At 70.0% G+C, this 56,894-nt stretch carries 49 protein-coding genes (1 of these 49 only partly in view); 23 read left to right on the forward strand and 26 right to left on the reverse strand.

What is annotated here, in order from left to right:
• From AC1PMG_RS16595 to grxC, 3 genes are all read right to left on the reverse strand, one after another.
• Positions 1-325, reverse strand: partial view of an isocitrate dehydrogenase gene (locus AC1PMG_RS16595; protein WP_153751193.1) — the 5' end (the start) only. 683 nt of this gene lie to the left of the window's left edge; 325 of the gene's 1,008 nt are visible here — the first part of the coding sequence; its start codon is at positions 323-325; the stop codon falls past the left edge of the window.
• A gap of 164 nt (positions 326-489) precedes the next feature.
• Positions 490-900 (reverse strand): carboxymuconolactone decarboxylase family protein, encoded by a 411-nt coding sequence (locus AC1PMG_RS16600; protein ID WP_148828564.1) that lies wholly within the window; start codon positions 898-900, stop codon positions 490-492.
• Positions 897-1,208, reverse strand: coding sequence for a glutaredoxin 3 (gene grxC / locus AC1PMG_RS16605; RefSeq protein ID WP_017907836.1), 312 nt, complete (start codon positions 1,206-1,208; stop codon positions 897-899). The genes AC1PMG_RS16600 and grxC overlap by 4 nt, the downstream gene beginning before the upstream one ends.
• 148 nt (positions 1,209-1,356) lie before the next feature.
• Between grxC and AC1PMG_RS16610 the strand changes: the two genes are divergently transcribed.
• From AC1PMG_RS16610 to lpxH, 8 genes are all read left to right on the forward strand, one after another.
• Positions 1,357-3,000, forward strand: a complete 1,644-nt coding sequence (locus AC1PMG_RS16610) for a M48 family metalloprotease (RefSeq protein ID WP_481109604.1) — start codon at positions 1,357-1,359, stop codon at positions 2,998-3,000.
• A gap of 83 nt (positions 3,001-3,083) precedes the next feature.
• The gene (phoB, locus tag AC1PMG_RS16615) at positions 3,084-3,773 is read left to right on the forward strand and encodes a phosphate regulon transcriptional regulator PhoB (protein WP_017907838.1); all 690 of its coding nucleotides are present in this window, start codon (positions 3,084-3,086) and stop codon (positions 3,771-3,773) included.
• A 64-nt stretch (positions 3,774-3,837) separates the two neighbouring features.
• The gene (phoR, locus tag AC1PMG_RS16620; RefSeq protein WP_017907839.1) at positions 3,838-5,163 is read left to right on the forward strand and encodes a phosphate regulon sensor histidine kinase PhoR; all 1,326 of its coding nucleotides are present in this window, start codon (positions 3,838-3,840) and stop codon (positions 5,161-5,163) included.
• A gap of 11 nt (positions 5,164-5,174) precedes the next feature.
• Positions 5,175-7,274, forward strand: a complete 2,100-nt coding sequence (gene ppk1 / locus AC1PMG_RS16625) for a polyphosphate kinase 1 (protein ID WP_017907840.1) — start codon at positions 5,175-5,177, stop codon at positions 7,272-7,274.
• Between the two features lie 55 nt (positions 7,275-7,329).
• Positions 7,330-8,856 carry an exopolyphosphatase gene (gene ppx, locus AC1PMG_RS16630; protein ID WP_342073915.1) on the forward strand — a complete coding sequence of 509 codons (1,527 nt, stop codon included), beginning with the start codon at positions 7,330-7,332 and terminating at the stop codon, positions 8,854-8,856.
• 422 nt (positions 8,857-9,278) lie between these two features.
• Positions 9,279-10,412: a glycosyltransferase family 4 protein gene (locus tag AC1PMG_RS16635; protein WP_481109605.1), complete on the forward strand. Its 1,134-nt coding sequence runs from the start codon at positions 9,279-9,281 to the stop codon at positions 10,410-10,412.
• Positions 10,396-10,920: a phosphatase PAP2 family protein gene (locus tag AC1PMG_RS16640; RefSeq protein WP_481109606.1), complete on the forward strand. Its 525-nt coding sequence runs from the start codon at positions 10,396-10,398 to the stop codon at positions 10,918-10,920. The genes AC1PMG_RS16635 and AC1PMG_RS16640 overlap by 17 nt, the downstream gene beginning before the upstream one ends.
• Before the next feature lie 205 nt (positions 10,921-11,125).
• On the forward strand, positions 11,126-11,863 hold the full coding sequence (gene lpxH / locus AC1PMG_RS16645; protein WP_481109607.1) for a UDP-2,3-diacylglucosamine diphosphatase: 738 nt from the start codon (positions 11,126-11,128) through the stop codon (positions 11,861-11,863).
• 313 nt (positions 11,864-12,176) lie between these two features.
• On the opposite strand, the gene AC1PMG_RS16650 is transcribed toward lpxH, so the two are convergent.
• From AC1PMG_RS16650 to AC1PMG_RS16700, 11 genes are all read right to left on the reverse strand, one after another.
• Positions 12,177-12,674 (reverse strand): hypothetical protein, encoded by a 498-nt coding sequence (locus tag AC1PMG_RS16650; protein ID WP_481109608.1) that lies wholly within the window; start codon positions 12,672-12,674, stop codon positions 12,177-12,179.
• 141 nt (positions 12,675-12,815) lie between these two features.
• A complete protein-coding gene (locus AC1PMG_RS16655; protein ID WP_284467703.1) occupies positions 12,816-14,060 on the reverse strand; it encodes a zinc-dependent metalloprotease in 1,245 nt (414 codons plus the stop codon).
• Positions 14,061-14,291: 231 nt separating this feature from the next.
• Positions 14,292-15,143 carry a ferritin-like domain-containing protein gene (locus AC1PMG_RS16660; protein WP_481111695.1) on the reverse strand — a complete coding sequence of 284 codons (852 nt, stop codon included), beginning with the start codon at positions 15,141-15,143 and terminating at the stop codon, positions 14,292-14,294.
• On the reverse strand, positions 15,095-15,643 hold the full coding sequence (locus AC1PMG_RS16665; RefSeq protein WP_481109609.1) for a hypothetical protein: 549 nt from the start codon (positions 15,641-15,643) through the stop codon (positions 15,095-15,097). Before AC1PMG_RS16665 ends, AC1PMG_RS16660 begins: the two co-directional genes overlap by 49 nt.
• Positions 15,644-15,674: 31 nt before the next feature.
• The gene (gene purF, locus AC1PMG_RS16670) at positions 15,675-17,141 is read right to left on the reverse strand and encodes an amidophosphoribosyltransferase (protein ID WP_017913998.1); all 1,467 of its coding nucleotides are present in this window, start codon (positions 17,139-17,141) and stop codon (positions 15,675-15,677) included.
• 28 nt (positions 17,142-17,169) lie between these two features.
• Entirely contained in the window at positions 17,170-17,931 is a 762-nt protein-coding gene (locus AC1PMG_RS16675) for a CvpA family protein (RefSeq protein WP_481109610.1), read from the reverse strand.
• A gap of 95 nt (positions 17,932-18,026) precedes the next feature.
• A complete protein-coding gene (locus tag AC1PMG_RS16680) occupies positions 18,027-19,124 on the reverse strand; it encodes an SPOR domain-containing protein (protein WP_481109611.1) in 1,098 nt (365 codons plus the stop codon).
• A 69-nt stretch (positions 19,125-19,193) separates the two neighbouring features.
• Entirely contained in the window at positions 19,194-20,462 is a 1,269-nt protein-coding gene (gene folC, locus AC1PMG_RS16685) for a bifunctional tetrahydrofolate synthase/dihydrofolate synthase (protein WP_481111696.1), read from the reverse strand.
• Positions 20,450-20,857, reverse strand: a complete 408-nt coding sequence (locus AC1PMG_RS16690; RefSeq protein WP_481109612.1) for a hypothetical protein — start codon at positions 20,855-20,857, stop codon at positions 20,450-20,452. The genes folC and AC1PMG_RS16690 overlap by 13 nt, the downstream gene beginning before the upstream one ends.
• A gap of 54 nt (positions 20,858-20,911) precedes the next feature.
• The gene (locus AC1PMG_RS16695) at positions 20,912-21,556 is read right to left on the reverse strand and encodes a histidine phosphatase family protein (protein WP_267093598.1); all 645 of its coding nucleotides are present in this window, start codon (positions 21,554-21,556) and stop codon (positions 20,912-20,914) included.
• A gap of 184 nt (positions 21,557-21,740) precedes the next feature.
• Positions 21,741-23,900 carry a S46 family peptidase gene (locus tag AC1PMG_RS16700; protein ID WP_481109613.1) on the reverse strand — a complete coding sequence of 720 codons (2,160 nt, stop codon included), beginning with the start codon at positions 23,898-23,900 and terminating at the stop codon, positions 21,741-21,743.
• A gap of 151 nt (positions 23,901-24,051) precedes the next feature.
• Between AC1PMG_RS16700 and tdh the strand changes: the two genes are divergently transcribed.
• Complete coding sequence (tdh, locus tag AC1PMG_RS16705; RefSeq protein WP_193314671.1) at positions 24,052-25,083, forward strand: L-threonine 3-dehydrogenase; 1,032 nt, start codon at positions 24,052-24,054, stop codon at positions 25,081-25,083.
• 85 nt (positions 25,084-25,168) lie between these two features.
• Here the strand turns inward: tdh and AC1PMG_RS16710 are convergent, their stop codons facing one another.
• The 5 genes from AC1PMG_RS16710 to AC1PMG_RS16730 all read right to left on the reverse strand — a co-directional run bounded on the left by AC1PMG_RS16710 (position 25,169) and on the right by AC1PMG_RS16730 (position 30,303).
• Complete coding sequence (locus AC1PMG_RS16710) at positions 25,169-25,867, reverse strand: TorF family putative porin (RefSeq protein ID WP_184502530.1); 699 nt, start codon at positions 25,865-25,867, stop codon at positions 25,169-25,171.
• A 304-nt stretch (positions 25,868-26,171) separates the two neighbouring features.
• A complete protein-coding gene (locus AC1PMG_RS16715) occupies positions 26,172-27,212 on the reverse strand; it encodes a sulfate/molybdate ABC transporter ATP-binding protein (protein ID WP_481109614.1) in 1,041 nt (346 codons plus the stop codon).
• Between the two features lie 7 nt (positions 27,213-27,219).
• Positions 27,220-28,176, reverse strand: a complete 957-nt coding sequence (gene cysW, locus AC1PMG_RS16720) for a sulfate ABC transporter permease subunit CysW (RefSeq protein ID WP_481109615.1) — start codon at positions 28,174-28,176, stop codon at positions 27,220-27,222.
• Positions 28,176-29,276 (reverse strand): ABC transporter permease subunit, encoded by a 1,101-nt coding sequence (locus tag AC1PMG_RS16725; protein ID WP_481109616.1) that lies wholly within the window; start codon positions 29,274-29,276, stop codon positions 28,176-28,178. Before AC1PMG_RS16725 ends, cysW begins: the two co-directional genes overlap by 1 nt.
• A gap of 4 nt (positions 29,277-29,280) precedes the next feature.
• Positions 29,281-30,303: a sulfate ABC transporter substrate-binding protein gene (locus tag AC1PMG_RS16730; RefSeq protein WP_017917609.1), complete on the reverse strand. Its 1,023-nt coding sequence runs from the start codon at positions 30,301-30,303 to the stop codon at positions 29,281-29,283.
• A 193-nt stretch (positions 30,304-30,496) separates the two neighbouring features.
• Between AC1PMG_RS16730 and kbl the strand changes: the two genes are divergently transcribed.
• Positions 30,497-31,699, forward strand: a complete 1,203-nt coding sequence (kbl, locus tag AC1PMG_RS16735) for a glycine C-acetyltransferase (RefSeq protein ID WP_481109617.1) — start codon at positions 30,497-30,499, stop codon at positions 31,697-31,699.
• A gap of 1 nt (position 31,700) precedes the next feature.
• On the forward strand, positions 31,701-32,093 hold the full coding sequence (locus AC1PMG_RS16740) for an HNH endonuclease (RefSeq protein ID WP_209031972.1): 393 nt from the start codon (positions 31,701-31,703) through the stop codon (positions 32,091-32,093).
• Here the strand turns inward: AC1PMG_RS16740 and AC1PMG_RS16745 are convergent.
• The 4 genes from AC1PMG_RS16745 to AC1PMG_RS16760 form a co-directional block, all read right to left on the reverse strand.
• Positions 32,044-32,883: a pseudouridine synthase gene (locus AC1PMG_RS16745; RefSeq protein ID WP_481109618.1), complete on the reverse strand. Its 840-nt coding sequence runs from the start codon at positions 32,881-32,883 to the stop codon at positions 32,044-32,046. The genes AC1PMG_RS16740 and AC1PMG_RS16745 overlap by 50 nt on opposite strands.
• Before the next feature lie 40 nt (positions 32,884-32,923).
• Positions 32,924-33,421, reverse strand: coding sequence for a hypothetical protein (locus AC1PMG_RS16750; RefSeq protein ID WP_148829683.1), 498 nt, complete (start codon positions 33,419-33,421; stop codon positions 32,924-32,926).
• A gap of 385 nt (positions 33,422-33,806) precedes the next feature.
• A complete protein-coding gene (locus AC1PMG_RS16755) occupies positions 33,807-34,904 on the reverse strand; it encodes an OmpA family protein (RefSeq protein ID WP_160966123.1) in 1,098 nt (365 codons plus the stop codon).
• 277 nt (positions 34,905-35,181) lie between these two features.
• On the reverse strand, positions 35,182-36,093 hold the full coding sequence (locus AC1PMG_RS16760) for a LysR family transcriptional regulator (RefSeq protein ID WP_481109619.1): 912 nt from the start codon (positions 36,091-36,093) through the stop codon (positions 35,182-35,184).
• A 99-nt stretch (positions 36,094-36,192) separates the two neighbouring features.
• Here AC1PMG_RS16760 and AC1PMG_RS16765 point away from each other — a divergent pair, with 99 nt between their 5' ends.
• The 5 genes from AC1PMG_RS16765 to AC1PMG_RS16785 all read left to right on the forward strand — a co-directional run bounded on the left by AC1PMG_RS16765 (position 36,193) and on the right by AC1PMG_RS16785 (position 43,479).
• Positions 36,193-37,443 carry an MFS transporter gene (locus AC1PMG_RS16765; RefSeq protein ID WP_481109620.1) on the forward strand — a complete coding sequence of 417 codons (1,251 nt, stop codon included), beginning with the start codon at positions 36,193-36,195 and terminating at the stop codon, positions 37,441-37,443.
• Complete coding sequence (locus tag AC1PMG_RS16770; protein WP_481109621.1) at positions 37,440-38,744, forward strand: SGNH/GDSL hydrolase family protein; 1,305 nt, start codon at positions 37,440-37,442, stop codon at positions 38,742-38,744. Before AC1PMG_RS16765 ends, AC1PMG_RS16770 begins: the two co-directional genes overlap by 4 nt.
• A gap of 38 nt (positions 38,745-38,782) precedes the next feature.
• Positions 38,783-39,817 carry an aldo/keto reductase gene (locus tag AC1PMG_RS16775; protein WP_481109622.1) on the forward strand — a complete coding sequence of 345 codons (1,035 nt, stop codon included), beginning with the start codon at positions 38,783-38,785 and terminating at the stop codon, positions 39,815-39,817.
• A gap of 42 nt (positions 39,818-39,859) precedes the next feature.
• The gene (locus AC1PMG_RS16780) at positions 39,860-40,882 is read left to right on the forward strand and encodes a zinc-binding alcohol dehydrogenase family protein (RefSeq protein ID WP_481109623.1); all 1,023 of its coding nucleotides are present in this window, start codon (positions 39,860-39,862) and stop codon (positions 40,880-40,882) included.
• Between the two features lie 548 nt (positions 40,883-41,430).
• Positions 41,431-43,479, forward strand: a complete 2,049-nt coding sequence (locus AC1PMG_RS16785) for an oxidoreductase (RefSeq protein WP_481109624.1) — start codon at positions 41,431-41,433, stop codon at positions 43,477-43,479.
• Positions 43,480-43,648: 169 nt separating this feature from the next.
• Here AC1PMG_RS16785 and AC1PMG_RS16790 read toward each other — a convergent pair whose 3' ends face one another.
• A complete protein-coding gene (locus AC1PMG_RS16790) occupies positions 43,649-44,059 on the reverse strand; it encodes a Rap1a/Tai family immunity protein (protein WP_481109625.1) in 411 nt (136 codons plus the stop codon).
• A gap of 98 nt (positions 44,060-44,157) precedes the next feature.
• Here AC1PMG_RS16790 and AC1PMG_RS16795 point away from each other — a divergent pair, with 98 nt between their 5' ends.
• The gene (locus AC1PMG_RS16795) at positions 44,158-45,489 is read left to right on the forward strand and encodes an MFS transporter (RefSeq protein ID WP_481111697.1); all 1,332 of its coding nucleotides are present in this window, start codon (positions 44,158-44,160) and stop codon (positions 45,487-45,489) included.
• A gap of 104 nt (positions 45,490-45,593) precedes the next feature.
• Here AC1PMG_RS16795 and AC1PMG_RS16800 read toward each other — a convergent pair whose 3' ends face one another.
• Positions 45,594-46,715 carry an ROK family protein gene (locus AC1PMG_RS16800; protein WP_481109626.1) on the reverse strand — a complete coding sequence of 374 codons (1,122 nt, stop codon included), beginning with the start codon at positions 46,713-46,715 and terminating at the stop codon, positions 45,594-45,596.
• 113 nt (positions 46,716-46,828) lie between these two features.
• On the opposite strand from AC1PMG_RS16800, the gene AC1PMG_RS16805 reads away from it, so the two are divergent.
• From AC1PMG_RS16805 to AC1PMG_RS16830, 6 genes are all read left to right on the forward strand, one after another.
• Entirely contained in the window at positions 46,829-49,327 is a 2,499-nt protein-coding gene (locus AC1PMG_RS16805) for a TonB-dependent receptor (protein ID WP_481109627.1), read from the forward strand.
• A 23-nt stretch (positions 49,328-49,350) separates the two neighbouring features.
• Positions 49,351-50,247: a glycerophosphodiester phosphodiesterase family protein gene (locus AC1PMG_RS16810; RefSeq protein ID WP_481109628.1), complete on the forward strand. Its 897-nt coding sequence runs from the start codon at positions 49,351-49,353 to the stop codon at positions 50,245-50,247.
• Positions 50,248-50,456: 209 nt separating this feature from the next.
• A complete protein-coding gene (locus tag AC1PMG_RS16815; RefSeq protein WP_481109629.1) occupies positions 50,457-51,614 on the forward strand; it encodes a glycerophosphodiester phosphodiesterase family protein in 1,158 nt (385 codons plus the stop codon).
• A gap of 94 nt (positions 51,615-51,708) precedes the next feature.
• A complete protein-coding gene (locus tag AC1PMG_RS16820) occupies positions 51,709-53,199 on the forward strand; it encodes a hypothetical protein (protein ID WP_481109630.1) in 1,491 nt (496 codons plus the stop codon).
• A 299-nt stretch (positions 53,200-53,498) separates the two neighbouring features.
• Entirely contained in the window at positions 53,499-53,960 is a 462-nt protein-coding gene (locus AC1PMG_RS16825) for a cell wall hydrolase (protein ID WP_019797714.1), read from the forward strand.
• A 122-nt stretch (positions 53,961-54,082) separates the two neighbouring features.
• Positions 54,083-54,691: a glutathione S-transferase N-terminal domain-containing protein gene (locus tag AC1PMG_RS16830; RefSeq protein ID WP_481109631.1), complete on the forward strand. Its 609-nt coding sequence runs from the start codon at positions 54,083-54,085 to the stop codon at positions 54,689-54,691.
• 49 nt (positions 54,692-54,740) lie between these two features.
• Here AC1PMG_RS16830 and prpE read toward each other — a convergent pair whose 3' ends face one another.
• On the reverse strand, positions 54,741-56,612 hold the full coding sequence (prpE, locus tag AC1PMG_RS16835) for a propionate--CoA ligase (RefSeq protein ID WP_342073885.1): 1,872 nt from the start codon (positions 56,610-56,612) through the stop codon (positions 54,741-54,743).
• Between the last annotated feature and the right edge of the window lie 282 nt (positions 56,613-56,894).

Below are 56,894 nucleotides of genomic sequence, written 5' to 3' on the forward strand. Positions count from 1 at the left end.
CGAAGCGCGACTTGGTGTTGGGGAACGACTTGGCCGGACGCACATTGGCGTACAGGTCGAACTGGCGGCGCATGGCCACGTTGATCGAGCTGAAGCCCTCGCCCACCGGCGTGGTCAGCGGGCTCTTCAGCGCCACCTTGTTCTTGCGGATCGACTCCAGCGTGGCGGCCGGCAGCAGGTCGCCGTGCTTCTCCAGCGCCACCAGGCCCGCGTCGGCGTATTCGTAGGTGAGGCCGGCGTTCAGCGCGTCGAGCACGAACAGCGTGGCGTCCATGATCTCCGGGCCGATGCCATCGCCACGGATGACCGTGATTGTCTGCGTCATAGGGTTGCGGTTTCCGTACAAGAGGGGGGAGCGCCGCCCGGGAACCGGGGCTGCAGGCGCAAGGAGGTTTCAGCGGTAATTATGCCCGAAGCCGGTGAAGGCGCCCAAAACCGGACGGCCGCCGGCGCGAGCGCCGGTGACCATCGGGGCAGCACGAAGCAGGCTCAGTCGTGCGCGTGCTGCGCCGGGGCGGCGGCGCCGGCCTCCAGCGTGTCGAGGAAGTCCACGGCACGGCGCAGGTGCGGGATCACGATGGACCCGCCGACCACCAGGCCCACCGAGAAGGTCTCGAAGAACTCCTCGCGGCTGACCCCGGCCTCCTTGCACTGGGCCACGTGGTAGCTGATGCAGTCGTCGCAGCGCAGCACCAGCGAGGCGACCAGGCCGAGCAGTTCCTTGGTCTTCACGTCCAGCGCGCCGGCCTGGTAGGTCTGGGTGTCGAGCGCGAAGAAGCGCCGCACCACCTGGTTCGGCTCGGCCAGGATGCGCTGGTTCATGCGTTGGCGGAACTCGGTGAACGCGCGGACCCGGTCCTCCCCGGAGGCGCCGCCCTCGCCCGTCGCAGCGCCGCTCATGCCTGCGCCTCGGGGGCGTGGCCGTCGAGCAGCGGCTCCAGCTTGCCGGCGCGGTGCAGCGCCATCATGTCGTCGTAGCCGCCGACGTGGACGTCGCCAACGAAGATCTGCGGCACGCTGGTGCGCCGCGCCAGCGCAACCATCTTCTCGCGCTCGGCCGGGTCCAGGTCGATCCGCACCTCGTTCCAGGTGCGGCCCTTGCTCTTGAGGAAGTTCTTGGCCGCCACGCAGTACGGGCAGATCGCGGTGGAATAGAGGGTGATCGGCGGGCCGCCGGCGTGGCCGGTGTCGGCAGTTGGGTTGTCCACGGGAAACTCCGGGCGGTGTAGAAGGTCCAAGCCACTATGGTAGCGGCCGGGTGGATTTTCGAGGCCGCTGCCGCAACACTGCGAATCATCCCGGATTCACCGTCGTCCCGGCCGCCACCCGGCGTCCGCCTGCCCCTTGGAGCCTGTCTTGCGCCTGCTGCCGCTCGCCTTCGCGATCACCCTGGCCACCGCCTGCGCCGTGGCGCCGGCCCAGGAGAACAAGCTGCCGGACATCGGCTCCTCGGCCGGCGAGCTGCTGACCCCGGCGCGCCAGGCCGAGTACGGCAAGATGATGCTGGCCGAGCTGCGCAGCTACGGCTACGTGCTCGAGGACCCGCTGATCGACGACTGGCTGCAGACCATGGGCACCCGGCTCGGCGCCAACAGCGACCAGCCGCAGCAGAAGTTCACCTTCTTCATGCTGCGCGACCGCCAGATCAACGCCTTCGCCACCCTCGGCGGCTACGTGGCGGTCAACGCCGGGCTGGTGCTCACCGCTGAGCGCGAGGACGAGGTGGCCGCGGTGCTGTCGCACGAGATCGCCCACGTCACCCAGCAGCACGTGCTGCGCGGGGTGGAGCGGGCGCAGCGCGACCAGATCCCGATCCTGCTCGGCATGCTCGCCGCGGTGGTCGCGGCGCAGCAGGCCGGTGGGCGCTCCAGCGGCGACGCCACCCAGGCGGCGATCGCCAGCGGCCTGGGGCTGATGCAGCAGCGGCAGATCGACTACACCCGCTCCAACGAATCGGAGGCCGACCGCCTGGGCATCCGCACCCTGGCGCGCAGCGGCTACGACGTCGACGCGATGGCCGGCTTCTTCGAACGCATGTCGCTGGCGATGCGCGGCAACCAGGGCGGCTACAGCACGCCCGACTTCCTGATGACCCACCCGGTCACCACCACCCGCATCAGCGAGGCCCGCGATCGCGCCGAGCAGATGAAGAAGAACACCCTGACCCTAACCATCAGCGTGCCCGGCGGCACCCTGAAGGAGCGGGTCGATCCGAACGACGTGTCGCTGAGCCAGCCGCTGGGCGCGCCCAGCAACCCGCTGCTGCCCGGCGGCCTGCAGCTGCCGTTCGCCAACTACGCGCGCGGCCCCAGCGGCCAGTTCGAATGGGCACGCGAGCGGCTGCGGGTGTTCAGCGCCAACACCCCGGCCGATGCGATCCGCGAGTACGAAGGCCTGCGCCAGGGCAGCAAGCAGGGCCTGAGCGATGCCCAGCGCTATGGCCTGGCGCTGGCCCGGCTGCGTGCCGGCGGCAGTGCGCAGGAGGTCGCGCAGACGCTGGAAAGCCTGCTGCAGGCGCACCCGGACAACTGGTGGCTGACCGTGGCGGTGGCCGAGGCCGAGGCCAAGGCCGGCCGCAACCAGGCCGCCGACCAGCGCTTCGAGGCGCTGGTCAAGCGCATGCCCAGCAATCGGGCGGTGGCGCTGAGCTATGCGACCGCCCTCAACGAGCAGGGCGGCCGCCAGGCCGGCCAGCGCGCCCAGGCGGTGCTGCGGCCGCTGCTCGGGGCGGCCGCGGAGGATCCGGTGTTCCAGCGCACCTTCGCCCGCGCCTGCGAACTGGCCGGCGACGACACCCGGGCCGGCGAGGCGTACGCCGAGGCGGCCTACCTGAACGGGCATCCGGAGCAGGCGCTGATCCAGCTGAGCAACCTGAAGAAGCGCAGCGACCTGGACTACGTGGCGCGCGCGCGCATCGACGCCCGCATCGCCACGATCACCCCGACGGTGCTGGAACTGCGCCGCCAGGGCGTACAGGACCCGGACATGCAACGGCGCTGAAACGCGCCCGTGTCAGGCGTCACTCAACCGTAATAAAACCGTAGTCTACTGGCGACCTTCCTCCCCAGTTCCACGGTGCCGTTGTGCAGAAACGCATCCTGATCGTCGACGACGAACCGGCCATCCGCGACATGGTCGCGTTCGCCCTGCGCAAGGGCGACTTCGAGCCGGTGCATGCCGGCGATGCCCGCGAAGCGCAGACCTCGATCGCCGACCGAGTCCCGGACCTGATCCTGCTGGACTGGATGCTGCCCGGCACCAGCGGCCTGGAACTGGCCCGGCGCTGGCGCAAGGATGCGATGACCCGCGAAGTGCCGATCATCATGCTCACCGCCCGCGGCGAGGAGAACGACCGCGTCGGCGGCCTGGAGGCCGGCGTCGACGACTACGTGGTCAAGCCGTTCTCCGCACGCGAGCTGCTGGCGCGGATCCGCGCGGTGATGCGCCGCACCCGCGAGGACGACGAGGACGGCAGCGTCTCGGTCGGCAGCCTGCGCATCGACGGCGCCGCGCACCGGGTGTTCGCCGGCGAGGCGCCGGTGCCGATCGGCCCGACCGAGTACCGCCTGCTGCACTTCTTCATGACCCACCCCGAGCGCGTCTACAGCCGCGCGCAGTTGCTCGATCACGTGTGGGGCGGCAGCGTCTACGTGGAAGAGCGCACCATCGACGTGCACATCCGCCGCCTGCGCAAGACGCTGGAGCCGTTCTCGGTGGAAAACATGGTGCAGACCGTCCGCGGTTCCGGCTATCGCTTCTCTGCGTCCATCTGACCGCCGCCTTCGCCTGCTATAACGGCGGACGGATCACGATCCTTTGCGACAGAGTGCGTTCCCGATGCCCCGCCACATCCGCTCCGCCTGGTTGAAGACCCTCGGCACGCTCGCCGGCCTGCTGTTGCTGGCGTTGCTGATCGGCTGGATCGGCGGCCATGTGTGGATGGCGCTGACCCTGATGTCGCTGGGGGTGATGGGCTGGCACTACTGGCGGCTGCGGCGGGTGCTGCGGCGGCTGACCGCGCGCCAGCGCTGGGAGCCGCCGGCCGGCACCGGCGTATGGAACGAACTGGACCGGCTGCTGTACCGCAGCCAGGCGGAAATGCGCGTGCGCAAGCGGCGCCTGCTGGACATGCTGCGCGCCTACCGCGCCGCCGCCGCGGCACTGCCCGACGCGGTGGTGGTGGTGGACCGCAACAGCCAGCGCATCCAATGGTTCAACGAAGCAGCCGGCACCCTGCTCGGCCTGCGCCACCCCGGCGACCTCGGCGCGCCGGTGGTGGAGCGGCTGCAGCCGATGCCGCTGGCGCACTGGCTCAGCGGCGGTCGCAACGCCGAGCCGATGCTGGACATGCCCTCCCCGGTCGACGACCGCCTGCGCCTGAACCTGCGCCTGATTCCCTATTCCGACGACCACTGGCTGCTGGTCGCGCGCGACGTCAGCAAGCTGCTGCAACTGGAGCAGGTACGCCGCGATTTCGTCGCCAACGTCTCGCACGAGTTGCGCACGCCGCTGACCGTGGTCCACGGCTACCTGGACATGCTCGACCCGGAGGACTTTCCGGATTCGGGGCCGATGATCGCCGAGATGCGCAAGCAGTCGCAGCGCATGACCCAGTTGGTCGAGGATCTGCTGACCCTGTCGCGGCTGGAATCGCAGGAACACGCCAACGAGGAGTCGATCGCGATGGCGCCGATGCTGGCCACGCTGCGCCGCGAGGCCGAGGCGCACAGCCAGGGCCGGCACCGCATCGAGGTCCACGACGAGGCCGATTGCGACCTGGTCGGCTCCAACAAGGAACTGCACAGCGCCTTCTCCAACCTGGTCACCAACGCGGTGCGCTACACCGCGGCCGGCGGCACCATCCGCATCACCTTCGCCCGCGAGGGCGATGGCGCGGTGCTGGCGGTGCGCGACAGCGGCTACGGCATTCCCGCGCATCACCTGCCGCGGATCACCGAGCGCTTCTACCGCGTCTCCAGCAGCCGCTCGCGCGAAAGCGGCGGCACCGGCCTGGGCCTGTCGATCGTCAAGCACGTCCTCGGCCTGCACCAGGCGCGGCTAGAGATCGAGAGCGAAGTCGGCAAGGGCAGCACCTTCTCCTGCCACTTCGGCGCCGGGCGCGTGCATCCGCGGCACGACCATGCCACCCTGACCTCCGCCTAACGAGAGACACCATGCCCCGCCGCGCCCCTGCCCTGCCGCCCACGCCGCCCCCGGACATTCCCAGCGACCCGCTGCGCGACCCCGCGCTGTACATCAACCGCGAGCTGTCGCAACTGGACTTCAATTTCCGGGTGCTGGCGCAGGCGCAGGATCCGCAGGTGCCGTTGCTGGAGCGGCTGCGCTTCCTGTGCATCTCCTGCACCAACCTCGACGAGTTCTTCGAGATCCGCGCCGCCACCGTGCGCCACGCGCAGGAATTCGGGCTGCCGCCGGCGCCGGACGGGATGAGCCCCAACGCCATCCTCACCTCGATCCACGACCGCGCCGCGCAACTGGTCGACCAGCAGTACCGCTGCTGGAACGAGGTGCTGCGCCCGGCGCTGAAGGACGCCGGCATCGGCGTGCTCGGCCGGCATTCCTGGAACGCGCGGCAGAAGCGCTGGCTGCGCGCCTACTTCCGCAACGAGATCATGCCGGTGCTGTCGCCGCTGGGGCTGGACCCGGCGCACCCGTTCCCGAAGATCCTCAACAAGTCGCTGAACATCGTCGTGGTGCTCAAGGGCACCGACGCGTTCGGCCGCGTCGGCCACCTGGCGATCGTGCGCGCGCCGCGCTCGCTGCCGCGCATCATCCAGTTGCCGGAAAGCCTGGCCGAGGGCGGCCAGAGCTTCGTGTTCCTGTCCTCGGTGCTGTCCACCTTCGTCGACGAACTGTTCCCGGGCATGGAGGTGATGGGCTCCTACCAGTTCCGCGTCACCCGCAACTCGGAACTGGTGGTGGACGAGGAGGAAGTGGAGAACCTGGCGCTGGCGCTGCGCGACGAACTGGTCAACCGCGGCTACCGGCCGGCGGTGCGGCTGGAAATCGCCGAGGACTGCCCGAAATCGATCGTGCGCACCCTGCTGCAGAACTTCGAACTGCCGGAGAACGCGGTCTACCGGATCAACGGCCCGGTCAACCTGAGCCGGGTCAACCAGGTCTACGACCTGGTGCAGCGCCCGGACCTGAAGTATCCGGCGATGAATCCGCGCACCCTGCGCGACAGCGAAGGCATCTTCGAGATCGCCGCCGCCGGCGACGTGTTGCTGCACCACCCGTTCGACGCCTTCACTGCGGTGCTGGACCTGATCAAGCAAGCCGCGATCGACCCCAACGTGCTGGCGATCAAGCAGACCCTGTACCGCACCGGCAAGGACTCGGCGATCGTCGATGCGCTGGTGCTGGCCGCGCGCAACGGCAAGGACGTCACCGTGGTGGTGGAACTGCGCGCGCGCTTCGACGAAGAGGCCAACCTGGGCCTGGCCGACCGCCTGCAGGAAGCCGGCGTGCAGGTGGTGTACGGCGTGGTCGGCTACAAGACCCACGCCAAGATGCTGCTGATCGTGCGCCGCGAGGGCCGCAAGCTGCGCCGCTACGTGCACCTGGGCACCGGCAACTACCACAGCGGCACCGCGCGCGCCTACACCGACCTGAGCCTGATCACCGCCGACGTGGACATCGGCAACGACGTGCACCTGCTGTTCCAGCAGTTGTCCGGGCTGGCGCCGAAGATCCGCCTCAAGCGCCTGCTGCAATCGCCCTTCACCCTGCACCCGGGCGTGCTGCACCGGATCGAGCGCGAGACCAAGCTGGCGCATGCCGGCCGCCCGGGCCGCATCATCGCCAAGATGAACGCGCTCAACGAGCCGCAGGTGATCCGCGCGCTGTACGCGGCCTCGCAGGCCGGGGTCAAGATCGACCTGATCGTGCGCGGCGCCTGCACCCTGCGCCCCGGCGTGCCGGGCGTCTCCGACAACATCCGGGTGCGCTCGATCGTCGGCCGCTTCCTCGAGCACAGCCGGGTCTACTGGTTCGGCAACGACGGCGCGCCGGAACTGTTCTGCGCCAGCGCCGACTGGCTGGAACGCAACCTGCTGCGGCGCGTGGAGACCGGCTTCCCGATTCTCGATCCGGACCTGGTCAAGCGCATCCACCGCGAAGTGCTGCAGAACTACCTGGCCGACAATCTCAACGCCTGGGAACTGGACGCCGACGGCAACTACCGCAAGCTGGCCCCCGGCCAGGACCAGCCGCCGCATTCGGCGCAACTGGCCCTGCTCGACGGGCTCTGAGCACACCGCGGCGCAGCGCCAACGGCGCGCGCCGCGCATCGGCTACCATTCCGCCATGCCTGCCACCTCCCCCACTCATCCGCCGCTGCGCGACGGCGACCTGCTGGCCGCCATCGACCTGGGTTCCAACAGCTTCCACATGGTCATCGCCCGCTATCAGCTCGGGCAGTTGCGGGTGGTGGACCGCCTGCGCGAGACCGTGCGCATGGCCGACGGCCTGGACAACAAGGGCGGGCTGTCCGCCGAGGCGCGGCAGCGCGCGCTGGAATGCCTGGCGCGCTTCGGTCAGCGCATCCGCGACCTGCCCTCGCTGCGGGTACGCGCGCTGGCGACCAACACCGTGCGCCAGCTGCGCTCGCCGCAGACCTTCCTGATTCCCGGCGAAACCGCACTCGGCCATCCGATCGAAGTGGTCAGCGGCCGCGAGGAAGCGCGCCTGATCTACCTCGGCGTGGCCCACGCGCAGCCGCCCAAGCCGGACGAACGCCGCCTGGTCATCGACATCGGCGGCGGCTCCACCGAGTTCATCATCGGCAGCGGCTTCCAGACCCTGGAACGCGAGAGCCTGCAGGCCGGCTGCATCGCCAGCACGCGGCGCTTCTTCCCGGGCGGCAAGCTGTCCAAGAAGAAGTGGAAGGACGCGCTGACCGAGATAGGCGCGGAGTTCCAGCAGTTCGCCGGGCAGTACCGTGCGCTGGGCTGGCACGAGGCGCTCGGCTCGTCGGGCACGCACAAGGCGATCGGCGAGATCTGCGCGGCGATGAAGCTGACCAAGGGCGCGATCACCGCCGAAGCGCTGCCGCAGTTGCGCGACCGCCTGCTGCTGGCCAAGCGCATCGAGGACATCGACCTGCCCGGCCTGTCCACCGACCGCCGGCCGATCATCGCCGGCGGCGTGCTGGTGCTGGAGGCGGCGTTCCAGGCCCTGGGCCTGCAACGGCTGATGGTGAGCAAGGCGGCCATGCGCGAAGGCATCCTCTACGACATGCTCGGCCGCGGCGGCGAGAACGATCCGCGCGAAACCGCGATCGCCGCGCTGACCCAGCGCTACGGTATCGACGAGGCGCAGGCCGCGCGCGTGGAGCACACCGCGATGGCGCTGTTCGAGCAGGTCGCCGGCGACTGGGCGCTGGATGCCGACGACGCGCGCATGCTCGGCTGGGCCGCGCGCCTGCACGAGCTCGGCCAGGCCATCGCGCACAGCCAGTATCACGTGCACGGCGCCTACGTGCTGGAGCACTCGGACATCGCCGGCTTCTCGCGGCAGGAGCAGCAGGTGCTGGCCACGCTGGTGCGCACGCACCGCCGCAACGTGTCCAAGACCGCGTTCGACGCACTGCCCGACCGCCTGCTGCTCAGCGCCAAGCGCAAGGCCGCGCTGCTGCGCCTGGCGGTGCTGCTGCACCGCGCGCACGAGGCCGACCCGATCCCGGCACTGGAACTGAAGGCCGATGGCGCCAACCTGCACCTGATCCTGTCGCAGCCGTGGATCGAGTCGCGGCCGTTGCAGCGTGCCGACCTGATCGGCGAGGTCGAGGGCATGGCCGGGTTGGGGATCAATTTCCGCCCATTCGTGGCTTGAAGGCTGGGATTCGGGACTCGGGATTCGGGATTCGGGATTCGGGATTCGGGATTCGGGATTCGGGATTCGGGATTCGGGATTCGGGATTCGGGATTCGGGACGGCAGCATGCTGTCCGCGGTCAAATCGTGGTCAAGCGATTTGCTGAAAAAAGTGCCGGTTTTGGAAAGAAAAGCCGCCCCTCCTGAAGCCGCGACACCGCGGCTTTTTTGTGGGAGGGGCTTCAGCCCCGACGCCTTACCGATACCGCGTCGGGGCTGAAGCCCCTCCCACAGAAAAACGGCACGGCGACGCACTTGCGAAAAACCCCGAATCCCCAATCCCGAATCCCCAATCCCGGCTTTTGGCGTCATCGTTCCTACATGCGCTGGACATGTTCGCTTCACTGCATTGCGCGAGGCTTTGTCAAACCGGAGCCCCCGCATGCGCTACGCGATCGTCACCGAGACGTATCCCCCTGAGGTCAACGGCGTCGCGCTGACCGTGCAGGGGCTGGAACTGGGGCTGCGCGCGCGCGGCCATACCGTCGACGTGGTGCGTCCGCGCCAGCCCGGCGACGCCGACCCGGCGGATCTGCGGCTGGTGCGCGGTGCGGCGCTGCCGCGCTACCCCGGACTGAAGTTCGGCCTGCCCGCGCCGCGGCGCCTGACCAAGCTGTGGCAGGCGGCGCCGCCGGATGCGGTGTACATCGCCACCGAAGGCCCGTTGGGCTGGTCGGCGCTGCGCAGCGCGCGGCGCCTGGGCATCCCGATCGCCACCGGCTTCCACACCCGCTTCGACGAGTACCTGCCGCAGTACGGCGCGGCCTGGCTGCAGTCGACCGCGCTGCGCTGGATGCGGCGCTTCCACAATCAGGCCCAGGCGACCCTGGTGCCGACCCGCGAACTGCGCGACTTTCTCGCCACCCAGGGTTTCGAGCGGGTGCGCCTGCTGGCGCGCGCGGTGGACAGCAAGCAGTTCGAGCCGCAGCGCCGCGATGCGCAGTTGCGCGCGCAGTGGGGCCTGCAGGACGACGACTGCGCGGTGCTCTACGTGGGCCGCATCGCTTCGGAGAAGAATCTGCCGCTGGCGGTGCGCGCGTTCCGCCAGTTGCAGCAGCAGCGTCCGCGCGCGCGCTTCGTCTGGGTCGGCGACGGCCCGCTGCGCGAGCGCCTGGCGCAGGAGAATCCCGACTTCATCTTCTGCGGCATCCAGCGCGGCGACGCGCTGGCGCGGCATTTCGCCAGCGGCGACCTGTTCCTGTTCCCCAGCCGCAGCGAGACCTTCGGCAACGTGACCCTGGAAGCGATGGCCAGCGGCGTCGCCACCGTCGCCTTCGACTACGGCGCGGCGCGCGAATACCTGCGCGACGGCATCAATGGTGCGGCGGTGGCCGACGACGAGGCCTTCATCGCCGCCGCGCTGCGCCTGGGCAGCGACGACGCGCTGCGCCGGCACCTGGGCGAGGCCGCCTGCGCGTCGATGCAGCAACTGCGCCCGGAGCGCGTGGTGGCCGATTTCGATGCCCTGCTCAACCAACTGGCGGACACCCGGAGGACGCATGTCGACGCGGCTTGAGATCCTGCGCGGGCACGAGACCCGCTGGTGCCGGCGCGCCAACCACTGGTGCCGGCGGCGTTCGGTGCGACGCTTCTTCGCGGTGATCAGCCGCCTCGGCGACGGCGTGTTCTGGTACGCGCTGATGACCCTGCTGGTGCTGTGCGACGGCATGGACGGCGTGTTCGCCTCCGCGCACATGGCCGCCACCGGCGTGGTCGCGCTGAGCCTGTACAAGGGTCTGAAGCGCTGGACCCGCCGCCCGCGTCCATACGCCGCCGACCTGCGCATCCGCGCCTGGGTGGCGCCGCTGGACGAGTTCAGCTTCCCCTCCGGCCACACCTTGCACGCGGTGTCCTTCGGCATCGTCGCCCTCGCCTACTACCCCTGGCTGGCGCCGCTGCTGGTGCCCTTCATCGCCTGCGTGGCGCTGTCGCGGGTGGTGCTGGGCCTGCACTACCCCAGCGACGTGCTCGCCGCCACCGGCATCGGCGCGGTGTTGGCGGGCGTGTCGTTGTGGTTGGTTTGATGAGGAGCCGGGATTCGGGATTGGGGATTCGGGATGGCGTCCGGCCATCCCGGCAGTCAGCGTAGGAGCGGCTTCAGCTGCGACGCATGGAAGGCAAACCGGTCGCGGCTGAAGCCGCTCCTACGAAAGCGCGGTAATGCCCGTGCTCGCGGCTGCCATCCAATCCCAAATCCCGAATCCCCAATCCCGGCCTTACAATGGCCGAATGACCACGCTGTTCATCTCCGACCTGCATCTGGACCCGGCACGGCCGGCGATCACCGCGCTGTTTCTCGACTTCCTGCGCGGCGAGGCGCGGCAGGCCGAGGCGCTGTACATCCTCGGCGATCTGTTCGAGGCCTGGATCGGCGACGACACGCCGTCCGAGGCGGCCGATGCGGTGGCGGTGGAGCTGCACGCGCTGCATGAGGCCGGGGTGCCGCTGTTCTTCATGCACGGCAACCGCGACTTCCTGCTCGGCGCCGACTACGCGCAGCGCGCCGGCCTGCGCCTGCTGCCCGACCCCTGCGTGATCGATCTGTACGGCGAGCCGACCCTGCTGCTGCACGGCGACCTGCTGTGCACCGACGACACCGCCTACCAGGCGTTCCGCGCGCAGACCCGCGACCCGGCCTTCCAGCAGCAGTTCCTGGCGCAGCCGCTGGCCGCGCGCATCGCCTACGCGCAGCAGGCGCGCGCCGCCAGCCAGGCGCGCCAGGCCGACCTGAAGCAGGGCGACCGCGCGCAGTTCGAGACCGTCACCGACGTGGCGCCGGCCGAGGTCGCCGCCACCTTCGCCCGCTACGGCGTGGCGCGGATGATCCATGGCCACACCCACCGGCCGGCGGTGCACGCGCTGGACGTGGAGGGCCGCGCCTGCACCCGCATCGTGCTCGGCGACTGGTACGAACAGGGTTCGGTGCTGCGCGTGGACGCGCAGGGCTGCCAGCTGCAACAGCTCTAGCGCCAACCTCCGGCGCGGCCGCGCGCAGCCCAATGATGCGCACCCGGCACTTCGCGGCAACGCATTTCCCTGCGACCGCGGCGCGGCTGCAGGACGGCGCCGCATAGCGCTTCGGCCCCGGATTTCGCCGGGCCGCTGATGACGGCGTCCAAGCGCACCTGGCCGTCTCTGCCCACCTCATTGAACGCGGCTATCGGCCTTGCCGCCCGCGCGCGACGTCGACACCGCCCACATCCGGTCCACCGTCCTCCACCCGCGTTTCCTGGCCACGCACCGCCGCGACCACGCGCGCGGCGCGGTGCGAAAACGCCGCTCAGGGCAGGCCGCCACCGGCTTGCTGCTGCCGCCACTGCGCGTACTCGACGAAGTCGCCGTCGACCACGTCGTACCACTGGATCGCGCCGGAGCGCTCGACGCGGAAGCGGTCGCGGACCGGCTCGGTCTGCGGGTCGCCCGGGCAGCCGTCGCCGTGCTTCTCGCGTACGGCGATCTCGATCGCCGCCGGCGCGGCGGCCTCGGGTGCGGCCGCTGCAGACGCTGCCGCGGAGGCGGCGTCCTCGTCGTCCTCGACGGCGTAGCCCAGGCACTGCAGGTCGGGATAGGCATGATCGGCGGACAGGCGCGCCTGCAACACGTCCATCGCGCGGTTCCCGTCGAAGGTGTCGGCTGGTGCGGCCGGCGGGGTCGCCCGCGGCGCGTCGGTCTTGGCGGTCGGCGACGGGGTATCGGTCTGCCGGTCGGGAGCGGGGCCGCAGCCCGCGCTCAGCATCGCCAGCAGCAGCGCGGCCGGCAGTCGCATGCGCTTGAACATCGTCGATCCCAGGAAGTCGGTCGGCACCGGCCGCGCCAGCGCCGCTTCCCAGCATAGCCGAAGCGGACGCCGCCGCGCCCGCTCCGGCCGTCTTCGCTGCGCGTGGCGCAGGCAGGCGGCCTGCGCCACGCGCGGGCCGGCTCAACGGAACCCGGCCACCGTCGCCTTGGTGTTGACCAGCACGCGCTGGTTGTCGGCGGTGCTGGCATTGCCCATCGGCACGCCGTTGTAGGACACGTTCGGGTTGGACCAGTAGTTCAGCCGCGGGCAGCTGCTGGTGCAGTTGTAGGCCATGATCGTGCGCCAGCTGTTGCCGTAGCGATAGCCGTGGCCATAGGCGTACGGCGAGGTGCTGGAGTCGGTGGCCACGTCGTGGCGCGCGCTCTGCAGGTGGCCGATCTCGTGGGCGAAGCTGTAGTAGCCGGTGGCGCAATCCCAGTACACCGCCGCGAACGCGGTGGCGGCGGTGGAACCGATGCCCGAGGCGAGACCGCAATAGGCGGAATTGTCGATGATCAGCACGCCGACGTCGGCCGCGGTGCTGTTGCGCGAGGTATGGATGCTGTCCATGTAGCCGTCGCTGGTGCCGCGGAAGCGGGTCAGGTCGGTGTTGAAGTCGCCGGACTCGGTGTAGTTGGTGGTCTCGTAACCGGCCAGCTGCATGGTGATGCCGACGTTGCTGTTGGTGTAGCCCTGGTTGGACTCGGCCACCGCCAGTTGCACCAGCGACTGCATGTTGCCGCCGTAGCTGGTCACCGCCTTGTTGGTCGCCACCACCAGCACGCGGATGGTCGCGGGCGAGCCCGACGAGGCGCCGGCGGCGGTCACGCGTTCGTCGATCACCGACTGCGGCATCTGCACGGTCGGCAGCAGCGCGTAGTCGGCCGGATGCTCGGCCGGCATGCGCCGCTCGTCGACTTCCACCAGCACATGGCCGCCACCGGCGATCGGACGCAGGTGGAACAGCGTGCCGTTGCTGCGGATGCTGCCGGTGATGGTGTCGCCGCTGCGCACCAGGATCGCCGAGTTCAGCGGATCCAGGCCGGACAGCGCACGGGTCCGTGCCGCCGCGGCATTGCCGAGATTGCCGTACCAGATGCTGTTGCCGCCTTCCAATTGCTCGGTCTTCAACTGCGTGGCGGTGATGCGCTGGCCCAGCAGGTCCAGCTCGAGTTGCTTCTGTCCGGCGGTGACCGCGGCGGCGTTCACGCCGACCCGCTGCACCGCGCCGGTGGCGGGATTGGCCAGCAGGCGGCTCAGCGCCGGCTCGCCGGCGATGGACTTGGAGACGTACTGGCTGCTCTGGAACAGGGGCGTTCCGGCCGCGGAGGCGGAACCGGCGACACACAGGGCAAGCATCGCGGTAAGGCTGCACATCGACTTCATGTCGGACTCCTGGGTGGTGAGTAGGGACGAACGTCGCCCCGCGCGCGGCCGGAAACGGGGGAGGCCGCGCGGGGGAGTTCGATTAGCCGCTCAGCCACCGTTCAGCGCAAGCACCAAATGCAGCGGGGTCTCCGCTCGGAGATAGGCGTCACAGAACGCACGCGCAGGCGTTCATGCAGCCGCCTGCGCCTTGGACGCGACACGCGCGCCACGACGCAGGAGGACGCCGCCTCAGCCGGCCTGCTGCTGCAGCGCCAGCAATTCGTCCTCGTCGAACCCGGCCAGCAGGCGCGCCTGCAGGTTGAACGGGCCGTGCAGGTAGCCGCCGGCGTACTCGCGCAGCAAGGCGGCGAAGCGGGCGCGCGGCTCGATCCCGGCCTGCGCGCAGTACCAGCGATACCAGCGCGAGCCGGCGGCCACGTGCGCCACTTCCTCGCGCAGGATGATCTCCAGGATGTCGGCGGTGGCGTCGTCGCAGAGCGCGCGCAGCTTGGCGATCATGCCCGGGGTCACGTCCAGGCCGCGCGCCTCCAGCACGCGCGGCACCAGCGCCATCCGCGCCAGGCCGTCGTGGGCGGTCTTCTCGCACATCTCCCACAGGCCGTTGTGCGCGGCGAAATCGCCGTAGGCATGGCCCAGCGTGCGCAGGCGGTCGCGCAGCAACACGAAATGGCGCGATTCGTCGTCCGCCACCGCCACCCAGTCCGCGTAGAACGCCGGCGGCAGGCCGCGGAAGCGGTAGACCGCGTCCCAGGCCAGGTCGATGGCGTTGAGCTCGATGTGGGCGATGGCGTGGATGAACGCCGCACGGCCCTCGGCGCTGCCGAGGCCGCGCCGCGGCAACTCGCGCGGATGCACCAGCAGCGGCCGCGGCGGCCGCCCAGGCATGCGGATCGGCTCGGGCGCCGGCGCCGCGGCCGGCACCGCGAGCGCGCCGTCGCGCCAGGCCGCGGCATGGCGCTGGGTCAGCGCGACCTTCTCGTCGGGGTCGGCGGCATCCAGGCAGGCGCGCGCGGCCTGGTACAGGTCGCCGTTCACGGCGCCACCGACGGATTCGCGGCCGCCTGGCGCCGTTGCAGCCAGGTGCGCTGGGCCTGCTCGCAGCGGTTGCCGGGCACCTTGAACACGCAGTCCACGCGGTGCGCGCAGGCCAGGGCGAAGGCGCTGCGGCGGTCGGCCGCGGGCGGTTCGGGGATGTTCGCCAGCGGTGCGCTCGACGGCCAGCCGGCGTCGACGCCGATGCCGGCGGCGAGCAGGCGCGCCGTGCCATCCCGGCAATCGACGGCATACCCCCACTGCGGCGCATCGGCGCGCACGTCGTCGGAGGAGCGCTGCGCGCGCAGGCGCAGCAGCAGCAGGTCCTCGCCGATGCGCTGCGCGCCGGCGATCGCCAGCGGCGCGCGGTAGCCCGGCTGCAGCAGCGCCAACTGGTCCGGGGCCATGTACAGCTGCAGCATGGTCAACTGCGCACTCGGCACGCTGCCGTCGCGCAGGCGCGGGTCGTCCAGCGCCTGCACCGGCCGCGTGGCGTCGTCAGCAGTGCAGCCGCCGCACAGCGCGACCAGGCCCGCCAGCGCGAGCATGCGCCGCGCCCGGGCGCGGCGGCGGCGGGACTCAGGCACGGCGCTTGCGCTTGGCCTCGTCCGAGCGCAGTTGCATGATCCGCTCGAAATAGCCGGGTTCGATGCCGGTGGTGTACTGGCCGTTGAAGCACGAGGAGTCGAACGCCTTCAGTTCCGGGTTGCCCTCGCGCACCGCGGTCTCCAGGTCTTCCAGGTCCTGGTAGATCAGCCAGTCGCAGCCGAGGAATTCCTGGATCTCCTGCTCGCTGCGGCCATGCGCGACCAGTTCGTCGGCGGCCGGCATGTCGATGCCGTAGATGTTGGGATAGCGCACCGGCGGCGCGGCGCTGGCCAGGTACACCTTGCGCGCGCCGGCGTCGCGCGCCATCTGCACGATCTGCCGGCTGGTGGTGCCGCGCACGATCGAATCGTCGACCAGCAGCACCACGCGGTTGCGGAATTCCAGGTGGATCGGGTTGAGCTTGCGGCGCACCGACTTCACCCGCTCGCCCTGCCCCGGCATGATGAAGGTGCGGCCGATGTAGCGGTTCTTGACGAAGCCCTCGCGGTACTTCACCCCGAGCACGTTGGAGATCTCCAGCGCGGCGTCGCGCGAGGTGTCCGGGATCGGGATGATGGTGTCGATGTCGTGGTCCGGGCGCAGGCGCAGGATCTTCTCGCCCAGCTTCATGCCCATGCGCATGCGCGCCTTGTGCACCGAGACGTTGTCGATCATCGAGTCCGGCCGCGCGAAGTACACGTACTCGAAGATGCACGGGGTGTGGTCGGTGGGCGAGGCGCAGACCTCGGAGAACAGCTCGCCGCGGCCGGTGATCACCAGCGCTTCGCCGGGGCGCACGTCGCGCACGCGGGTGAAGCCGAGGATGTCCAGCGCCGAGGACTCGGAGGCGACGATGTACTCGTCGCCCTCCACGCTCTCACGCTTGCCCAGCACCAGCGGACGGATGCCATGCGGATCGCGGAACGCGACCAGGCCCAGGCCCAGCACCACGCTGACCACCGCATAGCCGCCCTTGCAGCGGCGGTGCACGCCGGCCACGGCGCGGATCGCCGCCTCCGGGGTCAGCATGCGCTGCGCGTCGAGCTCGTAGGCGAACACGTTCAGCAGCACTTCGCTGTCCGAATCGGTGTTGATGTTGCGGCGGTCGGCCTCGAACACCTGCTGGCGCAGGGCCTCGGTATTGACCAGGTTGCCGTTGTGGGCCAGCGCGATGCCGTACGGCGAATTCACGTAGAACGGCTGCGCCTCGTCCATGCCTTCCGAGCCGGCGGTCGGATAGCGGCAATGGGCGATGCCGACGCGGCCTTCCAGCACCGCCATGCGCTTCTCGTCGAAGACGTCGCGGACCAGCCCGTTGGCCTTCTGCACGCGCAGACGCGTACCGTCGGCGGTGGCGATGCCCGCCGCGTCCTGGCCGCGGTGCTGCAGCACGGCCAGGCCGTCATAGAGTTGCCCGGCCACGTTCTGGTTGCCGACGATTCCGACGATGCCACACATGTCAACGCTCTCCGCGGCGGGAATGCCGCTATTGGGAAGGTGGCCGTGCCTGGCCGTTGGGTTCGACCCGTGCCGGGTCGAATTGCGCCGGACGCGCCTGCGCCGGATCGATGTTCGCGGGCATCAGTTGCGACGGATCGCCCCCGGGCTGCGCGGACCGCACCCCGGGACGTCCCAGGGCCTTGGACATCATCTCCTGCAGCCCACTGGCCTGCAGGGCGTTGCCCAGCGCGGCATTATCGCCTGCCGCGGGCAAGTTGCCCAAATTCATCTGCGACACGTTCAGTTGCGGCATCTGCGACAGGTTCATCTGCGGCATCTGTGGCATGTGCCAGTCCGGGATCTGCGCGCGCATCCAGCCCACGCCCGGGTTGAGCACCGGCAGCACCATGGAATGCTGCCAGTCCGGCTCGCGGGTCAGCGGGGTGAAGCTCATCAGGAACGCCAGCACCGCGGCGAAGAAGCCGCCACGCGCCGCACCCAGGCCGAAGCCGAGCGCACGGTCGGTGCCCGATAGCGCGGTCGAGCGCACCGCGGTGCGGATCACCATGCCGGTGATGCCGACCACCGCCATCACCGTGACGAAGGTCAGCGCGTAGCCGCCCAGGTAGTAGCTCATGCTCGGCCGGGACCCGTTGGCCAGCCACTGCCCGGCATTGCCGCCGAACTGGAACGTGGCCCAACCGGCCAGGAACCAGGACAGCGTGCCGACCACGATGCCGACGAACCCGCGCAGGGCCCCGAGCAGGGCCGAGACCAGGATCACCGCCAACAGCACCATGTCGATCATGCGCGCCTCCCGCGGCCGAGCCGCTGCATCGCGCCGATCGCGCGTCGCGCCTGCCTTCCCTGGACCATCGTGCTACTCCATGGGCCGCGGCCCGATCAAGGATGTGGACGTACCATACCGCTGATGCCGACCTTGGCTGCCACCTGGGCGCGCAACTGCTCGGCATCGGCGCGGTTGGCGACCGGGCCGACCCGCACCCGGTTCAGCGCGCCCTTGTCGGTGCGCACCTGCTCGACGAAGGCGCTGAAGCCGGCCGCGCGCACCTTGTCGCGCAGGGCATTGGCGTCCTCGGCCTTGCCGAACGCGCCCAGCTGCACGGCGAAGCCGGTACCGGAAGCGGCAGGCGCGGCCGGCACGCTCGGCGCCGGCTTGGCGGCCGCGGTGGTGGCCGGGGTCGCCACGGGCTTGGCGGGTTCGGGCTTGGTCGCCACCGGCTTGACCGGTTCCGGCTTGGGCGCCGGCGGCGTCGCCGGCTTGGCGGTGGCGACCGGCTTGGCCGGCTCCGGCGGCAGCGCCTCGGTCCTGGCCGGGGCGGCGGGCGCGGCGGCGGCGACATTGCTGCCGGCGGCAGGCGCGGCGCTCACCGGAGTGGCGTTGCTCGGCGCCGCATCCAGGGTCACCACCTGGGCGTTGACGTCGTTGCGGACCTTGACCGCCTGCAGGCGCACGGATTCGGCCTGGGCGCGATCGGCATACGGTCCGATCCGCACCCGCCAGGCCTGGCGCCCGCCGATCGTGGCCTGCTCGCGGAAGCCCGGCAACTGCGCCTGCTTGAGCCGCGCGATCACTGCATCGGCATCGGCGGCGGTGGCATAGGCGCCGAAATTCACCGCGTAGTTGCCGGCGGCCGTGCTCGGCGGCAACGGTTGCGCGGCGCTGCCGGCCGCCGGATCGGCCAGATCGGCGGCATCGGGGTTGTCCTTGACCGGCGCCGGCGCGGCGGCTGGCGCAGCGGCGGCGCCCGGCGCCTTGGCCATGCCCACCGCCCCGCCACTGGGTGCGTCGCCCGGGGTCACCAGCGGCAGCTCGCGGGTCTCGAACTGGCCGTCGGCCGGCGCCTCGGGCGCCTTCAGCGGGACGTTGGCCACGCCGCTGTCGGGCGCAGGCCCCTTCACCAGCATCGGCAGGAAGATCACGGCGAGCGCTACCAGGACAAGGGCGCCAATCAATCGCTGTTTCAGGACGGTATCCACGGAAAGGCTGAGGGGGCGGCGTGGCGGAGTGCCGTGCCGATTATAAGGTGGGCCCGCGCAGAGGCGGGATCAGCCGGCTGAATGCAGCCAGTGCAAGGCTTCGGCAGCGGTATGGAACGAACCGAACACCAGCACCCGGTCGCCCGGCTGCGCCTGCGCCAACGCCGATTGCAGTGCCTGCGCCACGCTCTCGGCGAGTCCGGCCTCGGCGGCGGCGGTCCCCGCCAGCCGCGCGCGCAACTGCGCAGCGCTCTGGCCGCGACTGCCGCTCAAGCCGGCCAGGTACCAGGCATCGACCTGCGCGGCCAGTGCCTCCACCACCCCGGCGGCGTCCTTGTCGGCCAGCGCCGCGAACACCGCGCAGATGCGGCCGGCGACCGGCTGCGCCTGCAGCGCGGCGGCCAGTTCGCGGGCCGCCTGCGGGTTGTGGCCGACGTCGACCAGCACCTCCACCCCGTCGCGCACGCACGGCTGCAGGCGCCCGCGCAGGCGCGCGGCGGCGATGCCCTCGGCGTAGGCGCTGCGTGGCAGCGAGCGGCGCAGCGCGCGCAGGGCGGCGATGGCGGTGGCGGCGTTGGCGCGCTGCACCGGCGCGCGCAGCTGCGGCAACGGCAACTGCAGCTCGGTGCCGACGTCGCGCCAGCGCCAGCGGTCGGCGTCGATCGGGTCGTGAAAGAAGTCGCTGCCGGCGCGCAGCGCATTGGCGCCGATCGCATAGGCCCGCCGTAGCACGCTGGACGGCGGATCGATCTCGCCCAGCACCAGCGGTTTCCACGGCCGCGCGATGCCGGCCTTCTCCGCGCCGATCGCCTCGCGGTCGTTGCCGAGCCAGTCGGTGTGGTCGATGTCCACGGTGGTGATCACCGCCACGTCGGCGTCGACCAGGTTCACCGCATCCAGGCGGCCACCGAGGCCGACTTCCAGTACCGCCAGTTCCAGCTTGGCCTGCTGGAAGAGCCACAGCGCCGCCAACGTGCCGTATTCGAAATACGTCAGCGCGGTGTCGCCGCGCGCGGCCTCCACTGCCGCGAAGGCGGTCACCAGATCGGCATCGCCGGCCTCTTCGCCGTCGATGCGCACGCGCTCGTTGTAGCGCAGCAGGTGCGGCGAGGTATAGCTGCCCACCCGCCAGCCGGCGGCACGCGCGATCGCCTCGATGAAGGCGACGGTCGAGCCCTTGCCGTTTGTGCCACCGACGGTGATGACATGCTTGGCTGGCTTGGTCAGGCGCATGCGTGCGGCGACCGCGCGCACCCGTTCCAGGCCCATGGCGATGTCCTGGGGGTGCTGGCGCTCGATGTAGGCGAGCCATTCGGGGAGGGTGTTCATGGAGGCGATTGAACTCGACTGATGCGACGACAGCGCGCGCACTCATAGCGGCGACGCATTTTGCTGCTGCGTTGGCTTTGGTTTTGGCTGTTGCTGTTGCTGTTGCTGTTGCTGCTCTTGCTCTGGCTGTGCCTCTGGCTCTGGCTTTGGCTGTCGCTTTGGCTTTGGCTGTTCCGGATCCCGTGAGGCACGGCAAGCAGGCCGGATAAAAACCCCGCAGGGGCGGCGCGCAGGATGCGCGCCGTTTTTCGACGGCACATGGATGTGCCGCCGAAAAATGTCCGGCCTGCTTGCGCACCCGGAGCGCGCAGCGCGGAGGGCGTGCCGCCCGGGTGTGCTTTCTTTTGGTTACTTTTCTTTGCACAAGCAAAGAAAAGTGACTCGCGCGTCAAGCGCGAAAGCATTTGATCTTGCCTTTGCATCAACTCAACGCATCCTGGCAAAGAATCAGCAGAACACTACAGCGCCCGATGCTTCGCCTCGCCGAAGAACGGCGTGTGGTGCGCGCAATCGTTCAAGCGCACCACTTCCAGATGCTCCACGTCCGGCCCTTCGAGCAGGTTCAGCGTGGTCGGCGCCTGGCGGAAGCTCCACAGCCGCGCGATCGGCAGGCCCAGCACCCGGCACAGGATCACCCGGTTGACCGCGTCGTGGGCGACCACCAGCAGCGTGTCGTGCTCGCCCAGACCGTCGGCGGCGCGGGTCAGGCCGCGCCAGGAACGCTCCAGCACCTGCCGCAGCGACTCGCCACCCGGCATCAGCACCGTGTCCGGCTCCTCGCGCCAGGCGCGCAGGCGTGCCGGATCCTTCTCGTGGATCTCGCTGGCCAGCAGACCTTCCCACTCGCCATGGGCGATTTCCTGCAGGTCCGGATCGGTCTGCAGCAGCGCCTCGCGCTCAGGCCCCAGGGCGAAGCGCGCGGTGCGTTGCGCGCGCGCCAGCGGCGAGGCCACGGCGCGGGTCAGCGGCACTTCGCGCAGGCGTGCGCCCAGCGCCTGCGCCTGGGCGTCGCCGACCGGCGACAGCGGGATGTCGATCTGGCCCTGGTAGCGGCCTTCGGCGTTCCACGGGGTTTCGCCATGGCGGGCGAGCAGAATGCGCATGCGCTGGATTCCTTGGGGGGAAGGGGCCGTCTCGCAAACGAAAACGGAGCGGCATGATACCCGCTCCGTCGCCGGAAACCCTGCGCTGCATCCCGCGTGTGCGCCCCGCCCCGCCGGAGCATGGCGGCGTTTGCCGGGGCGGACACGCGGACGGCGGCAAACGCCGCCGCCCGTCGGGCCTGGCTCACTTGGCCAGGTTCAACTCCTTCAACAGACGCGGCGCCGGCATCACTTCCTGCATGATCCAGTGCAGGTAGCGCGAATCGACCGCGATCATGCGCGTCATCGCCGGATCGAACACCCAGTTCGAGCTCACCGACTCCCAGTTGCCGTCGAAGGCCAGGCCCACCAGCTTGCCGTGCGCGTCCATCACCGGCGAACCGGAATTGCCGCCGGTGATGTCCAGGTCGGACAGGAAGTTCACCGGCACCGTGCCCAGCCGCTTGTCCTCCAGCCCACCGTAGCGCTTGGCCTTGGCCGCATCCAGCAACGCCTTGGGCGAGTCGAACGGCTCCACGCCGGTGTCCTTGGCGACCACGCCTTCCAGCGTGGTGAACGGGGTGTAGGCCACGCCGTCCTTCGGCGCGTAGCCCTTGACGTTGCCGAAGGTGATGCGCAGCGAGGAGTTGGCGTCCGGATACACGAACTCGCCCTGGCTCTTCTTGTAGTCGGCCACGGCCTGCAGATAGCGCGGACGCGCCAGCAGTTCCTCGCCCTCGCGACGCTTCTCGTCCTGCTCGATCTGCAGCAGGGTCGGCATCAGTGCCACCGCATAGCGCAGCGCCGGGTCGTCGCTGGCCTCGAACGCGGCGCGGTCGGCATGCAGCCACTTCAGGCGCGCCTCGGTATTGCCCAGCTGGGTGCCGGCCAGACGCGTGGCGGCGGCCTGCGCGTCGGCACCGGCCAGCCACTGGTCCAGCGCCGGCAGGCGCTGCGCCTTCGGAAGCTTCAGGTACTGGTCGAACCAGTAGCGCTGCAACTGGCTGTCCATGGCGGCGACATAGCGGCGCTCCATCTGCTTCATCGCGCCCTCGATCTCGGGCAGGTCGCGCTCCTGGTAGCCCGGCTCGCGTTCGGCGTCCGGCTTGGCGCGTTCGATCGACAGGCGATACAGGGACACCGCACTGCCGAGCACGCCGGTGCGGCGCATCTGCCGCAGCACCAGGTCGCGATCGCGGGTGGCCTTGGCCTGCTCGCCCAGCGCCAGCAGTTGCGCATGCGCCTGCAGCGCGGCCTTGCCCTCGCCGCCCTGGCGCTTGAGCCAGGCCAGCACCGCGCCCTCCTCGGCGTGCTTCTTGGCCGCCGCATCGATGCGCTTGAAGCCCTCCAGCTGGCCCTCGTAATTCTTGGCGACGTTGTTCCAGCTGGCCATGGTCGCGGCGTACTTCACCTGGATGTCCGGGTTCTGCTTGCCGGCCTGCTCCACCAGCGCGATCAGGTCGCGGTACTGGCGCGCGGCGGTGGGATAGCCCCAGCTCGCGGTGGCGTCGAATTCGGAGGCCAGCGCATAGCGGTTGGTACGGCCCGGGTAGCCGGCGACCATGACGAAATCGCCGGCGCCCAGCGGCTGGTCGGCGAACTTCAGGAAGTGCTTGGGCTGGTACGGCACGTTGTCCTTGGCATAGGCGGCCGGCTTGCCGTCCTTGCCGACGTAGGCGCGGTAGAACGAGAAGTCGCCGGTGTGGCGCGGCCACATCCAGTTGTCGACGTCGCCGCCGAACTTGCCGATGCCCGACGGCGGCGCGTAGACCAGGCGCACGTCGCGGATTTCCAGGGTGCGGAACAGGCGGTAGGTGTTGCCGCCGGAGAAGCTGTACAGCTCGCAGCGGTAGCCGGCATCGGCTTCGCACGCGGCGACCTGGGACTTGTCGAAATCCTCCAGCGCCTGCGTGCGCTTGAGCGCATCGTTGCCGGCGGCGGCCATCGCCGCCTTGGCCTGCGCGGTGACGTCGGTGATGCGGTCGAGCACGTAGATGCGCGCGTTCGGGCCGGCGCTCAGTTCGGCGCCCTGGCTGGCGGCGCTGAAGCCGTCGCGGATCAGGTTCTTCTGCGGAGTGGAGTTGAGCTGGATCGCGCCGTAGGCGCAGTGGTGGTTGGTCACCACCAGGCCCTGCGGCGAGACGAAGCTGGCGGTGCAGCCGCCGAGCGAGACCACCGCGCCCATCGGGTCGCCGGTGAGATCGGACAGCTGTTGCGGCGACAGTTTCAGGCCGGCCTGCTGCAGCGGCCCGGCGATGTCCGGCAACTGCTGCGGGACCCACATGCCCTCGCCAGCGCGGGCGGCGGAGGCGCCGGACAGGGCGGCCACGGCGGCGATGGCGACAGCCAACGAATTCGAACGCATCGAATAGCTTCCTTGATGACAGACGTTAGAGTGTAACGGCTGTCGTCAAGCGGCCGGACCGTGACCAATGGCACCCTGACCGCGCCGCAACATGGCCGCGTCGGCCGGGCGCTTATACTGCGCGCCCTCTTCCCATCGAATCTGTACCGACATGGCGCAAACAATGAAGGCGCTGGTCAAGCGCGAGGCCGCCAAGGGCATCTGGCTGGAACAGGTGCCGGTGCCGGTGCCCGGCCCCAACGAGGTGCTGATCAAGCTGGAAAAGACCGCGATCTGCGGCACCGACCTGCACATCTACCTGTGGGACGAGTGGAGCCAGCGCACCATCAAGCCCGGCCTGACCATCGGCCACGAGTTCGTCGGCCGCATCGCCCAGCTCGGCTCGGCGGTCACCGGCTACGAGGTCGGCCAGCGCGTCTCGGCCGAAGGCCACATCGTCTGCGGCCACTGCCGCAACTGCCGCGGCGGACGTCCGCACCTGTGCCCGAACACGGTCGGCATCGGCGTCAACGTCAACGGCGCCTTCGCCGAGTACATGGTGATGCCGGCCTCCAACCTGTGGCCGATCCCCGACCAGATTCCGTCCGAGCTGGCCGCGTTCTTCGATCCCTACGGCAACGCCGCGCACTGCGCGCTGGAGTTCGACGTGATCGGCGAGGACGTGCTGATCACCGGCGCCGGCCCGATCGGCATCATCGCCGCGGGCATCTGCAAGCACATCGGCGCGCGCAACGTGGTGGTCACCGACGTCAACGATTTCCGCCTGAAGCTGGCCGCGGACATGGGCGCGACCCGCGTGGTCAACGTCGCCAACACCTCGCTCAAGGAGGTGATGGCCGACCTGCACATGGAAGGCTTCGACGTGGGTCTGGAGATGAGCGGCAATCCGCGCGCCTTCAACGACATGCTCGACTGCATGTACCACGGCGGCAAGATCGCCATGCTCGGCATCATGCCGCGCGGCGCCGGCTGCGACTGGGACAAGATCATCTTCAAGGGCCTGACCGTGCAGGGCATCTACGGCCGCAAGATGTACGAGACCTGGTACAAGATGACCCAGCTGGTGCTGTCCGGCTTCCCGCTGGGCAAGGTGCTGACCCACCAGCTGACCATCGACGAATTCCAGAAGGGCTTCGACCTGATGGAAGAAGGCAAGGCCGGCAAGGTCGTGCTGAGCTGGTGATGCGCGCGCCGCGGCAACGCGGCGGTGCCGGAAAAACACGAAGGGCGCCTCGCGGCGCCCTTCGTCGTTTCACGAGACGATGCGATCAGAACGCGATCGTGCCCGAGACCACCACGCGGTGACCGGCCAGGCGCTCGGTGAAGTTCGCCGCGCCCTTGTTGTCGGTGTCGTAGTAGCCCACGCTCAGCGCCAGCGGGCCGACCATCTTGCCCACGCTGACGTTGTAGTCGGTGTAGTCCTGGTACGCGGTCAACGCGCTTTCGTAGGTGGTGCGGCCGACGTGCGCGCCGACGCTGAAGCCCTGCGGCAGCGACCAGTTCCCGTCCAGCGCGTAGTAGAAGCTGTCCCGGTCCAGGTTGTACACGTTATCGGTGTAGGCCACGGTCAGGGTGTAGGTCTTGAGGAACTTGGTCTTGGTGATCAGTTCGTTGTAGTTCGACTTGCCGGCGCCCGGATAACCGTAGCGGTTGACCATCACATCGAAGTTCCAGTCCGGCGAGAAATCGACGTTGTAGCCGACGAAGCCGTCCACTTCCCAATCCGGATCGCCCGCACCGAAATCGACGTTGGAGCCCCAGGTGCCCACGTACAGGCCGAACGGCGAGGTGTAGGTGAGGCCGGCCTGGAACGCCGGGCCCTTGTCGGTCTGGGAGACGCCGCGGAACACGTAGTCGCTGACCACGCCATAGGAGCCGGTGACCGGCGAGGTGGGCTCGTCCTGGGCCAGGACGGTGAGCGGCGAAGCGGCCAGTGCGACGGCCAGGGCGAGAGTGGTCTTGTTCACCGGTCATTCTCCTAGGGTTGACGAGGGATGGGTGCAGCGACGAGGCGGATGCGCCTTTACGGTTTTTTAACTGCTTTGATCGTGCAGTGCAACAACTTTTCACACGGCGCGTGCCACGCCGTGACACAAAACCCCGGATTCGCGCCAAGCGCGGACACAGCTCCCGCCGACGGCGGGAGCCGGCCTGCCAGGGAAGGCCCCTGTCCGGGAGTTGGCGGTCAGGCCACGACCGGGCAGGCAGCCGCTGGCCACGCCAACGCGCAGGCCCGGCAGTCGCCGATCGGCGGCAGGACGCGATCGCGCCTCAGTCGGGCCGGGCGAACACCCCGAAACGGCGTGCGCGCAGGTGCAATGGCTGGCCCGGCGCGTAGTCGGGCACCCCCTCGCCCGCCGGCAGTTCCACCTCCACCTCGTCGTGGCCGTGCGCCAGTTGCGCGCGCAGGCGCAGCCGCGGGCCGCTGCGCTGGATCGACAGCACTGTCGCCGCCCAGCCGTCGCTGCCGGGCGCCAGGTCTTCCGGCCGCACGTACAGCTCGACCGGACCGCTGGACAGCGGCGTCGACGGCGCCGGCAAGGCCAGGCCGCCGACCTGCACCGCACCGTCGTGCAGACGCGCGGGCAGCCGGTTCACCGCGCCGACGAAGGCATAGACGAACGGCGAAGCCGGTTGCTCGTAGACCTGCGCCGGGCTGCCGATCTGCTCGATCCGGCCGCGGTTGAGGATCGCCACGCGGTCGGCCAGTTCCAGCGCCTCTTCCTGGTCGTGGGTGACGAACACCGTGGTCAGGCCGGTGCGTTCGTGCAGCTCGCGCAGCCAGCGCCGCAGGTCGCGACGGACCTGCGCGTCGAGCGCGCCGAACGGTTCGTCGAGCAACAGCACGCGCGGCTCGATCGCCAGCGCGCGGGCCAGCGCCACGCGCTGGCGCTGGCCGCCGGACAGTTGCGCCGGGTAGCGCCGCTCCAGGTCGTGCAATTGCACCAGCGCCAGCAGCTCCTGCACCCGCGCGCGGATGCGCGACTCGCTCCAGCGCGTCTCGCGGCGCACGCGCAGGCCGAAGGCGATGTTCTCGTACACGCTCATGTGCTTGAACAAGGCGTAGTGCTGGAACACGAAGCCGACCCGGCGCGCCTGCACAGACAGCGCGGTGGCGTCCTCGCCGTGGATCAGCACGCGTCCGCGGTCGGCGTGTTCCAGCCCCGCGATCACCCGCAGCAGCGTGGTCTTGCCGGAGCCGGACGGCCCCAGCAGCGCCAGCAGTTCGCCCTGGCGGATGTCCAGGCTGACGTCGTCGAGCGCGGCGAAATCGCCGAAGCGCTTGCCCAGATGCTGTACGCGGATGGTCATCGCAACCTCAGTGTCGGTGAGTGGCGGCCAGCGCCGCGCCGTGGCGCCAGTGCAGCCAGGACTTGACGGCGAGCGTCAGCAGCGCGGTCAGCGCCAGCAGGCTGGCGCAGGCGAAGGCCGCGCTGTAGGCGTACTCGTTGTAGAGGATCTCCACATGCAGCGGCAGCGTGTTGGTGCGCCCGCGGATGTGTCCGGACACCACCGACACCGCACCGAACTCGCCCATCGCCCGCGCACTGCACAACAGCACGCCATACAGCAGGCCCCAGCGGATGTTCGGCAGGGTCACCCGGCGGAAGGTCTGCCAGCCGCTGGCGCCCAGGCTCAGCGCCGCCAGTTCCTCGTCGTCGCCCTGCTGCTCCATCAGCGGCATCAGCTCGCGGGCGATGAAGGGGAAGGTGACGAAGGTGGTCGCCAGCACGATGCCCGGCAGCGCGAACACGATGCGCGGCAGATGCAGCGATACGTCGCCCAGCGGCGGCAGGTGCAGCCACACGCCTTCGTCGATCAACGGCCAGGCCCAGCCGTTGCGGCCGAAGATCAGAATGAACAACAGGCCGGCGACCACCGGCGACACCGAGAACGGCAGGTCGATCAGACTCACCAGCAGACGCTTGCCGGGGAAACGGTGCTTGCTGACCGCCCAGGCCGCGGCCACGCCGAACACCAGGTTCAACGGCACCACGATCGCCGCCACCAGCAGGGTCAGGCGGATCGCCGCCAACGCGTCCGGATCGGAGATCGCGCGCCAGAACACACCGGCGCCGCCGCGCAGTGCCTCGGTGAACACCAGCAGCAAGGGCAGCAGCAGGAACGCCAGCAGGAAGGCGAGCGCGCCGCCGATCAGCAGCCGCCGCACCCAGCGCGGCTCGTCGACCACCGAAGCCTGCACGTGCGCGGCGACGGCGGCAACGCCGGCCTGCCCGGGGACGTGCGCGGCCAGCGCGGACACGACCGACGCCATCACGCCACCGCCCTGCCGCGCCGCGCGAACCAGGCCTGCGCCCCATTCACCAGCAGCAGCGACAGCAGCGACAACAGCAGCATCGCCGCGGCGATCGCGCTGGCGCCGCCGTAGTCGAATTCTTCCAGGCGGATGGTGATGAGCAACGGCGCGATCTCGGTGGCATTGGGCAGGTTGCCGGCGATGAAGATCACCGAGCCGTACTCGCCGACGCCACGCGCGAAGGCCAGCGCGAATCCGGTCAGCACCGCCGGCCACAGGGTCGGCAGCAGTACCCGGCGCACCGTCTGCCAGCGCCCGGCACCGAGCGTGGCCGCCGCCTCTTCCAGTTCGCGCTCGGCCTCGGCCAGCACCGGCTGCACGATCCGCACCACGAACGGCAGCCCCACGAACACCAGCGCCACGACGATGCCCAGTGGCGTGTAGGCGACCTTGACCCCGCTCGCCCCGCTGACCTGCATCAACCCGACATAACCGACCAGCAGGCCGCCGACGCCCAGTGCGGCCAGGCTCAGCGCGGCGACCGTGCCGAGCAGGCGCTGCAGCACACGCAGCGGTGCCGGCAGCAGCGCCTGGCTACGCCGCAGCAGCGCGTAGCCGGTCGCCGCCAGCGCCAGCAGCAGCGCCAACCGCGGCCACCACCAGGCCAGCGTCGGCAGGCTGGCCGCCAGCGCCTGCGTCGGCTGCTCCAGCCAGCGCCCGATCCAGCCGTTGCTGCCGTACAACGCGGTCAGGGCGATGCCGGCCACCGCGGTCGGCAGGGCAAACGGCAGATCGATCATCGCGTCGAACAGACGCTTGCCGGGAAAGCGATAGCGCACGAACACCCACGCCACCCAGGTGCCCATCACCGCATTGAACGCGGCCGCGGCCAAGGCGGTGCCGAAACTCAGGCGCAACGCCGCCAGCACCCGCGGCTCGCTCCACACCCGCCACACGCCGTCCCAGCCCAGCCCGCTGGTCTTGAGCAGCACCGCGAACAAGGGGATCAGCACCACCAGTCCCAACCAGGTCAGGGTGATGCCCAGACTCAGCCCCAATCCCGGCATCACCCGGCGCTGGCGCGGTGCGCGGGCAACGGCGGCGGCGGTCACGGCCATCGCGTCACTTGCTCGCCTGGATCTGGTCGAACAGGCCGCCGTCGTCGAAGTGCGTGGCCTGCGCCTTGGCCCAGGACCCGAACGCCTGATCGATGGTGACCAGGCGCACCTTCGGCAGCCGCGCCAGATCGGCGCGATCGGCGTACTCGGGATGGCGCGGCCGGTAATAGTGTCTGGCCGCGATCTTCTGTCCTTCCGGCGAGTACAGGTACTTCAGGTATTCCTCGGCCACCGCGCGGGTGCCGTGCTTGTCCACGTTCTTGTCGACCAGCGCCACCGAGGGCTCGGCCAGGATCGACAGCTTCGGCACCACGATCTCGAACTTGTCCTGGCCCAGTTCCTGCTGCGCCAGGAACGCCTCGTTCTCCCAGGCCAGCAGCACGTCGCCGATGCCGCGCTGGACGAAGGTGGTGGTGGCGCCGCGCGCGCCGGTGTCCAGCACCGGCACGTTGCGGAACAGCGCGCGCATGTAGTTGAGGATGCGCTCGCGGTCGCCCTTGAAGATGTGGTCGGCGTAGGCCCAGGCGGCCAGGTAGTTCCAGCGCGCGCCGCCGGAGGTCTTGGGATTGGGCGTGATCACCGACACGCCGCTGCGCAGCAGGTCGGGCCAGTCCTTGATCCCCTTCGGATTGCCCTTGCGCACCAGGAACACGATGGTCGAGGTGTACGGCGCGCTGTTGTCGGGCAGGCGCGTGGCCCAGTTCGCATCGATCAGCTTGCTCTTGGCGGCGATCGCATCGACGTCGTAGGCCAATGCCAGCGTCACCACGTCCGCCTCGACCCCGTCGATCACCGCGCGCGCCTGCTTGCCGGAGCCGCCGTGCGAGGTCTCCACCGCGACCTGCTCGCCGGGATGCAGTTGCGCCCAATGCCTGGCGAAGGCGGCGTTGTAGTCCCGGTACAGCTCGCGGGTGGGATCGTAGGACACGTTGAGCAGTTGCGTCTCGGCGGCGGCCGCGGCCCCGGCGAACACGCACAAGGCGAGCGCGAGCAGCGGGCGCCAGCGGCGCGGCGGAAGGCTGGACATGGGCGGTTCTCCGAAAACACACAGGCCGACGCCGCGGCCGATACCCGCCGCGGACCATGACGCATGCTGCGCAGCGGCAGGCGGCGGGTGAAATGACTTCCCGGCAGCGGCTCATGCCATTTGTGCATGACGGCCGCGGCCGGCGCGGGCGTCGCGGTAACATCGCCGCTTCTTTCCGCCGCGCGTGCCCGTCATGACCGACTCCCACCTCACCCAGCACTACGCCGAGGAACTGGACGCGATCCGCGCCCAGGGCCTGTTCAAGTCCGAGCGCATCATCGTCGGCCCGCAGGCGGCGGAAATCGTCCTCGCCGACGGCCGCCGCGTGCTCAACTTCTGCGCCAACAACTACCTGGGCCTGGCCGATCATCCGGCACTGATCCAGGCCGCCAAGGACGCGCTGGACACGCACGGCTTCGGCATGGCCTCGGTGCGCTTCATCTGCGGCACCCAGGACCTGCACAAGCAACTGGAAGCGCAGATCGCCGCGTTCTTCGGCACCGAGGACACCATCCTCTACGCCGCCTGCTTCGACGCCAACGGCGGCCTGTTCGAACCGCTGCTGGGCGAGCAGGACGCGATCATCTCCGACGCGCTCAATCACGCCTCGATCATCGACGGCGTGCGCCTGTGCAAGGCCAAGCGCTTCCGCTACGCCAACTGCGACATGGCCGACCTGGAAGCGCAGCTGCAGGCGGCCGACGCCGCCGGCTGCAAGACCAAGCTGATCACCAGCGACGGCGTGTTCTCGATGGACGGCTTCATCGCTCCGCTGGACGAGATCACCGCGCTGGCGAAGAAGTACAACGCGCTGGTGCACATCGACGAATGCCATGCCACCGGCTTCCTCGGCGCCAGCGGCCGCGGCTCGGCCGAGGTCAAGGGCGTGCTGGACCGGATCGATATCGTCACCGGCACCCTGGGCAAGGCCATGGGCGGCGCGCTGGGCGGTTTCACCACCGGCCGCCGCGAGGTGATCGAACTGCTGCGCCAGCGCTCGCGGCCCTACCTGTTCTCCAACTCGCTGCCGCCGCATGTGGTCGCGGCCGGGATCAAGGCCTTCGCGATGCTCGACGCGGCCGACGACCTGCGCGCGCGCCTGGTCGAGAACACCGCCTACTTCCGCGAGCGCATGGGCGCCGCCGGTTTCGACATCAAGCCCGGCACCCATCCGATCTGCCCGGTGATGCTGTACGACGCGCCGCTGGCACAGCGCTTCGCCGAACGGCTGCTGGAGGAAGGCATCTACGCCATCGGCTTCTTCTTCCCGGTGGTGCCCAAGGGCCAGGCGCGGATCCGCACCCAGATCAGCGCCGCGCACACGCGCGAACACCTGGACCGGGCGATCGACGCGTTCACCCGCATCGGCCACGAACTGGGCGTCATCACCGCCTGAGATGCGCGCCGCGCTGCGCCAACGGCTGTTGCTGGCGGCGCAGACCGACGCCCAGGCGCAGCCTGCGGCTGGCGGTTGGCACAGCCGCTGCCTGCACTGCCGGCGGCGGCTGGATCTGCGCGGCGACGGCGAGCCGCTGGGCCACTGCTCGCTCGAGCACGTGGTACCGCAGGCCTGGTTCGGGCGCCGCGCCGCCGCGGCGCTATGCGCCCAGGTCGGCGACGACCCCAACGATGCACGGAACCTGGCACTGGCCTGCGCCGGCTGCAATCACGCCAAGGGCCGCCACCACGATGCACGCGGGCCGCAGGATGCGCGCGCCCGCGAGGTGGTCGCCGCCCTGCTCAGCGCGCGGTTGGCGCGCTGGCGCCCGCCGCCGGCGCCAACGCCGTGACTTCGGCGGCGCTGAGCTCGCGCCACGCGCCCTTGCCCAGGTCGCCCAGCACCAAGTCGCCGATCGCCACCCGCACCAGCCGCAGCACGTCCAGGCCAAGCACGGCCAGCAGCCGCCGGATCTGCCGGTTGCGGCCCTCGTCCAGCACCACTTCCAGCCAGGCATGGCGCTCGCCCTGGCGCAGCAGGCGCACCTGCCTGGCCCGCAGCGGTTCGCCGTCGTCGACCACGCCGGCACACATCCGTGCCAGCAGCGCCGCGTCGGGCACCGCGTCCACCTGCACGTGATAGGTCTTGTCCGGGCCGCTGCCCGGATCGGTCACCCGCGCCGCCCACTGCGGGTCGTTGCTGAACAGCAGCAGGCCCTCGCTGGCCTTGTCCAGGCGCCCGACCGGCGCCAGCCACGGCAGGCCGGCACCGTCGAAACAGCGGTACACGGTGTCGCGGCCGCGCTCGTCCTGCGCACTGGTGACCAGCCCGCGCGGCTTGTTGAGCATCAGGTACCGGCGCGCGGTGTCGGCCAGCGGCGTGCCGTCCACGGCCAGCCGGTGGCGGCCCTGCAGGATCGGGAATTCGGGATCGGTGACGATGCGTCCGTCGACGGCGACGCGGCCGGCGGCGATCCAGCGCGCGGCCTCGGTGCGCGAGCACAGGCCCAGCTTGGACAGGGTGCGGGCCAGGCCGTGGCGCGGCACGGCCGGCGTGGCGCTGCGCGCGGGCGAGCGCGGACGCGCGGGCGCCGCCGGGAACGACGCCGGACGGCGGGAACGCGGCGGCTTGGCCCCTCGCACGGCGCGAACGGGCGCGGCCGCAAACGGCCGCGCGCCGGACTTACTGCTTGTTGGCGTCGGCCGGCGCCGGCGCCTCGGCGGCGGCAGCGGCAGGTGCAGCGGCCGGACGCGCCTTGACCACGCGCACGCCACGCGCCTTCATCCAGGCGTCGAACTCCTCGGCGGTCATGCGCTTGCCGTTCTGGCTCATGTCGAACCGCCACGGCGTGTTATCGAAGGCGGTGGCCGGCTTGTAGGCGGCCGGATCGTTCGGCTTCACCGCGCCCGGGGTGGCATTGGCCAGGCTCTGGCAGCCTTCGGCGCGCAGCCGCAGCAGCACGCGGTCCAGCGACTGGTCGCTGCTGTAGGACTGGGTCAGCACGCCGCTGGGCATGCCCAGCTGCACGTTGCGGCTGAACAGTTCCGAAGCGACCGGCGCGGCGACCGTGGCCGGCAGCGCCAGCGGCTTGGGCAGCAGATCGCCGGAGCAATCCGGTGCGGCGTGGGCCGCAGGAATCAGGGCGAGCGCGAGCAGGCTGGCCGTCACGATACGCAGCATCGGTTTTTTTCCATTCAGGCGAGTCGACGAGCGAGTGTAGGCAGGCCCCGGCGTGCTTTCAACTGTTACCGGCACTACACGCGCTAAATAATTGGGATTGCTGAAAAAATTCAGCTTGGACGCAGCCTCTACAACGGTCGGCGCACGGGCTCCGCGTAGGAGCGGCTTCAGCCGCGACGGGCGTTACCGGGAATGCCAGTCGCGGCTGAAGCCGCTCCTACAATCAAGACAAGACATCACGCCACGCCACGGCGATCACGCGTTATTGGAGGTGCCCTAAAGCCGCGCCTACAAAATCACGGCGAGGACAGCGCAATGCATGCCCACCCCACAAAAACAAAGCCCGGCACGAGGCCGGGCTTTGCTTGAGACTGGAAGCGTCCGATTAGTTCTGGACGTTCAGCTCGGTACGACGGTTCTTGGCACGGCCTTCCGGATTGTCCGAACCATCCGGGTTGGTGTTCGGAGCAATCGGACGGCTCTCGCCGTAGCCGATCGGACCGACCAGACGCGAAGCGTCCACGCCGTTCTTGGTCAGGTAGTCGTACACGACGCGGGCGCGGCGCTCGGACAGCTTCTGGTTGTAGGCTTCGGTACCCTTCGAGTCGGTGTGACCGGCAACCTCGACGCGCAGGTCGGGGTAACGCTTCAGGATCTCGGTGGCCTCGCCCAGGATCGCCACGGCGTCCGGACGCAGGTTCGCCTTATTGAAGTCGAAGTTGACGCCCTTCAGGTCGATCGACACCGGCACCGGGCAGCCGTCCGGACCGATGGTCTGGCCAGGCTGGGAGTTCGGGCACTTGTCGTCGCAGTTGTTGACGCCGTCACCATCGTCGTCCAGGTCGGCGCAGCTCGGCGCAGCGGCCGGCGGCGGCGGCGGGGCGACCGGGGCAGCCGGCGGCGGGCCCAGCGGGATCACGACGCCGACCGAAGCCAGCACGTCGCCGAACCAGTTCTGCGACGGAGCGGCAACGCTCTGGTCGTCGAAGTCAGCGCGGTAGGCCACTTCGGCACGCACGGCAACGCGCTTGTCGAAGGTGGTCTGCAGACCGACGCCGGCCTTGGCGGCAAAGTTGCCGTCCTTGCGCTGGCCCGGGGAGACCGGACCGCCGGTGTCGAACTCTTCTTCCGAGCGCTGGTAGCCCAGGCCGAACAGCAGGTACGGGTTCCAGCCGCGGCCTTCCTGGATGAAGTGGCGACGCAGGTCGAACGAGATGCCGTACTGGCTCCAGTTCAGGTCCTGGTTCTTGTCGAAGTTCGGGTTCTGATAGTTCAGTTCACCGTCCAGCGACCAGTTCGGGTTGATGAACTTGCCCAGGCCCAGGGTGACGAACGGCGCATCGTTGGTGGTGCGGTCCTTGTCCTGGAAGTTGAAACCAGCCGAACCGGTCAGGTACCAGCGGTCGTCGAATTCCTGCGCGGACGCTGCCTGGGCGACGGCCAGACCGCCCAGCAACGCGGCGGTGAGAATTTTCTTGTTCATTAATACAACTCCTTGTTTCGGGGAGATAGAAACCGGTAGAGGCATGGTTCAGTACAGATGTCTCGTCACATCCAGACGGCCGTTTCCGCACGCCATCGCCGCGCACATTATGCGCGGCATAGTGAAGATGGCGTTAACGAGCACGTAACATGTGAAAGTCAACGCCAGTCCACGCCGGGCCGTGGATACACCCTATACAGCTTGATGAAATCCCGCAATGCGGCGGGCAGATGACCGTTTGCGGTCGTAGACAAGGACCCACAAGGCGACCCAGGTCTCACCGCGGCCGCGCCCACGGCGGCGGGTCGGCCAACTCGGCCTGCATGAACTCGACGAAGGCCCGCACCCGCGGCGGCACCAGCCGGCGCTGCGGCATCACCGCGTGAATGCCGGTCTCGGCCAGCGGGTAGTCGGCCAGCACCTGGCGCAGCCGCCCCTGGCGCAGGTCCTCGGCCACGTGCCATTCCGAATGCAGGGCGATGCCCTGCCCGTTGACCGCGGCATCGCGCAGCACCTCGCCGAAGTTGGTCTCCAGCGGCCCGGCCACGCGGACGGCGATTTCGCCGTCGGCTCCCTGCAGCCGCCAGGTGTCCTGGCGGCCGTCGCTGCCGGTCAGCAGCAGGCAGGCGTGCGCGGCCAGGTCGGCCGGCGTGGCCGGGGTGCCGTGGCGGCGCAGGTAGTCGGGCGAGGCGCAGAGCATGCGCCGATTGCCGGCCAGGCGCCGCGCGACCAGGCTGGAGTCGCGCAGGGTGCCGATGCGGATCGCCAGGTCGAAGCCTTCGCTGACCAGGTCGACGACGTTGTCGCTCAGGTGCACGCTCAGCCGCACCTGCGGATGCAGCGCCATGAAGCGCGGCAGCAACGGCGACACATACAGGCGGCCGAACGCCGCCGACATCGTCACCCGCAAGGTGCCGGCGGCGGCGACACCGGCCTGGCGCAGGCCGCCGGCCAGCGATTCCAGATCCTCGACCAGCGGCCGCCCCTGCTCGGCCAATTGCAGGCCTTCCGGGGTCGGGTGCAGACGCCGCGTGGTCCGGTGCAGCAGGCGCACGCCGAGCGCGCGCTCCAGCCGCTGCAGCCGCTGGCTGGCCACCGCCACCGACAGGTCCAGGCTGCGCGCGGCGGCGCTGATCGAGCCGAGGTCGAGCACGCGCAGGAACAGGGCGATATCGCCGATCCGGTCCATTGTGTGGATTCCATTGAAAGTCGTTCAATATTTTTACTGTTTTTGCTGAAGACATGCAGGCCTAGGCTGCCGTCCTCCCGCCACTTCCGGAGCCGCCGCATGGCCGCCTCGCTCGCTCCACCTCCCCAGCAACCCGCTGCCGGGCGCACGCCGCTCGCGCTGTACGCGCTGACCGCCGGCGCGTTCGGCATCGGCACCACCGAGTTCGTGATCATGGGCCTGCTGCTGCAGGTCGCCGCCGACCTGCGGGTCAGCGTCCCCGCCGCGGGGCTGCTGATCTCCGGCTATGCGCTGGGCGTGTTCCTCGGCGCGCCACTGCTGACCGTGGCCAGTCGGCGCTGGCCGCGCAAGCGGGTGCTGCTGGCGCTGATGCTGGTGTTCACCGCCGGCAACCTGGCCTGCGCGCTGGCGCCGAGCTATGCAGCGCTGATGGCGGCGCGGGTGGTCACCTCGCTGGCGCACGGCACCTTCTTCGGCGTCGGCGCGGTGGTCGCCACCACCCTGGTGCCGCCGCAGCGCAAGGCCTCGGCGATCTCGACCATGTTCACCGGCCTCACCGTCGCCACCCTGCTCGGGGTGCCGGCCGGCGCCTGGCTGGGCCTGCACCATGGCTGGCGCGCCACGTTCTGGGCGGTGGCGGCGATCGGCGCCCTGGCCACCGTGGTGATCGCCGCACTGGTGCCTGCCGACCGCGATGCCACGCCGGCACCGCCGCTGCGCGAGGAACTGCGCGCGGTCGGCCGCGGCCCGGTGCTGCTGGGCCTGGCGACGACAGTGCTGGGCTACGCGGGCGTGTTCGCCGTGTACACCTACGTGCAGCCGCTGCTGACCCAGGTCACCGGCGTGGCCGACAGTGCGGTGTCGCCGCTGCTGCTGGTGTTCGGCGTGGGCATGATCGTCGGCAACGTGCTCGGCGGACGCCTGGCCGACCGCCGCCCGCGGCAGGCGCTGCCGTTGAGCCTGGGCGTGCTGGCGGTGGTGCTGGCGGCGCTGACCCTGGCCTTGCCGTCGGCGCCGGCGATGACGCTGGGTATCGGCCTGCTGGGCGTGGCCGCGTTCGCCACGGTGGCGCCACTGCAGGTGTGGGTGCTGGGCAAGGCCGGCGAGGCCGGCCGGCATCTGGCCTCGAGCCTGAACATCGGCGCGTTCAACCTGGGCAATGCGCTGGGCGCCTGGCTCGGCGGTCTGGTGCTCGGCCACGGCGGCACCCTGTCGCAACTGCCGTGGGTGGCGGCGCTGCTGACCCTGGCCGGGCTGGCGGTGGCGCTGGGTGCGCTGCGGCTGTCGCCGGCCACTGCCAGCCCCGCGGCCAGCACCGGCGCGGGCTGCGCCGCGGGCGGTACGGCATGAGCCGGGCGATGGCGACGGCCGCGCTGGCGACGGCACTGCTGGGCACCCTCGCGCTGCCGGCCGAGGCGGCGCCGCGCGACTGGGTCGCGACCTGGCAGGCCAGCCCGCAACCGCTGTGGGCCGCGGACTTCCCGTTCCCGACACAGACGCCATTCCACCTATGGCGGCAGACCGTGCGCCAGGTGGCGCGGGTCAGCCTGGGTGGCAGCGAGGTGCGGGTGGAGCTGAGCAACGCCTATGGCGACACGCCGCTGCACATCGGCGCCGCCTCGCTGGCCCTGGCCGGCGACGGCGCCGCGACCCTGCCCGGCTCGCAACGGCCGCTGCGCTTCGGCGGCAAGACCGAGGTGACCGTGCCGCCGGGCGCGCCGGTACTCAGCGACCCGGTGGCGCTGAGCGTGCCTGACCTGGCCCGGCTCAGCATCAGCCTGTACCTGCCGCAGCCGACCGCGCCGTCGACCTTCCACTGGGAAGGCCTGCAGAGCGCATGGCTGGCCGCGGGCGACCGCACCGCCGACGCCACCCTGGCCGACGCCACGGCGCTGCCGGTGCGGCTGTTCGTCAGCGGCATCCAGGTGCGCCGTGCCGATGCGGCCGGGGCGGTGGTGGCGCTGGGCGATTCGATCACCGACGGCGCCGCCTCGACACCGGGGCAGGACCGACGCTGGCCGGACCAGTTGGCCACGCGGCTGGCGGCACAGCGGGTGGCGGTGCTCAACGCCGGCATCTCCGGCGGCCGCGTGCTGCGCGACCGCATGGGCCGCAACGCGCTGGCGCGGCTGGACCGCGACGTGCTGGCGCAGCCCGGCGTGCGCACCCTGATCCTGTTGATGGGCATCAACGACATCAGTTGGTACGCCACGCCGTTCGCACCGGACGATGCGCCGGTATCGGCCGAGGACCTGATCGCCGGCTACCGGCAGGTGCTGCAGCGCGCGCAGGCACGCGGCCTACGGGTGATCGGCGCCACCCTCACCCCGTTCGAGGGCGCGCTGCCGGACTCGCCGATCCCCGGTTACTACAGCCCGCAGAAAGAGGCCGTGCGCCAGCAGGTCAATGCCTGGCTGCGCGCGGGCAACGGCTTCGACGCGATCCTGGATTTCGATGCCCTGTTACGCGACCCCGCGCATCCGGCGCGGATGCGCGCGGATTTCGACTCGGGCGATCACCTGCATCCCGGCGACGCCGGTTACGCGGCCATGGCCGAGGCCGCCGCGCAGTTGCTCGGCGCCGACGCAACCGCGCGCCCTCCTGCTCACGCCACGGCAGACGCGGCCGACGCCGCCGCCGCGGCGCGCTGACGCCTTCTCTCCCCCTTCCCCACCATCAGGAGTGTTCCATGGAATACCGTCATCTCGGCGCGTCCGGCTTCAAGGTCCCCGCGCTCAGCTTCGGCACCGGCACCTTCGCCGGCACCGATCCCTTCTTCGCCACCTGGGGCAACTCGGACGTGGACCAGGCGCGGCGCCTGATCGACATCTGCCTGGAGGCCGGCGTCACCCTGTTCGACAGCGCCGACGTCTACTCCGGCGGCGCCGCCGAATCGGTGCTGGGCGCGGCGATCAAGGGCCGCCGCGACCAGGTGCTGCTGTCGACCAAGGCCGGCTTCCGCTTCGACCGCGCCGCAGCCAACAGTGTCGGTTCCTCGCGCTTCCACTTGGTGCGCGCGGTGGAAGCGGCGCTGACCCGCCTGGGCACCGACTACCTCGACCTGTTCCAGTTGCACGGCTTCGACGCGCACACGCCGGTGGAGGAAACCCTGTCCACGCTCGACGACCTGGTGCGCGCGGGCAAGATCCGCTACCTGGGCGTGTCCAACTTCTCCGGCTGGCAGTTGATGAAATCGCTGGCGGTGGCCGACCGTCACGGCTGGTCGCGCTATGTCGCGCACCAGGCCTATTACTCGCTGATCGGGCGCGACTACGAAGAGGAACTGATGCCGCTGGGCCTGGACCAGGGCGTGGGCGCGCTGGTGTGGAGCCCGCTGGGCTGGGGCCGGCTGACCGGCAAGCTGCGCCGTGGCCAGCCATTGCCGGAGAGCAGCCGCCTGCACGACAAGGCGGTCACCGAGGCCGGCCCGCCGGTGCAGGAAGAGCGCCTGTACCGGGTGATCGACGCCTTGGAAGCCATCGCCGCCGAAACCGGCCGCAGCGTGCCGCAGATCGCACTGAATTGGCTGTTGCAGCGACCGACGGTCAGCAGCGTGATCATTGGCGCACGGACCGAAGACCAGTTGCGGCAGAATCTGGGGGCGGTCGGCTGGACCCTCGATCCCGCCCACGTGCAACAGCTGGATGCGGCCAGCGCCGCGGTACCGGCGTATCCGTACTGGCACCAGCGCGGCTTCGCCGAGCGCAACCCGCGGCCGGTCTGAGCCGCGGCCGTGCCCTCCTTTCCTTCACGTCCAGGAGCCTCCATGAAAGCGGTCGCCACCCTCCATCCCCTGCCGATCGACGATCCGCAGTCGCTGCACGACCTCGACCTGCCGACGCCGCCCGCGCCCGCCGGCCACGACCTGCTGGTGCGGGTGGAGGCGGTGTCGGTCAATCCGGTGGACACCAAGGTTCGCGCCAAGGGCGCGAGCGACGGCCAGCCCAAGGTGCTGGGCTACGACGCCGCCGGCGTGGTCGAGGCGGTCGGGCCCGAGGTCGACGGCTTCGAGCCGGGCGACGAGGTCTACTACGCCGGCGACATCACCCGCGCCGGCAGCAACGCGCAATACCAACTGGTGGATGCGCGCATCGTCGCGCGCAAGCCGGCGACGCTGGACTTCGCCCAGGCCGCGGCGCTGCCGCTGACCACCCTGACCGCCTGGGAGCTGCTGTTCCAGCGCATGCCGTTCGACTTCGACGACGAACACAACCGCGGCCGCCGCCTGCTGGTGATCGGCGGCGCCGGCGGGGTCGGCTCGATCGCGATCCAACTGGCGCGGCATGCCGGCTTCGAGGTGATCGCCACCGCCTCGCGGCCGCAGACCCGCGACTGGTGCCTGCAACTCGGCGCGCACCACGTGATCGACCATCGCCAGGAACTGGCGCCGCAGCTGCAGGCACTGGGCATCGACCAGGTGGACGCCGCATTGAACCTGGCCGATACCGACCGCTACTGGCAGGCGCTGGGCGAACTGCTGGCGCCGCAGGGCCACCTTGGGCTGATCGTCGAGCCGAGCGGTCCACTGCACATCGGCGACCCATACAAGGCCAAATGCATCGGCATCCACTGGGAAATGATGTTCGCGCGCGCCCGGTTCCGCACCGAGGACATGATCGAACAGCACCGCATCCTGGCACGCACCGCCAGCCTGGTGGACGCAGGCGAACTGCGCACCACCCTGACCGAGACGCTGCACCCGATCAACGCCACCACCCTGCGCGAGGCACACCGGCGCCTGGAGTCGGGCAGCACCATCGGCAAACTGGCGCTGGTCGGCTGGGGCTGAGCGGCGTCGCAGCGATCGGACATTGTGTGGCCGTCCCGCGCTGCGTACGGCGGTCGTCGGCTATGCATGACCGTGACCCGGTAGTTCTGCCGTTGCGGTTGCTGTTTCTGTTGCCGTTGCGGTTGCTGTTGCTACAGCTCTTGCCTCGGCTTTTGCTGTGCTTTTGATCTACCGGGTCCCCTCGGCGCGGCAGACGCGGCGGGGAAAAACCCGAAGGGCGGCGCACATGGATGTGCGCCGTTCGCGGCAGGGGCAGGATGCCCCTTCCGCGAATCCCCGTCGTGGCTGCGGACCCGGAGCGCGCAGCGCGGAGGGCGCGCTGCGGGGTGTGCTTTCTTTTGGTTACTTTTCTTTGCACAAGCAAAGAAAAGTGACCCGCGCCAGCGGAAGCTGTTGCCGTTGCTTCAAAGCTTCATGCTTCAAATCCCAGCGCCATAGCCAAGGCAACCTCAACGTCAATGTAAAGGCACGTCAAGGCAACGCCCCTCTTGCCCTAGCCCAGGTTTCACGGCACCCTGCGCCCTTCCGTACGCCTGCGTATCCACGCCATGTCGCCCGCCCCCGGCCAGCCCGACCCCACCCCCACCGCCTACCCGCACCTGTTCGCCCCACTGGACCTGGGCTTCACCCAGCTGCGCAACCGCATCCTGATGGGCTCCATGCACACCGGCCTGGAGGACCGCGCCCGCGACTTCCCCAAGCTGGCCGCGTACTTCGCCGAGCGCGCCGCCGGCGGCGTCGGCCTTATCGTCACCGGCGGCTTTGCACCGAACGTGGTCGGCTGGCTGAAGCCATTCGGCGGCAAGCTGTCCTGGCCGTGGGAAGTGCGCCCGCATCGGCAAGTGACCGCCGCAGTGCACGCACACGGCGCCAAGATCTGCCTGCAGCTGCTGCATGCCGGGCGCTACGCCTACCACCCCCTGTCGGTGGCACCGTCGAAGCTCAAGGCGCCGATCAACCCGTTCACTCCGCGCGCACTGTCGGCGCGCGGCGTCGAACGCCAGATCGACGCCTATGCGCACGCCGCGAAACTGGCGCGCGAAGCCGGCTACGACGGCGTCGAGGTGATGGGCTCGGAAGGCTATCTGATCAACGAGTTCATCGCCCCGCGCAGCAACCGCCGCAACGACGCCTGGGGCGGCGACGCGGCCAAGCGCATGCGCTTCGCGGTGGAGATCGTGCGCCGCATCCGCGCCGCCTGCGGGCCGGACTTCATCATCGTCTACCGGCTGTCGCTGGTGGACCTGGTCGAGGACGGCAGCGACTGGCAGGAGATCGTGCTGCAAGCGCAGGCGATCGAGGCGGCCGGCGCAACCCTCATCAATTCCGGCATCGGCTGGCACGAGGCACGCGTGCCGACCATCGCCACCTCGGTGCCGCGCGCGGCGTTCGCGGCGGTGACGGCCAAGCTCAAGCCGCACGTGCGGCTGCCGCTGATCGCCACCAACCGCATCAACATGCCCGACGTGGCCGAGCGCATCCTCGCCGGCGGCGGCGCCGACATGGTGTCGCTGGCGCGGCCGCTGCTGGCCGACCCGGAATGGGCGAACAAGGCGCAGCGCGGCCAGGCGCAGGCGATCAACACCTGCATCGCCTGCAACCAGGCCTGCCTGGACCATGTGTTCGAGAACAAGACCGCCAGTTGCCTGGTCAATCCGCGCGCGGCCGCCGAGACCGAACTGAACTACCTGCCGACCCGCGCGCCCAAGCGCATCGCCGTGGTCGGCGCCGGCCCGGCCGGCCTGGCCTGCGCCACCGTGGCCGCGCAACGCGGCCACCGCGTCACCCTGTTCGACAGCGCCAGCGAGATCGGCGGCCAGTTCAACGTGGCCAAGCGGATTCCCGGCAAGGAGGAATTCCACGAGACGCTGCGCTACTTCCGCCACCAGCTCGGCGCCACCGGCGTGGAACTGCGCCTGCAGACCACCGCCGATGCGGCGCTGCTGGCCGACTTCGACGAGGTGGTGCTGGCCACCGGCATCGTGCCGCGCACGGTGGACTTCCCCGGCGCCGACCATCCCAGCGTGGTCAGCTATCTGGACGTGCTGCAGGGCCGGGTGCAGGCGGCGGACAAAGTCGCGATCATCGGCGCCGGCGGCATCGGCTTCGATGTCGGCGAGTTCCTGGTGCACGCCGGTGAGTCGACCGCGCTGGACCCGGCGCGGTGGATGGCCGAGTGGGGCGTGGACCCGCAGTTCGAAGGCCGCGGCGCGCTGTGCAAGCCGCGCCCGGAGCCGCCGGCGCGCAGCGTGTGGCTGCTGCAGCGCAGCCCGGGCCGGCCCGGCGCGCGGCTGGGCAAGACCACCGGCTGGATCCATCGCGCCACGCTCAAGGCCAAGGGCGTGACCATGCTCGGCGGCGTCGAATACCTGGGCGTGGACGACAGCGGCCTGCGCATCCGCGTGGACGGCGCCGAGCAACTGTTGCCGGTGGGCACCGTGGTGGTCTGCGCCGGCCAGGAACCGCGCCGCGACCTGCAGGCGGCGCTGCAGGCCGCCGGCCGCAGCGCGCACCTGATCGGCGGTGCCGATGTCGCCGCGGAACTGGATGCCAAGCGCGCCATCGCCCAGGGCAGCCGGCTCGCAGCGCAGTTGTAGGGCGTGCACTGACCTGGTAGGCCATCGGCGACCATCGCGGGCAGGTCGCGTCGAGGCACGCGGCGCTCTGTCGGGCACAGTCGGCGATCGCCCTCGATCCCGGCATGCGCAGGCCCGGGTCACCCGCGGCAGTCAGGCCCGGCGCCCGTCACCGACAGGCCTGAAATTCTCAACGCGCCGCGCAGGGGAACGCGTCGTGCAGCGCCTGCTCCACCGGAACCGCCGCGCGCTGCCGCAACTGCGCCGGCGGCAGCGCGGCGAGCGCGGTGAACACGCGATCGACCAGTTCGTGCGTCAGCACGCCCTGCGCGCCAGCGCACCACTGCCTGCCTTCGCTGGCGTCGGCGACGCCGGCGATGTACAGCCGCGCCAGCGCGCCGGCCTGCGCGCGGCGCTGTTCGACACTGCCCGCGAGTGGCGTCGCCGCGGCCTGCGCATCGCCGCGCAGCAGCCGCAGCAGATCGGCGGCGGACAGCTGATACACCGCCTGCGGACGCGCGGCCACGGACGCGACGGCAGGCGCAGCGAAGGCGACAAGACACAGGCACAGCAGCCGGGGCAATGACCATGACAGCGACATCGACGAACTCCTCGAACGACGGGGACCAGCGCCTTCGATCCTAGCAAGCCGGCGCGGCGGACTTGGTGCTGTCGCATCGCGCGGCTATAAGCCTGGGCATGCCGCGCCCCTCGCCCCTGCCCGCCCTGCCCCGCCTGCCGCAAACGGCGCTGGCGGCGTATGCCGGCGCGCATTTCGGCAAGAGCCTGCTGTGGTACGCCGGCGAACTGCTGCTGATCTACTCGCTGACCGAACACGCCGGCCTGCGCGCGATCACCGCCGGGCTGGTGCTGGCGCTGGGCCTGCTGCTCAGCGCTGCGATCGGCCTCGGCGCCGGCTGGGGCCTGCGCCGGCGCCTGCGCGATGTGCGCAGCGCCGGGCGCCTGCAATGGCACGGCCTGGCCGCCGCGGCGCTGGCGCTGCTGCTGGTGTTCGCCGCACCCTTGCTGCCGCCGCCGTGGCGGCTGGGCTATGTGCTGGCGGTGAGCCTGCTGTTCCGGCTGGCCTACGCCGCCTGCGACGTGGCCCAGAACACCTTGCTGAGCCTGGCGCAGTGGCCCTGGCGCGGCCACGACGGCGCCAGCGCGCTGCGCCTGGCCGGCAGCGGCGCCGCGGCGTTGCTGATCAGCAGCGTGGTCGGTGCGGTGCTGGCGCGCGGGACCGATGGCGGAAGCCTGGCGCTGCAGGCCAGCGCGGTGCTGGCGGCGGTGGCGATGCTGTGCGCCTGGCAGTTGCAGCGGGTGCTGCACCATCACGCCACTGCGCACCCGACACCGGCCGACGCCACCGCCGTGATCGCGATCGACCGAGCGCCCTCGTGGCGCGCGATTCCCTGGCAACCGCTGGCACTGATCGCGGCGGTCTCGCTGACCCTGCCCGCGTTCACCAAGCTCGCCCCGTATGTGGCCGCCTACGGCCTGCTTTCGCCCGGCTGGGGCAGCGCGGTCCTGATCGCCTATGCGCTCGGCACGGTCCTGGTGCAGCCGCTGGCTGCGCGCTGGGGCCGACAGCGCACGCCGACGCAACGGCTGGCCTGGCTCGGCAGCGCCCTGTTGCTGTGCGCGCCGCTGTTCGCCCTGGCGTTGCCGGCGCAGCCGCTGCTGAGCCTGGCCGCGGCGGCCTGCATCGGCGCCATCGGTGGCAGCGCCGGACAATTGGTCTGGGCCTGGCACGCGCAGTGCACCGCGACCCGTGCGGTCGCCGAGCACGCGTTGTGCTTCGCCGCGCTGACCGCCGCCGCGCAGGTCGCCCTGGCCGCCGGCGTGGTGCTGATCGGCGTGCTGCTGGATGCGCTGGCCTACCGCGACGGACACTGCCTGCTGCTGTGCTGGGCGATGGCGGCCGGCCCGCTGCTGTGCGGGGCGCTGTGCCTGCTGCTGGCCTTGCTCACCGGACGCCGCCGATCGCTCCCGATCGGTGCCGGCATGGCAGCGAACGCCAGCAGCGGCTGAGACATCGGACGCTGCGACGCCACGGGCGAGCATCCGGCCCGAATCCTCCGCGACACGGCGCCATGTCGCTGGCTTGAACGCGGCGCACCGCGCACGCGCGTGTCTCAGGCGAAAAACGCCTGCTGCAACGGCATCAACGCCGCGCCCAGGGTCACCGCGTCGCCGACGGTGCGGGCGATGCACAGCTGCGGCAGCGGCGGCGCCAGGCCGTGGCGGTTGGGTGCGCGCGGGATGCGGATGCGCTCGATCAGGCGTGCGCCGATCGCCGCCGGCAGGCGCCCGCCGATCACGATCGCCTGCGGATCCAGCGCATAGGCCAGATACGCGCACAACTGCGAGAACGGTGCCTCGGCCATGTCCAGCCAGGCGTCCACGCCCGGGGTGTGCGCGTCGATCGCGCCGAGCATCTGCTCGACCCCGGCATAGTCCTGGCCGGCGGCGCGCACCAGCGACAGCAGCGCATCCAGGTTCGGATAGGCCATGCCGCCGACGGTCCAGATGCCGCCGAACTCGCCGGCATTGCCGCGATAGCCGCGGAACAGCCGGCCATCGGCGATGATGCCGCCGCCGAAGCCGTTGGTGAGGTGCAGGTAGACGAAGTCGCGGCAGTCGCGGCCGACCCCGTACAGGCTCTCGGCCACCGCCGCCGCCGCGCCATCGTTCTCGATGGTGACCGCGCAGCCCAGGGCGTCTTCCAGGATCGGCACCAGGTCCACCTGGGTCCAGTCCTCCAGCGCCGGCGGTCCGGCCATCTGCCGGCCCTGCCCGGTGAAGAACGCCGAAATCGCCATGCCCATGCCGACCACCCGCGCCGGATCCACCCCGGTCTCGGCCAGCAACTCGGTGCGGAACCGCTGCAATTGCGCCAGCACCGGCGCGCGGCGCATGTCGGCCAGGCCGAGGCGGCGCTGGCCGCGCACGGTGCCGGCGAAATCCACCAGCGCCAGCGCCACCACGTCGCCCATCAGGCCGATGCCGAAGGCGTAGGCGTAATCCGGCGCCAGCCGCACGTCGACGCTGGGATTGCCGCGGCCCTCGGCAGCGCGGGCGCTGAGCTGGACCATGCGGTCCTGCACGAAGCCCTGCAGCAGGCGCGCCACGGTGGGCTGCGACAGAGCCAGGTCGCGGCTCAGCGCCGCCTGGGTCTGCACCCCGGTCTTGAACACACGATCGAGCAATTGGCGGCCGCCGGCACTGACGCGCGGCGGGAAATCGGGATGCGGCATAGGCGGGCGCAAAGCGTGATGGATGCACGAACCACAACAACCTAGCACGTGGACATCTAAGTTTCATACATGGTAAATAGTATTAACCCCACATTCTTTTACTGGGGGTCTTCATGCGTACCGTTCATCCGCACCCGAGCCTGCTGGCACTGGCGCTCGCGTCCATCCTCGGCAGCGCCGCGACCGTCCATGCCGCGGACGCGCCAGCGCCCCCGGCCGACGCCACCACCACGCTGGACCAGATCGTGGTCACCGGCACGCCGCAGGGCCAGTCGCAGAAGGACGCCCCCTTCGCGATCAGCGTGGTGTCCAAGGAACGCCTGGAGCGCAGCACCCCGAGCAGCAGCGTGGACATGTTGCGGGCGGTCCCCGGTTTCTCCGCCGAACCCTCCGGCGGCCAGGGCGGCGGCCAGAATCTCTACGTGCGCGGCCTGCCGGCGGGCGGCTGGTACTACGTGCAGTACCAGGAAGACGGCCTGACCCTGTTCGACGAGCCGCAGGAAAGCTTCTTCAACGTCGACACCCTGTTCGCGCTGGACATGATGACCGAGCGCCTGGAAGTGGTGCGCGGCGGCACCTCGCCGTTGTTCGCGACCAACGCGCCGGGCGGCACGGTCAATGCCATCACCCGCCACGGCACGGCCACCCCAGAGGGCGCTGTACGCATGAGCGTCGGCAGCGACGGCCTGCGCCGCGAAGACGCCTACAGCGCCGGCCCGCTCAGCGAGAACGTGCTGTACAGCATCGGCGGCTACCAACGCAGCGACGACGGTCTGCGTCGCACCGGCTACACCGCCGACCAGGGTGGCCAGCTGCGCGGCAACCTGACCTTCCTGATGGGCGATGCGATCCTCGACGTCGACGCCAAGTACCTCAACGACCGTACCGCCTTCTACAACCCGATCCCGCTGGCCGACCCGCGCAACCCGTCGCAATCGCTGTCGGCGCTGATCGATCCGCTGGACGGCACCCTGCTGTCCAACGACCTGCGCCATACCACCGCGCTGAGCTTCGACGGCAACGGCCCGCTGGCACGCAACCTCGACCTGGCCGACGGCATCCACACCAAGGTCAAGCAACTCGGCACGCACCTGGAGTGGGACCTGGGCGACGGCCTGACCCTCAACAACCGCATGCGCTTCGTCGACGCGGACGTGGACTACACCGCGCTGTTCTCCGGCGCCGCGCCCTACGACGCCAGCGCCTATCTCAACACCCAGCTCGGCCGCGCGCGCAGCGGCTTCGGCGCGCGGGTGGCGCGGGTCGGCTACGTCGCCACCCGCAACGGCGCCGCCTACGATCCGGCCGCGGCCGACGGCCTGGTGCTGGAGAGCGGCCTGTGGAATGCGCGCACCCATCTGCGCACGCTGTCCGACGACCTGCGCCTGAGCAAGGCGTTCGACGACACCGCGCTGGGCCAGCACACGCTGACCGCCGGCCTCAACGTGCAGCACTTCGAATATCGCCAGGACCGGCTGCAGAACACCGTGCTGACCACGCTGCAGAACAACGCGCAGCGCCTGGACGTGCTGGCCTACGACGCCGCCGGCAACGTGGTCGGCTCGGTCACCCAGAACGGCTTCGTGCGCTACGGCAATGGCGTCACCAGCGGCTTCGCCAACGGCACCTACCTCTCGCCGTACCTGTGGGATTCGGTGCGCTTCGGCCGCCTCGGCCTGGATGCCGGCGTGCGCTACACCCGCTACAACGCCAACGGCGGCGTCTACGCCAACACCACGCGCAATCTCGGCGATCCGACCACGCTGGCCGACGACAACGTCGGCGGCCTCAGCGGCGCGTTCAGCCCGCGCACCGATCATCGCCATGCCACGCAGTGGACGCTCGGTGCCGAGTTCGCGCTGACCCCGCAGTTGCAGACCTTCGCCCGCTACACCCAGTCGCAGCGCCTGCCGCGGCTGCAGAACGTCTACCAGACCCAGAACGCGGACGTCACCGACATCGACCAGGCCGAGGCCGGCCTGCGCGGCAGCTTCGGCGACAGCTTCTCGTTCTCCACGGTCGCCTTCTGGAGCCGCTTCAACGATCTGTCGATCAGCGCCATCGTGCTCGACGGCAGCGGCGCGGTGCAGAGCCTGGCGCTGGTCGGCAAGACCCGCACCCTGGGCCTGGAGTCGGAGTTCACCTGGCGGCCGCTGCCCCTGTTCGGCATCACCGGTTCGGCCACGCTGCAGGATCCGCAGACGCGTGGCCTGAGCAACGCGACCAGCGGCCTCAGCTACGGCAACCTGGACGGCAAGCAGATCTCGCGCATCCCGAAGTTCATGGCGTCGATCAGCCCGACCCTGTACTTCGACATCGACGGCCGGCCGCTGGAACTGTCGGCCACCGCCTATCGCATGGGCCAGCGCTACGTCGACTACACCAACGCCACCGCCCTGCCCGCCTATACCACCTACGACCTGGGCCTGTTCGCGCGGTTGAGCGCGCACCTGGAACTGCAGTTGCACGCGGCCAACGTCGGCAATGCGCTCGGCCTGACCGAGGGCAATGCGCGCGTGGACACGCTGTCCGGCCAGGGCACCGCCGACGCGATCTACGCGCGGCCGATCTTCGGCCGCAACTACAACGCGTCGCTGACCTGGAGATGGTGAGCATGCGCTGCCGGAGACTGCTGATGAGCGCCGTGCTGTCGATGCCGGTGCTGGCCATGGCGGCAACGCCGAGCCTGCCCGACCGGCTACGCGACCCGCATGGGCCGGCGCTGGTGGTGTCGCACCGCGCCTGCTGGACGTTCGCCTCGGAGAACACCCTGGACGGCATCGCCGCGTGCATCGCGTGCGGCGTGGACATGGTCGAGATCGACGTGCGCACCACCCGCGACGGCGCGCTGGTGCTGATGCACGACGAAACGGTGGACCGCACCACCGACGGGCACGGCGCGGTGGCCGATCTGGACGCGGCGCAGATCGCCGCCTTGCGCGTGCGCAGCCGGGGTGGTGGCCGCGACAGCACGCTCACCGCGCGGCATCCGCCGACGCTAGCGCAGGCGCTGGCCGTGGCGCGCGGCAAGGTGCTGGTGAACCTGGACGTCAAGGCCGCGGCGCTGGACCAGGTGATCGACGCGGTGGAAGCGGCCGGCGCGCAACGCGACGTGCTGCTCAACGTGCCGCTGGACGTGCCCGACGCGGTATTGCAGCGCGCGCGCAAGGCCGACATCGCGGTGCAGGCGCTGTACCTGCAGCGCGAATCGACGCTGCCGCCCGAGCAGGCCCTGCGCCGCGCCGCCAGCTTGCAGCCGGCGGTGGTGCAGCTGATGTTCGACGACCCGGTGGTGCTGGACATCGCGCAACGCGAACTGGCGCCGCACGCGCGCCTGTTCGTCAACACCATGACCAACGACATCGCCAGCGGCAGACCGATGCGGCTGTCGGCGCACTACACCGACCAGCGCGCGCTGCGCGATCCCGCCGCGGTCTGGGGCGGGCTACGCAAGCATGGCGTCAGCATGATCCAAACCGACGAGCCGTTGGCATTGCAACGCTACCTGCACGGCGCGGACACGCCACGGTAGCCGGCCTCGGTCCAAATCCCGGCGACACCACGCGGAGGCCCACGCAGGGTGTCGCCAGGAGTCCAGTTTCAGACGGGTGGCATGCAACGCCAGGACGATGCCCGTCGCTTCGAGCATTGCGCTGCAGACGACCGCGCCCACGGGCGCGGCGGTTGCCGCGCGCTGCGCTGCTTCACTTCATTCCATCAACCCCGAACGGAAGAGAGCACATGAAACTGCCCAAGAAACCCGCCAAGGTTCTCGCCCTGGCGCTGGCCTGCGCGTCGCTAGCCACGCTGTCCGGCATGGCGTCGGCCGCCAGCAACTGGAACCCGCAACATATCCTCAACGTGATGAAAGCCCCCTACCAGGGCAGCCGCGCCGATGTCGTGGTGATTTCGCACCGCGGCCTGGTCGGCGACGGCTGCGCGGAAAACTCCACCTGCTCGATCCTCAGCACTTACAACAACAACATCGAAGCGATCGAACTCGATGTCAAGCAGGCCTCCGACGGCATCCTTTGGCTGTTCCACGACCAGAACGCCGGTCGCGTGGTGTATCACGAACCCGGCTTCTATATCTTCCAGCCGGCAACCAATCCAAAGGGCTGGAATCCGGACATCAGCACGCTGACCAGTCATGATCTGGTCAACTCGTTCCTGCGCGACAAGAACTTCGCTAAGACCAACGACAATCCGACCTCGCTGGCCAAGGCGCTGAACACCGTGGTGACCTACGCCAACCACATGGTGGTGGTGCTTGATCTGAAGAACCTGGATGCAGTCTCGCGTGCGGCCGACCAGGTCCACGCGTTCCGCATGGAGAACCAGGTGGTGCTGAAATTCAGCGCCTCGCTGCTGCCGAAGACGCCCAGCGAGATCACCCGCTTCACCAAGGGTGTGCCGTTCGCGCCGACCATCTACGCCGGCGACATGGACAGGCTGGCCGATGGCGGCTACGTCGGCGAGTGCGGCTCGGGGCGCGGCGACACGCCGGCGTGCCGGGTCAACGCCTGGATCAACGAGGCGCGTCGCCAAAGCGGCTTCGCCTGGCTGGAAATCGGCAACAAGCAGCCCCGCCGCGGCGACCCGACCGCCGAACTGCTGGCCGAGAACCAGGCGCAGAAACGCGCGATCGGCGCGTTCTCGCCGGTGCCGGAATATCGCCTGAGCAGCCATGACGGCCAGCACTATGTGCGCAGCAACGGCACCTGCTGTGCCTCGCTCGACGATTACCTGACCCGCACCAAGTACTTCGGCAACGAGACCGCCGACGACCGTCCGGATTTCCGCGGGCAGGTCACCGCCGGCTTCACCAGCATCATCACCGACGATCCGCTCGGCGTGATTCGCGCCAACGTGCCGCGCAACACCGCGCGCTACAACTGACCATCGCATGGTCGTGCCAGGGAGCCCCGCTCCCCGGCCCTGCACGGCGCCCACGCGCGCCGTGCAGCACGCCCTACGCCTTCAGGAGTTTCCCATGCGTCCCGCCCCACGTCCCCGCCATCTGCTTCTCGCGCTGCTGGTCGCCGGCGCGTGCGTGCCGCTGCTGCAACGCGCGGCGACCGCGCACGGCGCGCAAACCACCACGCCGGCCTCCCTCGCAACACACCCGCCTGCCGGCCCGGCCAGTGCGCAGACGCCACCGTCCACCGGCGCCGCTTCGATGAACGGCAGCGCCGTGCCCGGGCCGCCTGCGAGTAGGGTGCTGGCCGCGGCGCAGGCGCTGCCCGCCGATTTCCAGGCCGATGTGCTGCTGCGCTTGGCTGCATCCGCCGATCTTCCAGCCGACGGCAACCGGGCCGCTGCCGCGCAACGCCTGACGCAGCAGGCCGCGGAACTGGCCGAGCGCGCGCAACGGCGCATGCCCGGACTGGTACGCACCGGCAGCATCGACGAAGAGCACGACGACGAACTGCGCCCACCACGCACCGCCGGCCTGGATCAACTGACGCTGCAGACACGCGCCGCACAGCACGCCACACCGGCGCAGGCACAGACGTTGTTCGCCGAGTTGCCGACGCCGCACGCCGGCAGTTGCGATGCGGACTATCTCGACGATCCCAGCCCGACCTATGCGTTGGCCAGCGCATTGCAGCCGGCACCACCGGCGGCGCGCGCCAGCGCAATCGCCGCACGCGTGGACGCGGCGCAACACGAAACCGACACCGCCCCGGCGCTGAAGATGGCGCTCGCCGCGGCGCCGCTGGACAGCGCGGGACAGGCACAGCTCGCCGACAGCCTGGTGCGCATGTTCGAACGCATCCGCGGCGACGATGCCGGTTTCACCGCCACCGAACTCAGCGTGGCCGGCGACATGCCGCTGTTGCTGCAACAAGTGTCCGACAGCGCACTGCGCGAGCGACTGCACGCTGCCTACCGCGACTACGTCGCCGCGCATCTTGCGCAGACGCGCTGCCCTTCCAGCGTGCTCGGCAACCACTGGCTGCTGGAGCAGCGCTTCTTCGCCGAGCTGCCGGCCGAGCGCATCGTGCCGGCACCGCCACTCCCCGCGCAGTCGATCGACGCCGACGCGATCTCGCTGATCCGCCAGGCGGGCTTCAACATCCGCACGCAGTTGCTGGATGCGGCTGCCGGTGCCGGCGATCCGGCCACGGAAAAAGCATCGATGGAGTTCCTCGACCAGCTCGACCATGGCGTGCTGCAGCAGACAGCGGCCAGCGACGACAGCGGCCGCGTGCAGCGCGCGCGCCTGCGCGAACTGCTGCGCTATCTCGAGTACGCGCCGGCGGGCGCGGCGCGCGACCGCGGCATGCACCTGCTCGCCACGCTGCTGAGCGGCCCGTATTACGCACGCGATCACGACACCTGGTTCGGCGATCTGCGCGTGCTCGCCGATCAGGCGCAACGCTGGCCCGATCGCGATCAACGCCTGGCGCAACTGAGCGGACACGCCGATCCGGTGGTGAAGGTGTACGCCATGCTGATGCAGCGCAAGCAGTTTCCCTGAGCCCGATGCGCAGCAGTGCGGCGCTGCACCATGCCGTCGCGCGGTGAGGCGCGACGGCATCTCGACACAGTGAGATGTGAACCCTGTCAACACTCGGGATTCAGTTGCGATTCGGGAACCGGCCCCTATCGTTCGCGCCTCTTCTCGATCCGCCCATCTTGGTGGATCCGCCGGACTTCAGATTGCCGGCACCCGGGCGGCCCGTGACAGGCCGCCTCCCCATGACGCCAAGCCGCATCGCTTGCCGCGCCATCCCGGCGCAGCGCCACGACGACGGCCCATACGGAGCAAGGAGTACGATGAAACTGGCCTGGATTCTCTGGCTCTCGCAATTGTTGCCGCAACCCGCTGCCGATTCGCTTTGCCTCAGCACCACCGTCTACCTGGAAGCGCGCGACCAGACGCTGCGCGGACAGCAAGCCGTCGCCGAAGTGGCGCTGCGGCGCCTGGACAGCGGCCTGTGGGGCGATTCGATGTGCCAGGTGGTCACCGCACGCAAGCAGTTCGCGCCGGGCCTGGTGAAGCCGGGCACCGAATTGAAGAACGACGACGCCTGGGCCGATGCGGTCAAGGTCGCCTTCGCCGCCGAGCGCAACTGGGCGCTGCCGCAGGGCCAGCGCAAGGAGATCGTGCCGGGCGCCAGCCACTTCGCCGCGCATGCCATCGCCAGCCCGAGTTGGCGCAACGCCTATCAGGTCGCAACCATCGGCGACCACACGTTCTATCGCGTGCAGAAGCTGCGTCCACGCAACGCGTCCTGATCGTTCGCCACACAGGCATGCCCTGACGCAGGCGCGCGCGCCACGCACGGCGCGTCTTCATCGCCAAGCGCCCCGCGCAGCAGGTACGCTCTGCCGTCCTGACCGATGCGGAGCCGCCTGCCATGAAACTCTATTCCAAGCCCGGCGCCTGTTCGCTGGCCGATCACATCGCGCTGCGCTGGGCCGGATTGCCGTTCGAACTGAAGCTGCTCGATGCCGCGGCGATGAAGGCGCCGGCGTACCTGGCGATCAATCCGGCCGGCGCGGTGCCTGCGCTGCAGATGGACGACTGGGTGCTCACCCAGAACTCGGCGATCCTCAACTACATCGCCGATCTCGCGCCCGACGCGCACCTGGCCGGCGACGGCAGCCCGCGCAGCCGTGCCGAAGTGCAGCGCTGGCTGGCCTTTCTCAACGCCGATCTGCACCCGGCGTTTCATCCGCTGTTCGGCAGCACCCGCTATCTCGACGACGCCGCGATGATCGCGCGCACCCAGGAGCACGCACGCGAACGCATACGCACGCTGTACGCGCGCGTGGAAGCCGCGCTGGAACAGCAGACCTGGCTGGGCGGTGCACGCCGCTCCATCGCCGACGCCTACCTGTTCGTCACCCTGCGCTGGGCGCGCGCGCAGCAGATCGCGCTCGGCCCCAATCTGCAGCTGCATTTCGAGCGCATGTCCGCCGATCCGCAGGTGCAGGCGGCGCTGCAGGCCGAAGGCCTGAGCTAAGCGATGATGCGAACGCCGGCGCGGCTGCGCCGGCGTCGCCGGTCGCACGTCAACCGCGCAAGGCGCGGCGGATCTCCTCCAGCGCGCCGGGATCGTCCAGCGTCGACAGATCGCCCGGATCGCGCTGCTCGGCCAGGGCCTGCAGCGAGCGCCGCAACAGCTTGCCCGAACGCGTCTTCGGCAGTGCCTGCACCAGATACACCTGCGCCGGCCGCGCCACCGCGCCAAGACGCTGCACCACGCACTGGCGCAGTTCCTCGACCACCGCCGCCGCATCCGGCGCGACCTGCTTCAGCGTCGCGAACACCACCGGCACCTGCCCCTTCAGTTCGTCGTGCATGCCGATCACCGCGACCTCGGCCACGTCGGCATGGCCGGCGATGGCTTCCTCGATCTCGCGCGTGCCCAGGCGATGTCCGGCCACGTTGATCACATCGTCGGTGCGGCCGAGGATGAAGGTGTAGCCGTCCTCGTCGCGGATCGCCCAGTCCAGCGAGCTGTACAGCAGCGTGTCGAAGTGGCTGAAGTAGCTGCGCAGGAAGCGCGCGTCGTCGTTCCACACCGTGGTCATGCAGCCCGGCGGCAACGGCGGCTCGATCACCAGCACGCCCTTGCGCCCGGCCGGCACCTCGACGCCATGCTCGTCGACGATGCGCGTGCGATAGCCGAGATTGGGAAAGCCGGGCGAGCCCGGCTTCACCGGCCGCAGCTCGACGCCCGGCAACAGGGTCAGCACCGGCCAGCCGGTTTCGGTCTGCCAGTAGTTGTCGATCACCGGCTTGCCCAGCGCTTCGCCGATCCACAACGCAGTCGGCTCGTCCAGCGGCTCGCCGGCCAGGAACAGATAGCGCAGCGCACTCAGGTCGCGCTCGCGCAGGTAGCGCGCCGGATGTTTCTTCAGCACACGGATCGCGGTGGGCGAGGAAAACATGGTGCGCACCCGGTACTTCTCGCACAGCGCCCACCACACACCCGGATCCGGCTGCACCGGCAGGCCTTCGTACAACAGCGAGGTCGCACCAACGATCAGCGGGCCGTACACGTTGTACGAATGCCCCACCGCCCAGCCCACGTCGGAGGTGGAGAACATGGTCTGCCCGGGACCACAGTCGAACACCGTACGCATCGACAGCGCCAGCGCCACCGCGTGCCCGCCGACATCGCGCTGCACGCCCTTGGGCTTGCCGGTGGTGCCGGAGGTGTACAGCAGGTAGCTGGGCTCGTTGGATTCCAGCCACACCACCGGTACCTGCGCATCGCCGACCTCGGCGCGCAGCTCTGCATAGTCGACGTCGCGCCCAGGCACGCGCGGCTGCGCCGGATCCAGCCCACGCGAGACGATCAGCACCGTCGGCGGCGGCGCACTGGCCTCCGCGCAGGCGGCATCGACCAACGGCTTGTAGGGGATGCGCTTGCCGCCGCGGCTGCCGGCATCGGCGGCGATCAGCAGTTTGGGCCGCGCGTCGTCGATGCGCAGCGCCAGGTTGTGCGCGGCGAAGCCGCCGAACACCACCGAATGCACCGCGCCGATGCGCGCGCAGGCCAGCATCGCGTACACCGCCTCGGCCATGTTCGGCATGTAGATGACCACGCGGTCGCCGCGCTGCACGTCCAGCCGCTGCAGCACCGCGGCGAAGGCGTTGACCTCGCGGTGCAGCTGCGCATACGTGATCTCCTGGGTCTGCCCGGTTTCGCTGGACACCGCGACCAGCGCCAGTTGCGTGGCGCGTTCGGGCAGATGCCGGTCCACCGCGTTGTGGCACAGGTTGGTCAGCCCGCCGACGAACCAGCGCCGGAACGGCGGCGTGTCGTACTCCAGGATCGCCTGCGGCGGCCGCTCCCAGTGGATCGCCCTGGCCTGCTCGGCCCAGAACTCTTCCGGCCGCTCGATCGAACGCCGGTACAACGTCGCGTAGTCCATGCCGCCCTCCCAAGGCCGGTGCACCGGCTCCGAGCATAGTCCTTCGACTGGGAGGGCGTCGTTCCGACCTTGGTCGAAGAGATTACGCGGCTGCCGCCATAGTTGTGCCATGCGGCGAAGGAGCCGTCTTAAAAGCAACAAAGATCTAATGGAAGGTTTCAGCCTTGAGCTTTTGCGACACCGGCTCCACTCGCCGCCGAGCTAGTTCTTGCTGAAGAGGAACCAAAACATCCTACTTCCCCGGCACCGTAAACATCACCACCACATTCGCCGGCGCCTGCT

It is taken from the genome of Xanthomonas sp. NCPPB 2250 (assembly GCF_056725265.1).

What these genes read in the sequence shown, in the direction of transcription:
- AC1PMG_RS16600 (WP_148828564.1), bottom strand. Translation starts at nt 900, where the DNA reads ATGAGCGGCGCTGCGACGGGCGAGGGCGGCGCCTCCGGGGAGGACCGG.
- phoR (WP_017907839.1), top strand. Translation starts at nt 3,838, where the DNA reads ATGCCCCGCCACATCCGCTCCGCCTGGTTGAAGACCCTCGGCACGCTC.
- ppk1 (WP_017907840.1), top strand. Translation starts at nt 5,175, where the DNA reads ATGCCCCGCCGCGCCCCTGCCCTGCCGCCCACGCCGCCCCCGGACATT.
- ppx (WP_342073915.1), top strand. Translation starts at nt 7,330, where the DNA reads ATGCCTGCCACCTCCCCCACTCATCCGCCGCTGCGCGACGGCGACCTG.
- AC1PMG_RS16635 (WP_481109605.1), top strand. Translation starts at nt 9,279, where the DNA reads ATGCGCTACGCGATCGTCACCGAGACGTATCCCCCTGAGGTCAACGGC.
- AC1PMG_RS16640 (WP_481109606.1), top strand. Translation starts at nt 10,396, where the DNA reads ATGTCGACGCGGCTTGAGATCCTGCGCGGGCACGAGACCCGCTGGTGC.
- lpxH (WP_481109607.1), top strand. Translation starts at nt 11,126, where the DNA reads ATGACCACGCTGTTCATCTCCGACCTGCATCTGGACCCGGCACGGCCG.
- AC1PMG_RS16650 (WP_481109608.1), bottom strand. Translation starts at nt 12,674, where the DNA reads ATGTTCAAGCGCATGCGACTGCCGGCCGCGCTGCTGCTGGCGATGCTG.
- AC1PMG_RS16655 (WP_284467703.1), bottom strand. Translation starts at nt 14,060, where the DNA reads ATGAAGTCGATGTGCAGCCTTACCGCGATGCTTGCCCTGTGTGTCGCC.
- AC1PMG_RS16665 (WP_481109609.1), bottom strand. Translation starts at nt 15,643, where the DNA reads ATGCTCGCGCTGGCGGGCCTGGTCGCGCTGTGCGGCGGCTGCACTGCT.
- purF (WP_017913998.1), bottom strand. Translation starts at nt 17,141, where the DNA reads ATGTGTGGCATCGTCGGAATCGTCGGCAACCAGAACGTGGCCGGGCAA.
- AC1PMG_RS16675 (WP_481109610.1), bottom strand. Translation starts at nt 17,931, where the DNA reads ATGATCGACATGGTGCTGTTGGCGGTGATCCTGGTCTCGGCCCTGCTC.
- AC1PMG_RS16690 (WP_481109612.1), bottom strand. Translation starts at nt 20,857, where the DNA reads ATGCTTTCGCGCTTGACGCGCGAGTCACTTTTCTTTGCTTGTGCAAAG.
- AC1PMG_RS16695 (WP_267093598.1), bottom strand. Translation starts at nt 21,556, where the DNA reads ATGCGCATTCTGCTCGCCCGCCATGGCGAAACCCCGTGGAACGCCGAA.
- AC1PMG_RS16700 (WP_481109613.1), bottom strand. Translation starts at nt 23,900, where the DNA reads ATGCGTTCGAATTCGTTGGCTGTCGCCATCGCCGCCGTGGCCGCCCTG.
- tdh (WP_193314671.1), top strand. Translation starts at nt 24,052, where the DNA reads ATGGCGCAAACAATGAAGGCGCTGGTCAAGCGCGAGGCCGCCAAGGGC.
- AC1PMG_RS16715 (WP_481109614.1), bottom strand. Translation starts at nt 27,212, where the DNA reads ATGACCATCCGCGTACAGCATCTGGGCAAGCGCTTCGGCGATTTCGCC.
- cysW (WP_481109615.1), bottom strand. Translation starts at nt 28,176, where the DNA reads ATGGCGTCGGTCGTGTCCGCGCTGGCCGCGCACGTCCCCGGGCAGGCC.
- AC1PMG_RS16725 (WP_481109616.1), bottom strand. Translation starts at nt 29,276, where the DNA reads ATGGCCGTGACCGCCGCCGCCGTTGCCCGCGCACCGCGCCAGCGCCGG.
- AC1PMG_RS16730 (WP_017917609.1), bottom strand. Translation starts at nt 30,303, where the DNA reads ATGTCCAGCCTTCCGCCGCGCCGCTGGCGCCCGCTGCTCGCGCTCGCC.
- kbl (WP_481109617.1), top strand. Translation starts at nt 30,497, where the DNA reads ATGACCGACTCCCACCTCACCCAGCACTACGCCGAGGAACTGGACGCG.
- AC1PMG_RS16740 (WP_209031972.1), top strand. Translation starts at nt 31,701, where the DNA reads ATGCGCGCCGCGCTGCGCCAACGGCTGTTGCTGGCGGCGCAGACCGAC.
- AC1PMG_RS16750 (WP_148829683.1), bottom strand. Translation starts at nt 33,421, where the DNA reads ATGCTGCGTATCGTGACGGCCAGCCTGCTCGCGCTCGCCCTGATTCCT.
- AC1PMG_RS16755 (WP_160966123.1), bottom strand. Translation starts at nt 34,904, where the DNA reads ATGAACAAGAAAATTCTCACCGCCGCGTTGCTGGGCGGTCTGGCCGTC.
- AC1PMG_RS16760 (WP_481109619.1), bottom strand. Translation starts at nt 36,093, where the DNA reads ATGGACCGGATCGGCGATATCGCCCTGTTCCTGCGCGTGCTCGACCTC.
- AC1PMG_RS16765 (WP_481109620.1), top strand. Translation starts at nt 36,193, where the DNA reads ATGGCCGCCTCGCTCGCTCCACCTCCCCAGCAACCCGCTGCCGGGCGC.
- AC1PMG_RS16770 (WP_481109621.1), top strand. Translation starts at nt 37,440, where the DNA reads ATGAGCCGGGCGATGGCGACGGCCGCGCTGGCGACGGCACTGCTGGGC.
- AC1PMG_RS16775 (WP_481109622.1), top strand. Translation starts at nt 38,783, where the DNA reads ATGGAATACCGTCATCTCGGCGCGTCCGGCTTCAAGGTCCCCGCGCTC.
- AC1PMG_RS16780 (WP_481109623.1), top strand. Translation starts at nt 39,860, where the DNA reads ATGAAAGCGGTCGCCACCCTCCATCCCCTGCCGATCGACGATCCGCAG.
- AC1PMG_RS16785 (WP_481109624.1), top strand. Translation starts at nt 41,431, where the DNA reads ATGTCGCCCGCCCCCGGCCAGCCCGACCCCACCCCCACCGCCTACCCG.
- AC1PMG_RS16790 (WP_481109625.1), bottom strand. Translation starts at nt 44,059, where the DNA reads ATGTCGCTGTCATGGTCATTGCCCCGGCTGCTGTGCCTGTGTCTTGTC.
- AC1PMG_RS16795 (WP_481111697.1), top strand. Translation starts at nt 44,158, where the DNA reads ATGCCGCGCCCCTCGCCCCTGCCCGCCCTGCCCCGCCTGCCGCAAACG.
- AC1PMG_RS16800 (WP_481109626.1), bottom strand. Translation starts at nt 46,715, where the DNA reads ATGCCGCATCCCGATTTCCCGCCGCGCGTCAGTGCCGGCGGCCGCCAA.
- AC1PMG_RS16805 (WP_481109627.1), top strand. Translation starts at nt 46,829, where the DNA reads ATGCGTACCGTTCATCCGCACCCGAGCCTGCTGGCACTGGCGCTCGCG.
- AC1PMG_RS16810 (WP_481109628.1), top strand. Translation starts at nt 49,351, where the DNA reads ATGAGCGCCGTGCTGTCGATGCCGGTGCTGGCCATGGCGGCAACGCCG.
- AC1PMG_RS16815 (WP_481109629.1), top strand. Translation starts at nt 50,457, where the DNA reads ATGAAACTGCCCAAGAAACCCGCCAAGGTTCTCGCCCTGGCGCTGGCC.
- AC1PMG_RS16820 (WP_481109630.1), top strand. Translation starts at nt 51,709, where the DNA reads ATGCGTCCCGCCCCACGTCCCCGCCATCTGCTTCTCGCGCTGCTGGTC.
- AC1PMG_RS16825 (WP_019797714.1), top strand. Translation starts at nt 53,499, where the DNA reads ATGAAACTGGCCTGGATTCTCTGGCTCTCGCAATTGTTGCCGCAACCC.
- AC1PMG_RS16830 (WP_481109631.1), top strand. Translation starts at nt 54,083, where the DNA reads ATGAAACTCTATTCCAAGCCCGGCGCCTGTTCGCTGGCCGATCACATC.
- prpE (WP_342073885.1), bottom strand. Translation starts at nt 56,612, where the DNA reads ATGGACTACGCGACGTTGTACCGGCGTTCGATCGAGCGGCCGGAAGAG.